This window comes from Micromonospora sp. C51, assembly GCF_018070435.1.
Classification (GTDB): Bacteria; Actinomycetota; Actinomycetes; order Mycobacteriales; family Micromonosporaceae; genus Micromonospora; species Micromonospora sediminimaris.
Map to the genome: position 1 here is coordinate 570,756 of NZ_JAGPXQ010000001.1, position 57,671 is coordinate 628,426.

A 57,671-nucleotide genomic window follows, 5' to 3' on the forward strand; every position below is an offset into this window, starting at 1 on the left:
CGACGCGACGACGTGCCGGCCGGCGCCCTGGTCGGTCTGCCCGTCTCCAGCGGGACCGTGGAAGGACGCGCCCGGGTCATTCTGGACCTGGCCCAGGCCGATCTCGAACCGGGCGACATCCTCGTCACCACCCACACCGATCCCAGTTGGACGCCCCTGTTCGTCGCGGTCGCCGGCCTGGTGACGGAGGTCGGCGGACAGATGACCCACGGCGCGGTGATCGCTCGGGAGTACGGCCTGCCAGCCGTGGTCGGGGTGGCGGACGCCACCCGGCTGATCCCCGACCGGCAGCGGATCCGCGTGCACGCCACCGACGGGTATGTGGAGATCCTGCCCCGATAGACGCGCTGGCACCGGGATGGAAGGCTTGCCCGGTGGTCGGATTCCCGGACGTGGCAGCGGACGAACGCAGCACCCTGGAACAGTTCCTTGACTTCCATCGCCAATGCGTCCTCGACACTCTGGACGGGCTCGGTCGTGACGACGCGGCGACCCGGCTGCTGCCGGCGACGGACCTGACCATCGGCGGCATCGCCAAGCACCTGGCACGGGTGGAAGACCTCTGGTTCCAGGAGAGGCTCCTCGGCGTCCCGGCGCCCGAGCCCTGGGCGTCGGCGCCGCTGGACGTCGACCCGGACTGGGACTTCCACTCCGCTCGCCAGGATTCTCCCGCCGACCTGGCTGCGTTGTACGCGGTTGCGTGCCAACGGAGCCGACGCGCCGCCGCCTGCTTCGTGGACCTCAGCGATCGCGCCGCCAAACCATCGTTCGGCGGCGGCCCGGTGAGCCTCCGGTGGATCTTCTTGCACATGATCGAGGAGACCGCCCAGCATCGCGGACACCTGGATCTTCTTCGAGACGCCCTCGCACGACGAGCCCGCTCTTCGGCTGCCGGATAGCCGGCCCCTCGCGCAGGCGCAGTTCAGGTGGTCAGCCGTCGGCCCGCGTGTTGCCGACAGTCGCGAGGTCGCGCAGGGCGAAGCGCAGGTGCTCCCACTCCTCGCCGAGGATCACGTGCAGGCAGCGCCGGACCGACACCTCGGTCTCGGCCGACCACGGGTTCCGTCGAGGCTCGGCGAGCAGTTCCGGGGTGACGGTGGCGAGGAACTCGCGGACCATGGCCTGCCGCTCGGCCCGCAGGTCGAGCACCTCGGACAGCGCCGGCTGCTCCGTTGCGAAGATCGAGGTGTCGAAGCCGTCCGTCGCGTACTCGACGTGCGGCTGCCCGAGCGGGTGGAAGGGTTGCGGCAGGCGTAGCACCGCCTTGCCCAACCAGGCGTCGGCGGCGAACGCGAGGTGCCGCAGCGTCTGCGCGAAGGACCACTCGCCATTGACCGAGGTGTCGACGGCACCGGCGGGCATCGCGGTCGCCCGCTCGACCGCCGCGGCCCAGGCCCGTTCGAGCGCCGCCCATGCCGCCCGCAGTCCCTCCGGATCCTCGGCCTGCCTCAGCTCCCGACCCGGAAACCGCCGGTTCAGCTCGGCCTCGACCAACGGCACGACGTCGACCCCGTTGACCAGCAGCGACCCCTCCGTCAACCACGGTGCGTCGATGTCGAGCCCCCGCACCTCGACGCCGCGCATCACCGCCCCGGCCAACGTCGACCTGATGAACCGTGCCCCCTGTAGGTCCCGATCGACGAACTCGGCCTGCTGTTCCTGAACCATCCGGACTCCTCCCGTGTACGAATCGCGGCGACACTATCGGGGAGGTACGACGTCGCCGTCCGGTCGTTGATCCGGGTGACCGATCCGCCTTGCCCGTCGATACGCCAACCCATAGCCTTGATCCGCAGACGTCAATGGATCACCACCCACGGCGTCGCGATGGTGTGGCTGACCGCGTTCCCGCCGGCCGTACCGCCGGGTGGTTGCAGCGACGGGGGAATCCTTGATGCGACGACCGACGACGTGGACGATCCGGCTGGCCACCGCCCTGGTCGCGGCGGGAAGCCTGGTGGCGGCGACGGGTGGGGGCGGCATCGCGCACCGGCCCGCCACCCCACCCACCGCCGTGGTCGACTGGAGCGCCGAGCGGCAGACGGTCGACGGCTTCGGCGGGTCCTTCGCCTTCCACAAGGCGGGCGGCGTCCGGCGGCTCGGCGAGCCGCTCACCTCGCAGATGCTTGACATGATCTTCGACGATCGGGCGGGGATCGGCCTGGACATCGTGCGCGTCATGGTGGGCGACGGCGGCGTGTGGGGCGACCAGCTCTACGACGGCCCGACGCAGACGATCGAGCCGGAGCCGGGCGCCTTCGTGTGGGATCGGCCCGACTGGGCGCAGCGCAAGGCCGACTTCGACGCGTACCAGATCTGGTTGATGCGGCAGGCGCAGGCACGCGGCGTCGGGACGATCCTCGCCAGCGTGTGGAGCCCACCGGCGTGGATGAAGCAGAACAACAGCGTGACCTCCGCCAGCCCCACCGGCGCGCCGAACAAGCTTCGACCCGACATGTACCAGGCGTTCGCGGACTACCTCGCGGAGTACGTGCTCGGCTACGAGCGCGAGTTCGGCATCAGGATCACGCACCTCTCCCCGACCAACGAACCCGACATCTCCACCGGGTACTCCAGCTGCCAGTGGACCGCCGAGGAACTGCGCGTCCTGGTCCGCGACCACCTCGGTCCCACGTTCGAGCGACGGGGCGTGACCGCGAAGATCGTGCTCGGCGAGGGCGTCGCCTTCCACGAGGGGTACGCGCTGCCCGCGATCAGCGACCCGGCGGCGAACCGGTACGTCGACGTCGTCGCCGCGCACGGCTACGCCGGGCTGATCGACGACGCCACCCGGGCCGCGCCCACCGCCTTCACCACCTCACACACGCTGGGCAAGACCATCTGGCAGACCGAGTACATGAACCAGGGCGCGCCGCGCGACCGGCTGTTCGTCAACAACACGATAAGCGATGGCCTGCGCTACGCGACCCTGATCGGCAACCTGTTCGGCGAGACCCGGCTGGGCGCCTACTTCTGGTGGTGGCCGGTGGCGAACAACGGCGCGGACGGCTCGGACCTGATCCGCCTGGTCAACACCGGCACCCCGCAGAGCGGCAACCCGACCGAGAACGGCCAGTACCGCATCTTCAAGCGGTACTACACGTTCGGCCAGTACAGCCGCTTCCTCGACCCCGGCGACGTGATGATCGACGCCACCAGCACGCCCGCGCCCGGGGTCACGGTCACCGCGTACAAGGACGAGTCGACGCACGACTTCACCATCGTCGTGGTCAACAACAACCCGAACGACGTCCCGCTCACCGTCGAACTCACCGGCGGCTTCCCGCTGCCACCGGAGACCAGGCAGGACTGCAAGCGAGGCGGCTGGGCCAACTTCGACAACCCGACCTTCCGCAACCAGGGCGAGTGTGTCTCTTACGTCGCCGCCGGCAAGGGTCCACGTCCGTCGGTGGTGCCGTACCGCACGTCGGGCAACGAGAACATGAAGAAGCTGGCCGACATCCGCACCCACGACGGATCCTTCCACACGAAGCTGCGGGGTCGAAGCGTGACCACGTTCGTACCGAAGTGGTCCGAGCTGCCCGCGCTGCCCGACCGCAAGGACGTCTTCTCCACCTATCTGGCCGAGGAGAACGACGGGCAGTCCGCCGGGCTGCGGGTGACCAGGACGCCCGAGCACGGCAAGGTCGTCACAGGCGTACGCGACGGCAGCCACCTCCGCTGGACGAACGTCAACTTCGCGGACGGTTCGGCGGCGGGTTTCGCCGACCAGAAGGGCCAACTTCGTTTGCACGCCACCGTCGCCCCGAAGGCCGGCGGAGTCATCGAGGCACGGATCGGCAGCCCAGACGGTCCGCTGGTCGGCTCGATGACCGTGCCATCGGGGTCCGGCACCGACTGGGTGACCACGACGACAGCGATCGACACCAGCCCGTCGGCCGCGAACGGCTTCCACGACCTCTACCTGGTCTTCACCGGCGGCGCCGGCACCCTCTTCACCATCGACCGCGCCGAGTTCAGCGACTGAGCGCCGGCGGTGGTTGTCCCACCGTCTACTGTAGAGTCCTCGGATCCGCCAAGGGCGTCGTGACCGCTGGGGGTCAACCGCCCGGCCGCCACCGAGATGAGGTCGGGAATGGTCGACGCAGATCAGCAACGCCGCAGCACCGTCGCGACGGTGCTGGCCAGGGCGCTGCCCGGGACCGCCGCAGACGTGCCGTTGGCGATGGCCCGCGAGATCCTCGACGTGCTGCCCGACCTGCGTCTGCTCGACGATGCCCGCGCCGCCCAGGCCACGCTGGAGCAGACAATCGAGCGGGTGCAGGCAGAACTCGACCGCAGCCCCTGGACCGTCGAGCTGCCGCCACCGGGGACCAGCCTCAGCGAGGCGTTGCGTGCGGAGGCCCGGCTGCTACGGCGGACCACCGCGACGAAGACCGGCACCTATGCCATCGGATTCACCGCCGGTTTCGACGCCTTCGTACGTGCCCTGGAGGCGCGCGCCACCACCGTCGGCCCGCAGCCGCGTCCCGGCGTCGCCACTGACAGCTCCGCACCCGTGGTGCCGGATGAGCGCCCCAACAGCGTACGGCTGGCCGTCTCGTCACGCGTCGCGGGGCTGCCGGCCGACCCCGCAGCCCGGGAGGAGTATCGGCGGATCCTGATCGGAAACGAACTCGTTCGCTACGGCCACGACACCGGGGTGAACTCCACCGAGATGGCGTCAGCCATCGCCAACCTCGTCCTGGCCGCGCTACCGGAGATCGACACGCTGCCGGAGGCACGTGACGCCCTTCAAGCCAGGGAGGAGGAACTGCTGGCTCTCTGGCACCGGCTGGCCGTGGCACAGGCGGAGTGCGGGCTCAACGCGGCCGAGACGCGCTGGCGCAACGCGCTGGCCAGGGAGTTGCGCCAGCAGGCCGACACGGTGACGCCGAACGCCGGGATGACCGACAGCTTCACCATCGGCTTCAGCCTCGCCAATCAGTCCCTGGCCCGCAAGCTACGCGCCCGCGCCGACGAGATCAGCGTCCTGCCCGTCCCGATCGACCCCTGGGCGCTGCCGAAGCGCGACGACGAGCCCGAATCCTGACCATCCGGCCGAAGCACGGTGCCCCGGGTGCCGCCCGGCGCGGCACCCGGGGCGTCCCGGGCCCCGTCGGCCCGCTTATCCGCGCACCGCGACGGTGTCGACCGTCGCGGTGCGCCGCTGGTGGGAGCGGATCAGCTCGGCGTAGCGGTGGCCGCTGGCCTTGACCGTCCGCCGTTGGGTGGCGTAGTCGACGTGCACCAGACCGAACCGTTTGTCGTAGCCGTACGCCCATTCGAAGTTGTCCAGCAGCGACCAGGCGAAGTAGCCGGCCAGCGGCGCACCCCGGCCGACCGCCGCAGCACAGGCGGCCAGGTGGCGTTCCAGGTGGTCGATGCGCTCGGTGTCGTCGACCGTGCCATCGGCGGTGACCACGTCCGGCCAGGCCGAGCCGCTCTCGGTGACCAGGATCCGGGCCGGGGCGTACTCCTGGCTCACCTCCACCAGGAGCCGTTCCAGGCCCTCGGGGTGCACCTCCCAGTCCATCGCGGTGTGCGCCGCCCCGAGCACCGGGACCTGCCGGGCGTACGGCGCCGGGCCGTCCGGGTCGTCGGCCGCCACCTGCCGGAAGTAGTAGTTGACGCCCAGGAAGTCAGCCGGCGCGGCGATCACCGCGAGGTCGTCGCCGCGTACCGGCGGCTCGACGCCGTAGGTCTCGACCATGTCGGCCGGGTAGCCGCGACCGTGCAGCGGGTCCAGCCACCAGCGGTTGACGTGCCCGTCCATCCGGTGGGCGGCGGCCACGTCAGCGGGACGGTCGCTGGCCGCGTCGATCGGGCTCAGGTTCAGCACCGGGCCGATCGACGCCGGCCGGTCGGCGTGGGCCCGGATCGCGGCGGTGGCCAGGCCGTGCCCGAGCAGCACGTGGTGGGCGGCGGACACGGCACGGCCCAGATCCCGCTCGCCGGGCGCCATCCGCCCTTCCAGGTGACCGATCCAGGCGACGCAGAGCGGCTCGTTGACGGTGCACCAGTCGCTCACCCGGTCCCCGAGACGGGCCGCGACCACCGCGGCGTAATCGGCGAACGCCTCGGCGGTCTCCCGGCGCGGCCAGCCACCCCGGTCCTGCAACGCCTGCGGCAGATCCCAGTGGTAGAGGGTGACGTGGGGCCGGATACCGGCGGCCAGCAGCCCGTCGGTCAGGCGGTCGTAGAAGTCCAGACCGGCGGCGTTCACCCGGCCGACCCCGTCGGGGCGGACCCGGGGCCAGGCCACCGAGAAACGGTACGCCCCGACGCCGAGGCCCCGCATCAGCGCCACATCCTGCGGCCACCGGTGGTAGTGGTCGCAGGCAACCTCCCCGGTGTCGCCGTTGTCGATCGCGCCCGGCCGCTTGCAGAAGGTGTCCCAGATGGAGGGCGTACGGCCATCGACGGCGGCGGCGCCCTCGATCTGATAGGCCGAGGTGGCGACACCCCAGAGGAAGTCGGGCGGCAGCGTGGACAGGTCCGGCACGGGCGGTTTCTCCTCGGTTCTGGTGATGGACGGGCTCACTTGACCGCCCCGGCGGTGAGGCCGGCGACGAAGTAACGCTGCAACGCCAGGAACCCGGCGACCACCGGAACGCTCACCACCAGCGAGGCCGCCATCACCTGGTTCCAGTAGACGTTGAACTGGGTGGAGTAGCCCTGGAGACCGACGGCGAGGGTGCGACTGTCCTCGTTGGTCAGCACCGAGGCGAACAGCACCTCGCCCCAGGCGGTCATGAAGGCGTACACGGTCACCGCGACCACACCGGGCACCGCGGCCGGCAGTACCACCTGGAACAGGGTGCGCAGCGGGCCGGCACCGTCGACCTGGGCAGCCTCGTCCAGCCCACGCGGGATCGAGTCGAAGTAGCCGACCAGCATCCAGATCGAGAATGGCAACGAAAAGGTCAGGTAGGTGATGATCAGGCCGGTACGGCTGGCGTAGAGCGCGATGCCGGTGGCGTTGCCGAGGTTGACGTAGATCAGGAACAGCGGCAGCAGGAACAGGATGCCGGGGAACATCTGGGTCGACAGCACGGTCACCGAGAAGACCTGCCGGCCCCGGAACCGGTAACGGCTGACCGCGTACGCGGCGAAGATCGCCACGCTGACCGAGAAGATGGCGGCGACGCTGGCCACCAGCAGGCTGTTGAGCAGGTAGCGGCCGAGCGGGACCGTCGACCACATGTCCACGAACGCCTGCACCGTGGGACGCCGGGGCCACCAGGTGAAGGCGCCCTGCACATCTTGCAACGGTTTGAGCGCCGAGCTGACCATCACGTAGAGCGGGACGAGGACGAAGCCGGCGAGCAGGGTCAGCACGATCCGGCGCGACCAGCGTTCGGCGGCGGTCTCACGCATCGTTCCTCCGTCGGTTGGTCAGCAGCAGGTATCCGGCGGTGACCAGGAGCAGGAACAGCAGCAGCACCACCGACATGGCCGAGCCGGTGCCGAAGTCCCAGGTCTGGAACGAGCTGCGGTAGATGTGCAGCGAGATGAGGTCGGCCTCGGCCGGGGCGGAGCCACCGAAGAGGACGTACGGGGTGTTGAAGTCGTTGAAGGTCCAGAGAAAGAGCACCAGCAGCAGGACCAGGTTCACCGGGCGCAGCATCGGCAGGGTCACCGAGCGCAGCCGCCGCCAGAACCCCGCGCCGTCCATCGCGGCCGCCTCGTACAGCTCGTCCGGGATGTTCTGCAGACCGGCCATCACGCAGAGGAAGGCGAACGGCCAGGTCCGCCAGATCGAGACGATCAGCAGCGCCACGAAGCTGTTGTCGCCGATCAGCCAGAACGGCGGCTCGTCGACCAGGCCCAGCTGGTCGACCAGGACGTGGTTGACCAGGCCCGTGTCGCGCTGGAAGAGGAAGGTCCAGGTGATCACCGCGGTGTAGACCGGCAGGGCGTACGGGGTGAGGAAGAGGGCCCGTAGCACGGCCCGGCCCCGGAACGGTCGTTGCAGCAGCACGGCGGCGGTGGTGCCGAGCATCCAGGACAGGCCCACGGACAGCACCGTGTAGAGCACGGTGACCCGGAACGAGCGGAGCAACTCGGCTCCGGCGGCGGAGTTGAGGTCGAACACCACCCGGTAGTTGTCCAGCCCGACGAAGGGCGCCCCGGACCAGTCGCGGATGTGGAACTGGGTCAGCTCCAGCAGGCTCATCCACGCACCGACGAGCATCGGGACGACGTGGATCGCCAGCTCCAGCACAACGGCCGGGGCGAGCAGCAGGTACGGCAGCAGGGACCGGCGGGGCCGGCGGCGGGCTGCGGGTCGGGACGGCCGGCCGGTGCCTGCGACGCGGTCGGCGGCGGGTGGCGAGGTGGTCGTGGTCATCGAGGTCCCTTCGCGGGCTGACCGTGGGAGGGTCGGCGGCACCTCCCACGGTCAGCGGTCCGTGGTCAGCGCATCTGCTGCTGGGCCCGGGTCAGCTTCTCCCGGACGCTGTCCTCGGTGACCGGCCTGCCGCTGGCCGCGTCGGCGAAGAGTTCCTTGATGGCGGTGCCGACGAGCGTCTCGAAGGTGCTCTCCTCGGGCACCTGCGGCAGCGGCGCCGCGGTGGTGGCCAGGGTCTGCGCGAGGACCTTCTGCTCGTCGGCGGCGAAGGCCGGGTCGGCCGCGACGGTGCCGACCGCCGGCAGTGAGCCGTACGTCTTGTTCAACGTGACCTGCTCGGTGTCGCTGGTCATGAACTTGACGAACTCCAACGCCCCGTCGAGGTTCTTGGTGTGCTTGAACACCGCGATGTTGATCCCGGCGACCATGCTGTTGACCTGCTTGCCGCCGGCCGGCGGGCTGGCCAGGAACGGCACCGGGGCCACCCCGTAGGCGTCGGCCGCCATGTTCTGTGACTTGAGGTTCGCGCCGGCGGCCTGCCAGAGCAGCATCGCGGCCTTGCCGTTGGCGAAGTCGGAGACGGACTGGTTCTGCGCGTACTCGGCGTTGCTCGGGTTGACGATCTTGTCGACGGCCATCAGGTCGACGTAGCGCTTGACGGCAGCGACGTTCTGCGGGGTGTCGAAGGTCGGCGTGCCGGCGGCGTCGAACCACTCTCCGCCGTACTGCTGGGCGAAGGTGAAGGCGTGGTGGGCGTTCTCCGACGGGTTGGCCCCCTCCACGGCGAGGCCCCATTTGCCGTCGCCGGTGAGCTTCCGGCCGACCTCGGCCACCTCCTCCCAGGTGGTCGGCGGGGCGGTGATGCCGGCGTCGGCGAAGGACTGCTTGTTGTAGTAGAGCGCGTAGGCGAGGCTGTAGAGCGGTACGGCGGCCGGCGGCTTGTCGGGCGCTCCGGCGGCGGCGAGGGCGGCGGGGACGAAGCGGTCCTTGCCGCCGACCTTGTCGAGGGTGGCGTCGTCGAACTCGACGAGCGCGCCGGTGGCCTGCAGCGAAGCCGACCAGGTGTTGCCGATGTTCACCACGTCCGGGCCCTGCCCGGTGGTGGCGGCGGCCAGCAGTCGGTTGAGCAGGTCGGACCAGGGCACGACCTCGACGTTGACCTTGATGCCGGTCTGCTGTTCGAACTTGTCCAGCTCGGGCTGGAGGATCTCCTTGTCGGCCTCCAGACTGGCGCCCTGGTTGCTGGCCCAGTACGTGAGGGTCTTGCCGCCATCGCCCGGCTCGCCGCCGGAACCGCAGGCGGTCAGCGACGCGGCGGCCAGGACGGTCGCGGTGAGCATCGCAAGGTGTCGTCTCGACACGGTCTGCCCCTTCGGTCTCAGGGTCGTGGTGGTGGAGGGAGTTACATCACGGCTTAATTAATGTCGTCATTAAAATGGTTCGGCGGAGGGTCGTCAAGCACGGGGTCGTACAGTCGCCCGGGGGCGGCCGACAGGATGAGGTGACACGTGGAGCTGGCGCGGGCGACGAATCGCAGCGTCCGGTTGCGCAACCGGTCGGCCCTGCTGTCCCGGATCTTCCTCGACGGACCACTGACCCGGCAGGATCTCGTCCGGGGCACCGGGCTCAGCCAGCCGGCGGTCAGCAACGTGGTCGGCGACCTGATCGACGAGGGCCTGGTGATGGAGGCCGGTGCCGCCGAGTCCGACGGCGGCCGGCCGAGCATGATGCTGCGGGTGGCACCGCGCCACGCCGTCGTGGTCGGCGTCGACGTGGGCGAGACCCGGGTACGCGTCGAACTGTTCGACCTCACGATGACCGTGCTGGGCAGCGTCGAGTACCCGCTGGAGCACAACGGCACCGAGCCGGTGACGGTGGCCGGTCACGTGCTGGCCGGCATCGACCGGGTGCTGGCCGACTCCGGGGTCGCCCGGTCCGAGGTGCTGGGCGTCGGCATCGGCGTCTCCGGGGTGGTCGAACAGGGCGCCCACGCGGTCGTGGACGCGCAGACCCTGGGCTGGCACCGGGTGCCGCTGGAACGGCTGATCGCCGAGGGCACCGATCTGCCCCTGCACCTCGACAACGGGGCCAAGACCCTCGGCCAGGCCGAGATGTGGTTCGGCGCGGGGCGGGGTGCCCGCCATGCCGTGTTCGCCCTGGTCGGCTCCGGCGTGGGCGCGGCCGTGGTGACCAACGGCGTCACCTATCGGGGCGCGTCCAGCAGCGCCGGCGAGTGGGGTCACACCACCCTGGTGTACGGCGGGCGGTCGTGCCGCTGCGGCGCTCGGGGCTGCCTGGAGGCGTACGTCGGGGCCGAGGCGGTCATCGACCGCTACCGGGAGGCCCGGCGCGGCCGACCGGTGCCCGGCGATGACGAGGAGTCCCAGCTCGGCGCGCTGGTGGCGGCGGCGGAGAAGTCGGAGACCGCGCGGCGGGTACTCGACGAGACCGCCGACTACCTGGGTGCCGGTGTGGCCAACCTGATCAACCTGTTCAACCCGGAGCGGGTGGTGCTGGGCGGCTGGGCCGCGATGGCGCTGGGCGGGCTGCTGCCCGCCATCCGCGCGGCCGCCGGCCGCCAGGCTCTCCGCGCGCCGTACGCGCAGGCCACCATCGAACTGGGCCGGCTCGGCGTCGACGCGGTCGCGCTCGGCGCCGCCACCCTCCCGATCGCCCGCCTGCTCGCCAACGGCGGCATCCGCCGCTGACGGCGACACCCACCGCCACAGGCCCCGGGAACCCGGCAGGATCCGCCCGTCACCGCCTCGGCCGGCCGTCATACGACGACCGGGCAGCCCTCCGCCGTGCGCATTGTTCCCACCGGGATCCCGGCGGCCGCGTCCGCCGACCGTAACCCTCGGCGACATCACGTCCGACCAGCAACCTACCCACCGCACGCTTTGCTCTGCTTCAACCGACGCAACGGTCACGATCCGTGTCGACACGCGGGCGAACGGCGCATCACCTCCCATGCGTCACCGCTGCTCAATGGCTAGTGCGTGGGTTGAAGCAGAGCAAAGCGGGGTGAGTGCGGTTCGGGAGGGCGGCGGGGAGTTACACGCTGAGTGAGGTTCACCCAGGGTCATCAATAGGGTGAATGCAGGTCGATGTCTTGACGGCGGCGCAACGTCGCCGCAACACTCTTCGGCAAGCGCGCTCCCCCACAGCGGTGCCAACCCGGCGGCATCGTGCGGCAGCGTCAGCCCGTCCCGAATCCCCGTCGCGCCCGTCGTCAGCAGCCCCTCGACCGACAGGCGACGTCATGACACCACCCGTTTCCCTCGTACCATCCACGCCAGGCCGCAGACCGCCCACCCGCAGCCTGCTCGCCGGACTGGCGGTGGCTCTGGTGGCCGCGCTGGTTCCGACCGTCGGCGCGTCCCCTGCCCAGGCCGCACCGGTTCTGCTCTCCCAGGGCCGGCCGGCCACCGCCTCCTCCACCGAAGGTGGCGCCTTCCCCGCCTCGGCGGCCGTCGACGGTTCCACCGGCACCCGCTGGTCCAGCGCCTTCAGCGACCCCCAGTGGCTCCGGGTCGACCTCGGCAGCCGCGCCACCATCACCGGCGTCACCCTGACCTGGGAGGCCGCGTACGCCCGCGCCTTCCAGATCCAGACCTCCGACGACGGCGCCGCCTGGACCACCATCCACAGCACCACAAACGGCGGCGGCGGCACCCAGACGCTGACCGTCACCGGCAGCGGCCGCTACGTCCGGATGTACGGCACCCAGCGGGCCACCGGCTACGGTTACTCGCTCTGGGAGTTCCAGGTCTACGGCGAGACCGGCGGTGGCGGACCCGGCGAACCGGTCGAACCGACCGACCCACGGAACCCCAACTTCGGCCCGAACACGTACGTGTTCGATCCCGCCACCCCCACCGCCACCATCCAGAGCCGGCTGAACACCATCTTCAGCCAGCAGGAGACCAACCAGTTCGGCCCGCAGCGGTACGCCGTGCTGTTCAAGCCGGGCACCTACACCGCCGACGTCAACCTCGGCTTCTTCACCCAGGTCGCCGGGCTCGGCATGTCCCCCGACGACGTCAACCTCAACGGACACGTCCGCGCCGAGGCGGCCTGGTTCGGCGGCAACGCCACGCAGAACTTCTGGCGGGCCGCGGAGAACCTGTCGGTGACCCTGCCCGCCGGGGTGGTCGTCGAACGGTGGGCGGTCTCGCAGGCCGCGCCGTACCGGCGGATGCACCTGCGCGGCGGCCAGAACCAGATCCAGCTCTGGGACGGATACACCGGCTGGGCCAGCGGCGGGCTGATGGCCGACACCCGCATCGACGGGCTGGTGGTCTCCGGCTCGCAGCAGCAGTGGTACTCGCGCAACAGCGAATTCGGCAACGGCTGGACCGGCTCGGTGTGGAACATGGTCTTCCAGGGGGTGGCCGGCGCGCCGGCCCCGAACTTCCCGAACCCGTCGCACACGGTCATCCCCACGACCCCGCTGATCCGGGAGAAGCCCTTCCTCTACGTCGACGGCACCGGGGAGTACCGCGTCTTCGTGCCGGCGCTGCGCGCCAACTCCTCCGGCACCAGCTGGTACAACAAGACCCCGGCCGGCTCGTCCATCTCGCTGGCCGACTTCTTCATCGTCCGGCCGGGCACCTCGGCGGCGACCATCAACAACGCCCTGGCCCAGGGCCGGCACCTGCTGTTCACCCCGGGCGTGCACCGGGTCACCGAACCCATCCAGGTCAACCGGGCCAACACCGTCGTCCTCGGCCTCGGGCTGGCCACCATCCAGGCTGACAACGGCACCGTAGCGATGCGGGTCGCCGACGTCGACGGGGTCAAGGTCGCCGGCATCATGTTCGAGGCCGGCGCCGTCAGTTCCCCGGTGCTGATGGAGGTGGGCCCGACCGGCTCCTCGGCCAGCCACGCCGCCAATCCCACCTCGCTGCACGACGTCTTCTTCCGCATCGGCGGGCCGGGCGTCGGCCGTGCCGCCACCAGCCTGGTGGTCAACAGCGACAACGTCATCGGCGACCACATGTGGCTGTGGCGGGCCGACCACGGCGACGGCGTCGGCTGGACGGTGAACACCGCCGACACCGGGCTGATCGTCAACGGCGACGACGTCACCATGTACGGCCTCTTCGTCGAGCACTACCAGAAGTACCAGACCATCTGGAACGGCAACGGCGGGCGGACGTACTTCTACCAGAACGAACTGCCGTACGACCCACCCAACCAGGCGGCCTGGATGAACGGCTCGACCCGGGGCTACGCCGCGTACAAGGTGGCCGACTCGGTGACCAGTCACCAGGCGTGGGGGCTGGGTAGTTACGCCTACTTCAACGTCGACCCGTCGGTGGTCGCCGAACGCTCGTTCGAGGTGCCGAACAACCCGAACGTGCGGTTCACCAACATGGTGACCGTGTCCCTCGGCGGCGTCGGCACGATCAACCGGATGATCAACAGTGTCGGCAACACGGTCAACGCCAGCAACCAGGTGTCGTACCTGACCGCCTATCCGTAGGCCGGTGGCGGCCCGGCCGGTGACCCCGGCCGGGCCCGCGCCGTCACGCCGGCCGGACCGGTTCCCGGGACAGCAGCGCACGCAGCGCCCGGACCACGTCGGCCGGGGCCTCCTCGGCCATGAAGTGGCCGCAGGTGACCGTCTCGTGCACCAGGTCCGGCGCCCAGCCACGCCACAACCCGGCGGCGTCATACCCCAGAGCCGCACTCCAGTCCTGCTGAAGCACGGTCACCGGCATCCGCAGCCGGTTACCCGCCGCCCGATCGGCGCGGTCGTGGACGACGTCGATGCCCGCGGTGGCCCGGTAGTCGGCGACGATCGAGTCCACCGACGCGCGGGACGCCGCAAGGTACGCCGCGCGTACGTCGGCGGGAATGGCTCCGGGGTCCCGGGTCCAGACGTCCAGAAAGTGGCCGAAGAAGGCGTCGGCGCTCGCCGCGATCATCTGTTCGGGCAGGCCGGGTGGCTGCGCCATCAGGTACAGGTGGAAGCCGACCGCCGCGTCCACGCCGTGCAGCACGTCCCACATGTCGAGGGTCGGCAGCACGTCGAGAATGGCGAGACGGGTGATGCGGTCCGGGTGGTCGAGGCCGGCGCGGATGGCCACGAGGGCTCCCCGGTCGTGACCGGCCAACGCGAACCGGTCGTGACCGAGCGCCTCGGCGAGCGCGACCACGTCGGCGGCCATGGTTCGTTTGGCGTACGCGGTGCCGTCCGGATCGGCGGGCTTGTCGCTGGCGCCGTAGCCGCGCAGGTCCGGCACGATCACCGTGTGGTCGGCGGCCAGGTCGGCGGCGACGTGCCGCCACATCAGGTGGGTCTGCGGGAAGCCGTGCAACAGCACGATCGGGCTGCCGGAGCCGCCGACGGCGGCGTGCAGTTCCACCCCGTCGGCGACGGGAACGCGCTGCTGGTCGAAGCCGCTGATGCGCGGGGTCATTCCAGGTCCTCCGGATCACGTGGGTGTCGATCGGCGGTTGCCGGTCGTCGACACCGAGGTTCGCCGGGCCGGATCAGCATCGGATGAGTGCCCGATGAGTGCCGGTGGACCGCCGCCATGATCGGCACTCGCCCTAGAGTGGTCACATGACCAGGCAGGACACGGTTCCGGCGGTGTCCTTCGGGGTGCTCGGTGCGGTAACCGCGTGGGCCGGTGGTCTACCGGTCGGGCTGAAGGGTCCCCGGCACCGCGCCGTGCTCGCCCGATTGCTGATCGCCCGGGGCCGGGTGGTCCCCGTCGACCAACTCCTCGCCGATCTCTGGCACCCGTCGTCGGAAGGGTCGATCGCGGCGATCCGTACCTTCGTGGCCGATCTGCGACGGGCCCTGGAGCCGGAGCGGCCGGCCCGCCGACCGGCCCGGTTGCTGATCACCACACCCCCGGGGTACGCGCTGCGCGCCCCCGCCGACACCGTCGACGCCTGGCGGTTCGAGGCGGCGGTGGTGGAATCCGGACGGCTGCTCGACCAGGGCCACCCCGAGGCGGCGCTGACCGGCCTGGACGGGGCGTTCGCCCTGTGGCGAGGGCCCGCCTACGCCGGGTACGACGGGGAGGGATGGGCCCGTGGGGAGATCAACCGCCTCGACGACCTGCGGTTGCTCGGTAGCCAGCGGCGAGCCGAGGCGCTGATGGCGCTCGGGCGCGACGTCGAGGCCGCCACCGTGCTGCGGGACGACGCCGAGGCCCACCCGCTGCGCGAGGACATCTGGCGGCTGTGGATCGTCGCGCTGTACCGCTCCGGCCGGCAGGGGGAGGCCCTCGCCGCGCTGCGCCGGGTCCGCGCGTCCCTGGTCGACGAACTCGGCATCGACCCTGGGCCCCGGCTGCGTCAGCTCGAAGGCGACATCCTCCGGCAGGCGCCGCACCTCGCCCCGACCACGCCCACCCCACCGACGCCGGTGCCGACGCCGGTGCCGGCTTCCTCTCCCGGGGTGCCGGCCGGGACCGACGGCACGACCCCGGAACGTCCCGACGTGCCGCCGGGGCGGCGTCCCTTCGTCGGCCGCGAACCGGAACTGGACCGCCTCGTACGAGTCGCCGCCGAAACGGCCCGGGACGGTGTGCCGGCTGTCGCCCTGATCTCCGGTGACGCGGGCGCCGGCAAGACCGCCCTGCTCGACGCGCTCACCCGCCGCCTGTCGGCCGATGGCTGGGTGACCGCCTGGGGCCGCGTCCCCGAGTACGACGGTGCGCCGACCGCCTGGCCCTGGACGCAGATCAACCAGGCGCTGACGGAGCGGGTCCGGCCGGCACAGCAGGCCACGCCGGCACCGCCGGCCGTCGCCGGACCGGTGCCCGGCGACGGCGGTGAACGGAACCTCGAGACGCTGCGGTTCCACCTGCGGCGCGAGGCGATCTCGCTGGTCGACACGGCAGCCCGGAAGGCCCCGGTGCTACTGGTCCTCGACGACCTGCACCGCGCCGACGAGGGCACCCTGGACCTGCTCACCGGCCTTTTCGCCGAGCCCGCACCGGCCAGCGGCCCCGTCATGATCGTCGCCGCGTACCGCACGTCGCAGGTCGGTGCCGGGCTGACGGCGACGCTGGCCCGGCTCGCACCCCGCGAACCGGCCCGGGTCTACCTCACCGGCCTGCCCGAGGTGGCGACCGCCGAGCTGACCCGGGCGGTCGTCGGGTTCGACGTCGACGCCACCACCCTCAGGTCGATCCACCACCGCAGCGGCGGCAACCCCTTCTTCGTCCGCGAGCTGGCCCGGTTGCTCGCCGCCGAGGGTCCGCAGGCGCTCGCCCGGGTACCCGCCGGGGTGCGGGACGTCATCCGGCACCGCCTCACGCAGCTGCCGGAAGCCACCCGCACCCTGCTGCGGCAGGCGGCGGTCGTCGGCCGCGACGTCGACCCGGAGGTGCTGTCGGCGTTGACCGGCGAGCCGGAACCGGTTGTCCTCGACGCTCTCGACCAGGCCGAACAGGCCGGTTTCCTCGGCGCGCACGGTACGGCCGGGCAGTTGCGCTTCACCCACATCCTGGTCCGCGACACCCTCTACGACGACCTGCCGGCGGCCCGCCGCGCCCGATGGCACGCCGCCACCGGCGAGGCTCTGGAACGGCTGCACCCGCACCAGACCGCCGCCCTCGCCCACCATTTCACCGCCGCCGGCAACCAGGCCACCGCCGGCCGTGCGGCCCGCTACGCGCGGTCGGCCGCCGAACAGGCCGAGGCGCGGGCCGCCCCGCACGACGCGGTCCGGCTCTGGGAACAGGCGGTCACCGCGTACGACCGGGCCACCGACGGCGACGCGCGCGGCCGGTTGGCGGCGCAGATGGGTCTGGGACGGGCCCTCGCGGTCACCGGGCGGCTGGCGCAGGCCCGCCGGCACCGGGCCGCCGCGATCACCACCGCGCAGCGACTCGACGACCCCGAGCTGCTGGCGGACGTGCTCACCGCCTTCGACGTACCGGCGATCTGGACCCGCAACGACGACGAGCCGCTGTCCCGGCAGGTCGCGCTGGCCGTCGAGACGGCACTGGCGGGCCTGCCTCCGGACGACCGCACGCGCCGAGGTCACCTGCTGGCCACCCTGGCGCTGGAGTTGCGCGGCAGCACCGGTGATCGCGGCTCCCGGGCCGCCCGCGAGGCGGAGGACATCGCCCGACGGACCGGCGACGTGCCGTTGCTCGCGTTGGCGCTCAACGCCCGCTATCTGCACACCTTCCACCGGGCCGGCCTGGCGCCGGAGCGGGCCCGGCTCGGCGTGGAGCTGGCGGAGGTGGCCCGCTCGCGGAATCTGGTGACCTTCGAGGTGCTCGGTCACCTCATTGCCATGCAGGCGTACTGCGCGGTCGGCGACCTGGCCACGGCCGACGCCCGCGCCACGGCCGCCGACCACCTCGCCCGTCGCTACGAGCTGCCCCTGGTCGGTCTCTTCACCCGGTGGTACGCGGCCCTGCGGCTGGCCATCGAGGGGCGGCCCGCCGAGGCGGAGGCCGCCTACCGGGAAGCGGATCACGCCCTGCCCGCGGACGAACTGCCCGGCATGGCGCGGGGGCTGGCCCCGCTGGCGCTGTTCTGCCTACGTCTCACCACCGGCGGCGAACCGACACCGGGCGAGACGGTCCGCTGGCGGGACGAGGACTGGGGCCCGTACGAACCCTGGGTCCGTCCGCTGCTGCTGCTCGCCGCCGGTCATCGCACCGAGGCCGCCGAGGCCCTGGAGGCCGTGCCGGACTCGCCGCACGACCTGCTGCGCGAGGCCCGCGGCTGCCTCGTCGCCCGGGCCGCCCTCGCGCTCGGCGACCGGTCCCGCATCCGCGCCACGTACGCCGACCTGCTGCCCGCCGACGGCGAGCTGGCCGGTGCCGGCAGCGGTGTGCTCACCCTCGGCCCGGTCGCCCGTCACCTCGGTGACCTCGCCGCCGCGCTCGGCGACCACGACCGCGCGCAGGTCCACTACTCGTCCGCCCGCGGGTGAGTGGGCTCACCTCCGCCGCGCCGGGTCGTCCTCGATCGTCACGTCGACCGGGCCGACCCGGAGGATGCCGTCGGTCAACGGAGTGCAGCGGAGGCCTCCCCTGCCACGCAGGCCACGCCACGCGCCGGGGCCGATGGTCACGTCCATCCAGGCGCAGGGGTGCGCCGCCCGGTTCGCCCGCAGCCGCACCGGACCCTGGCCCGAGTCGAGCACCAGCACCGAGCCGACCAGGTCGTCCACGGAGATGCCCCGGGTCAGGATGTTGCGCCGTACCTGAGCCAGGCCGGTCCCGGCCGGCAGGGATTCGGCCGCGATGATGGTGACGCTCGCCTGCCGGTGCGCGGCCTTGCCGAAGTACCGGTCCCCCACGATGCCCAGCTCGGCCCGGACCTGGATCTCGTCCACCAGCTCACCGGCCGCCGCCGGCGCCGGCCCATCGGCCGGCCGGCCCACGAACCGGTGCACGGGCGAGGCCAGCAACTGGACGATCTCCGGCATGCCCCGACCCTATGCCGGACGCGGTGACCGGGTCAGGAGAAGCGGCGTCCCTCGTCGCGCCGGTACGCCCAGCCGGCGAGTGCCGCCAGCCCGACGATCCACACCCCCAGCATGACCATCGAGAGCGGTTCGGGCCGGAAGTCGCCCACCGCCGTCCACATCAGCTCGACCGCGCCCCGCGTCGGCAGGAACGGTGCGATCGCCTCGATGAACGCGGGTGCCTGCCCGGGTGCGGTGAGCAGACCACCGCCCACGGCCAGCGGGAAGAACACCAGTTGGGCGACCACGATCGCCGCCTTGCTCGGCAGGGCGTACCCGATGGCCAGCCCCATCAGCGTGAACGGCACCGACACCAACGCGACGGCGACGGCGGCCAGCGCGAACCCCGCTGCGGTGGTTCGCGCCTCCGTGAGCAGCGCCGCGATGAGCACCACCGGCAGCAGCGACAGGTAGGTCAGGGTCAGGCCGGCCAGCACCCGCCCGGCGAACCGGGGCGCCGGCCCGACCGGCAGGGTCCGCAGGTACGGATCCCACGGCTGGGCCCGATCCTCGGCGACCCCGACGCCGTACTGGAAGACGTTCGCGCTGAGCACCGCGAAGGTGACCATGGCGGCGGTGGCGTAGGTGGCCCCGACCGGGTTGTCACCGACGGCGGGCACCACGAAGAAGAGCATCGCGACGGCTGGAAAGAAGGCGCTGCCGAACACCGCGACCGGAGTCCGGACGAGTTCCAGCAGTTGATAGCGGGCGTGGGCCAGGGCGTACTGCACGGCGGTCTCCTCAGGCGGTGGTCGGCACGCCGGCGTCCGCCGGCCGGCTCTCGGCGGTGATGGTGAGGAACGCCTCTTCCAGCGAGGTGGGTCGGACCTCCAGGTCGCGGAAGGCCACACCGGCGGTGACCAGATCGCGGACCAGTTGGTCGGCGTCGGCGGTGAGCAGGTGGATCCGCTCCCGGTCCCGTTCCACCCGGACCACGTTCGGCAGGGTCGGCAGGTCGTCGGCGGTCAGGCTGACCCGGCGCAGACCGACCACGGCGCGGATCGCGCCGACGCTGTCGTCGGCGAGCACCCGGCCCTGCCCGATGACCACCACCCGCTGCGCCAGCGCCTCGATCTCCTCCAGGTAGTGGCTGGTGAGCAGGACCGTACCGCCGTCGGCGTGGAAGGCGCGGATCGCGTCCCACAGCGCGTGCCGGGCCTCCACGTCGAGGCCGGTGGTCGGCTCGTCGAGCAGGACCAGCCGGGGCCGACCGACAAAGGCCAGCGCCACCGCCAGCCGTCGCCGCTGTCCCCCGGACAGACCACCGGTCTGTCGTCGGGCCAGGTCACCCAGACCGAACCGGCCGAGCAGCTCGGCCCGTGGGACCGGGTCGGGAAAGTGCGCGCCGACGAAGTCGACCACCTCACCGACGCGGAGCGAGCCGGGCAGCCCGGTCTCCTGTGGAGTGACCCCGACCCACCGGCGGCACGCGGGGTCGCGGGGATCGCCACCGAACAGCAGCACCCGGCCGCCGGTGGGGCGACGCAGCCCGACGAGCAGGTTGAGCAGGGTGCTCTTGCCGGCGCCGTTCGGCCCGAGGAGGCCGACCAGTTCGCCGGCCGGCACGTCCAGGTCGACCCGGTCGAGGGCCAGGACGTCACCGTAGCGTCGGGTGGCCTGCTCGGCCCTTGCGAGAATCATGACGTCTCCTTGGCGTCGGCGGATGCGAGCAGCGCCCGGATCGCCTCCGTGTACTCCTCGAAGGCCAGGCGACCGCGACGGGTGAGAGCGATCAGGGTGACCGGGGTACGACCCCGGTGGGTCTTGGTGACGGCGACGTAGTCGGCTTCCTCCAGCCGCCGCAGGTGCACCGAGAGGTTCCCTGCGGTCATCCCGAGAATCTCCTGGAGGCGAGGAAAGGCCACCTGGTCGGATTCGGGCAGGGCGGACAGGGAGGCGACCACCCGCAACCGGGCCTGAGCGTGGATGACCGGGTCGAGTTCGGTCATCGCCGACCTCGGCGACGCAGCCAACCGAGCAGTCCGGCGAGCAGCATCCCGCCGCCGCCGGCGACCGCGACGATCAGGGCGTGCCAGCCGGGGCCGGTGACGGTGCCCAGCAGGTTCACCACGGTGATCCAGACACCGAGCAGGAACAGCGGTCGGTCCAACCAGATCGCGCCGCCGGCCATGTGCAGGATGCCGGTCAGCCCCACCGCGAGGGCCGACCAGAGCAGGCCGACCAGGTCCGGCGGAAGGCTGTCGGACAGCCGGCCGGCGAGCACGAAGAGGGTCAGAAAGCCCAGCCCCCAGGACCAGCCGTACCAGGCGCCGCGCCGAGCGGATTCCCCGGTCACCTGCCCGTACGCCCGCGCGCCGGCCACCGTGCTGACGGCACCGGCGGCGGCCAGCAGGACGAACAACGTGGTCAGTGGCAGCCAGGAGGGCATCTCGACCAGGGGCGCATCCCCCGGCGAGTAGTAGAGAAAGTGCAGCCCGAAGCCGATCAGCCAGGCCAGCCCCCAGGGCCAGTAGTAGGCACGCGGGTCCGGCTCGAACTGACGGGCGGCGGTCGCCCGCTGCTCGTCGATCAGTCGCAGGGCGGCGGCCGGGTCCTCGGGTGGCAGGTCATCGTTGGCGATCACGCAAACTACTTTAAGATGCAAAGTCAAGCGTGCCGGCGGCGGCCCTGCCCGGGGACCCGTTGCCCCCGTCGGTCTGCGGACCGGCCAGCGGTCCGCAGACCAACGTGATCGCTCGTCAGCTTCCGCAGGTCAACGTGATCCCCTCCGGCACCGTGCTGGCCGAGGCGAGTAGCCCGAACGTGGTGGTGCCGCCCGGCGCGACGGTGCCGTTGTACGGCGCGTTGCGGACTGTGACGTCGGCGGCCGAGTTGTCGGGCACGCCGCCCCAGACCGACTGGATCTGCTCGTCACCGGACCACCGCCACCGGACGAGCCAACCGTCGAGCGATTCGCTGCCGGTGTTGCGTACGGTGACCGTGGCGACGAAGCCACTGCCCCAACGGGCGTCGATCGTGGCGGTCGCGCCGCAGGGGGACAACGGCTCCGTCCGCGCCGGACCACCGATCACATACGGATCACGCCGGGCCTCGACGTCGCTGAACCGGAACCAGTACTCGGTGTCCGGGGTCAGCCCGTCGAGCGTCACCTGCCCGTTGCGTTCCAACCCGGTGATTGCCTCGGCTACCGGATTCTGCCATTTCGCCGCGTCGTCACGGCTGGTGAAGAGCAGGACGGTCATGGGCAGGTCGTAGCCGCAGGGTGGGCCACTGAACATCAGCGAGTAGCTGATGGTGACGGAGGTGGCGGTGACCCCGGTGACCATGCCACTGATCGGCAGTGCCGGCGGGCACGCCACCGTCGGGGTCGGGGTCGGGGTCAGGCTCGGGGTCGGACTCGGACTCGGGGTCCACAAGGGCACCGGGGTCGGGGCGGTCGGGGTGTCGGCGGCACCGGCCGCCGTGACTCCGGCGACTGCGGCCAGGGTCACGGCGGTCAGCACCACGCCGAGCGTACGTAGCATCCGTTACCTCCAAGGGACGGTGACCGGTGGGTCGGCTGTGTCAGCCGACGACCGGTAGGTTGTCGGGCACCGGCCAACGGACCGCTGACGGCGTCGACAGCAGACGTCACGGTGGCGGTACGCGCACAAGAGGGCCGCCCGGACGCGTGGCATCCACGGCGCGCCCACGCCCGTCGAGCGACCGCATCGGCTCCCGGACGCGGTCGATGAGCCCGAGTCTCCCAGTCGACGTCCCTCGATACAACCGCCGCCGTCCGACGGTCCGGACACCCGAGCCTGCTTTGTCGCATCAGGTCCGGGCCCGCGCGGCAGGTCAACCCATCGACTTGGCGCCGTCGATGGCCTCGCGGATGATGTCGGCGTGCCCGGCGTGCTGGGATGTCTCCGCGATGATGTGCAGCAGCACCCGGCGGGCCGACCAGCGGGCGCCCGGCTCGAACCAGGGCGCTTCCGGCAACGGCTGACCGGCATCGAGGTCGGGCAGGGTGGCGACGATTTCGTCGGTGCGACGCGCCGCCTCGTCGTAGGCCGCCAGGATGCCGGCCAGGGTCTCCCCCGGGAGCATCTGGAACGACTGCGCATGACGCTCGTAGGCACCCGGGTCGTCGGCGCTGCCCATCGCCGCCGGACCATTGACGATGAAGTCGACCCAGTCGCGCTCGCAGTGCGTGACGTGCTTGATCAAGCCGCCCACACACAGCTCGCTCACGGTGCTGCGCTCGGCGGCCTGCTGGTCGGTCAGCTCCCGAGCGGTGTTGCGCAGGAAGAAGCGGTGCTGGCGCAGTGCCTGGAGCAGGTCGACGCGCTCGGCTGGCAGCTCGGTCTCGATCATGGTCGGCCCTTCGTCGGCGGTCAACCGGATGCTATTGGCCGCCCCCGACAGTCCCCTCCGACAGCGCTCGGCACATCCGGTCCAACTCAGCTCCACCGGCGGCGGTAAGCCTTCGGTGGCCCTTGACCGCAGACCGTGACCGGCTTAGCTTCATCGATCAGGAAGGTCTCTTAACTGATTTCGCCCACCCCGCCTGGGAGTGCCGATGCGATCACCCCGTTTCCGCCGCCTCACCGCCCTCGTCGCCCTGACCACTCTGCTCGTCACCGCCGCACCACCAACCGCCGCCAGCGCCGGCGGCAAGCCGAGCCGCAGCGACGGCTACCACCGGGTCGGCTACTTCACCCAGTGGGGCATCTACGGCCGGGCGTTCCCGGTGAAGAAGCTCGACACCTCCGGCGCGGCGAGCCGCCTCACCCACGTCAACTACGCCTTCGGCAACGTCAGCGAGGACGGTAGGTGCTATGTGGACGGCGGTCCGGGTGAGGGTGACGCCTGGGCGGACTACCAGCGTCCCGTCCCGGCGGAGGAGAGCGTCGACGGAGTCGCCGACGCCTGGGGCGAACCACTCAACGGCAACTTCGGCCAGTTGGCCAAGCTGAAGGCCAAGCACCCCGACCTAAAGGTGATGATCTCCCTGGGTGGGTGGAGCTGGTCCACGTACTTCTCCAACGCCGCCCGTACCGACGCCTCCCGCCGGGCCTTCGTCTCCTCCTGCATCGACCTCTACCTCAAGGGCAACCTGCCGATCCTGGACGGCGGCAGCGGCGGTCCCGGCGCCGCCGCGGGCGTGTTCGACGGCATCGACCTGGACTGGGAGTGGCCGAACTGGCCTGGCGAACCCGGCAACGTCATCCGCCCCGAGGACCGGGAGAACTTCACCAAACTGCTCGCCGAGTTCCGTCGGCAGCTCGACGCGTACGGCCGGCAGACGCGGCGGCACCACCCACTGACCGCCTTCCTCCCGGCCAACCCGGCCACCATGGACGCCGGCTACGAGGGACGCAAGATCTTCAAGTACCTCGACTTCGCCACCGTGCAGGGCTACGACTTCCACGGCACCTGGGAGGCGGTGACAAACCAGCAGTCGGCGCTGCGCGTACCCAAGGGTGCGCCGGACGACCCGGACTTCTCGGTCGAGGTGGCGATCGACGGCTGGATCGCCCGAGGGGCACCCCGGCACAAGCTGGTCCTCGGCATTCCCTACTACGGCCAGGGGTGGACCGGCGTCACCGGCGGTGGCAACGGGTTGTTCCAGCCGGCCACCGGGCCCGCGCCGGCCACCCATGCCGCCGGCTTCGAGGACTACAAACAGCTCAAGAACCTGGCCCGGGACGGCTTCACCGTCCACCGCGACCTGCGCGCCGGGCATGCCTGGCTGTTCGACGGCACGACCTTTTGGACGTACGACGATCCGGTGGTGGTGCTGCAGAAGACGCTCTACATCCGCCGGGCCGGCCTGGGCGGGGCGATGATCTGGTCGCTCGACGGCGACGACGACCAGGCCACCCTGACCAGGACGATCAGCCTGGGACTCACCACCCGATAGCCGTGCCGTTCCCCGGCCGCCGTCCCGCACCGGCGGCGGCCGGGCGGCAGGCACTCATCCGAGGATTCCCTCGTGCAGCGCGCGGAGCACCGCGTTCGTGCGGTCCCGCGCGCCGAGCTTGGTCAGGATCGTGGAGACGTGGTTCTTGACCGTCCCCTCGGCGAGAAACAACCCGTCGGCGATCTCCCGGTTGCTGTAGCCGTGCGCCACGAGCCGCAACACCTCCTGCTCGCGTTCGGTGAGGTTCTGCACCGGCGGTGCCTGCGGTCCGGCCGGGGACGGCCCGGAGCGGATCGCCCGCAGCATCCGGTTGGTGATCGACGGGGCGATGAGCGTGCCGCCGTCGGCGAGCGTCCGGATGGCCCGGGTGAGCTGGTCCAACGTGACGTCCTTCAGCAGATAGCCCCGGGCACCCGCGCGCAACGCCGCGAGCACGAGTTCGTCGTCGTCGAACGTGGTCAGCACCAGCACCGGGATGTCGACGCCGTCCGCGCGCAGCCGTTCCAGCGCCCAGATGCCGTCGAAGCGGGGCATCCGCAGGTCGAGCAGGATCACGTCGGGGGCGGTACGCGCGATGACCGGGAGCGCGGCCCGGCCGTCGTCGGCCTCGCCGACCACGTCGATCCCGGCCACCTCCAGCAGCCCGCGGATGCCCTGCCGGATCAGGGTCTGGTCGTCGACCACCACCACCCGGGTCATCGCGCCGGCACCCGCGCGGTCACCCGGAACCCGTCGCCGCCGTCGACCGACAGCTCACCGCCGAGCGCGGCGAACCGTTCGCCCAGGCCACGCAGCCCGTTGCCGAGCGTCGGTTCCGGTGCTCCCCGGCCGTCGTCGCGGGCGTCCAGCACGGTCTCCCGTTCGTCGCCGGTCACCGAGATCCGCAGGGTACGCGCGTCGGCGTGCCGGATGGTGTTGGTGACGATCTCCTGAGCGGCCCGGACGAACGCCGCGCTGTCGTCCTCGTCGACGCGTACCGCCGGGGACACCTCGATGGTCACGTCGAGACCGGGCAGGTCCTGCGTCACCCGACGCAACGCCTGCTCAAGATCGGGACTTTCGGTACGCAGCCGCCCGACCGTGGCCCGCACGTCGCCGAGCAGCTCCCGGGCGACCTGATCGGCCCGTTCAAGGTGGGTACGCACGGCTGGCCCCTCCAGGTGACGGGCGGTCTCCAGCTCCAGCGTCAGCACGGTCAGCTGATGGCCGATCAGATCGTGCAGTTCGCGGGAGATGCGCAGCCGCTCCGCCGTGGCAGCCGAGTCCGAGAGCAGGACGCTGGCGGCCTGCAACTCGACATGCGCCTCGGCCAACTCGCGGCGCATCCGCTGCTCCCGCAGCAGGGTGACCGAGCTGAGCAGCGTCGCCACCTGGATGAGCAGGTAGAAGATCAGAAGCATGACGCCGTCGGCCGGCGCCCGCGTCATCGACGCCGCACCGAAGGTGATCACCAGTGTGTTGGCGACCACGACCGCCAGACCCACCGGCAGCGGCACCACGTACACGCTCACGGCTGCGGTGAGGACCAGCAGCACCGGCAACAGCCCCAGGGTGGACGCGGTCAGCAGCAGGGCCCAGGCGGCGACGACGGTCGCGGCGAACGCCGCGAACCGCACCAGCCGGGACACGCGGGTGGCCACCGAGACGAGCAGGGCGACCAGGTAGCAGCCGAACAGCGCGATCCACCAGCCGCGCGCGATCGTGGTCCCGATGGCGCCGAAGAGGCCGGGACCGGCGACGGCGACCGCCACCACGAGCATCGCGAGGCCGGACCACTCGTCTGTCCCGACCCGTCGCATGTTCCTCACTCTAGGTCGGGCCGTGACGAGCCCACCTGTGCCGGAAGTAATGCCGGCAGGTGATGACTTTCGGGACACGACACCGGCCGGGCGCGTTCGTAGCGTCGAGACATGCACAGCACCGGACCGGCGATCCTCGCCGAGCACCTCGCCAAGAGCTACCGCAGTACGCGGGCGGTCGTCGATGTGAGTCTGCGGGTCGAGGTCGGTGAGGCGGTCGGTGTGGTCGGCGCCAACGGCGCGGGCAAGACGACGACCGTCGAGATGATCGCCGGGTTACGCGTACCCGAACAGGGGCGGGTACGCGTACTCGGCCTCGATCCGCGCCGGGACCGCGCGCGGCTGCGACAGGTTCTCGGCGTGCAGTTGCAGCAGGCCCAGCTGCACCACGCGCTCCGGGTCACCGAACTGGTGAACCTCTACCGCAGCTTCTACCCCGATCCCCGGTCCACCGAGGAGCTGCTGGATCTCGTCGCGCTGACCGAGCAGCGCCGGACCAGCTTCGACAAGCTCTCCGGCGGGCAACAGCAGCGGCTCTCCATCGCTCTCGCCATCGCCGGGCGACCCCGCGTGGTGATCCTCGACGAACTGACCACCGGGCTGGACCCGACGGCACGACGCCGAATGTGGGGCACCGTCGAGCGACTCAGATCCGAAGGGGTAAGCGTGCTGCTGGTCAGTCACAGCATGGAGGAGGTCGAGCGGCTCTGCGACCGGGTCGTGGTGCTCGACGCCGGCCGGGTCGTCGCGCACGACACCCCGGCGGGCCTGATCGCACGCGCCGGGGCCACCACCCTCGACGACGCGTTCGTCGCGCTCACCGGCCGGCCGTTGGCGGAGGAGACTGAATGACCACGCTCGTCGAGGCTCGTCGACCCGGACTGCGCTCGCTGGTCACCCTGATCGGGTGCGAGGCGAAGATGGTCGTCCGGGACACGGCGGGGCTGGTGGTCCCCCTCTGCCTGCCATTGCTGATCATGTTGACCAGTGCCTCCTCCGCGAGCCGGACGGTCGTCGCGAACGGGCGCACCGCGTTGGACCTCTACGTCCTGCCACTCGTGTTCACCATGGTCGTCGCGATCATCGGCATCATCAACATGCCGAGCTTCCTCGCCTACTACCGTCGCTCCGGGATCCTCCGCCGGCTCGGGGTAACCCCCGCGTCGCCGGCCATGGTCCTCGCCGCCCAGGCCGTCGTCAGCGTTCTTCAGGCGCTCGTCGGCATCGCGGCCGCTCTGGTGGTGGCGTTCCTGGTCTTCGGCGCCGACCCGCCCGCCAGCCTCGGCACCGCGGTCGGGGTGGTCGGGCTGGCGATGGCGGCGATGTACGGCACCGGCATGATCGTCGCGGCGGTCGCGCCCACCCCCAACTCCGCCGTCGCCATCGGCCTGGTCGCCTTCTTCGTCCTCGGCGCCCTCGGCGGCATGTTCGGTGGACGGGAGTCCCTGCCCGAGATGCTCGCCGAGATCGGTGGTTGGCTGCCGTTCGGCGCTGCCGCCGAGGCCCTGTCGTCGGCCTGGGCCGGCGCCGCGGTACCGGCGGCGAACCTGATCGGCCTGGGTGCGACGGTCGGCGTCGGAGCCGTGGTCGCGGGTCTGCTGTTCCGGTGGGAGTGAGCCGTCACTCCCACCGGGACACCGCACACCCGCTGAACGCCCGGATGCCGGGCCGGTCGGTCAGGACGGCTCGGCAGTGAGCAGGTAGTCGTCGGCCTCGGTGCTCCACCGCAGACCCACCGCCCCTTCCGTGGCGGCGGCCTTGCAGAACTGCAAAAAGCCTCGATAGCCCAGCTTCTTCTCGCTGAAGTCCGGCCGCACCCGCCGGAGCTGGTTCTTCAGGCCGGACAGGGCCACCTCGCCGGTCTCCCCGCCGAGATCGCGAACGACGGAGCCGAGCAGCGCGAACGCCGTCTCCCGGTCACCGTGTTCCGGCAGGGAAACCTCCGGGTCGCCCTTGGCCGGGCCCTCCGCCAGCTCGATCACGCGCAGGTCGGCGAGGTGGCGCAGCAGTTCACCGAAGGTCCGGAACCCGTGGTCGGACTCGCTGAAGGTGGGATCCTTCCGCAACAGCGTCCGCTTCAACCGCGAGGCGGTCACCTCCCCGCCGGAACTGCCCTGCAGACCCGCGACGGTCTGCGCGACGAGGACGGCCAGCGCGTCGGCGTCGCGGGCCGGCTCCTCGGTCGGCGTCGTCTCGATCTCCACCTGCTCGGCGGGCTGCGGCTCCGGCTCGGGCAGCCGGGCCGGACGGCCCCGTCGCCCCCGCGTCGGCAGGATGTCGACGCCCTCCAACCGGTCGTAGTAGAGGAACTCGTCGCAAGCGGGTGGCAGCAGGGCCGAGGTGGACTTCTCCACCCCCACACCGATCACCTGCTTGTTGAGTTCGCGGAGCTTGTGCACCAGCGGCGTGAAGTCGCTGTCACCGGTGCACAGGACGAAGGTGGAGATGTAGCCGCGTTCGAAGGCCAACTCGATCGCGTCAACGGCCATCTTGATGTCGGCGGCGTTCTTACGGGTGGCGCCCATCCGCTGCGGAATCTCGATCAGCTCGACGTGCGAACGGGTCAACATCCGCCGGTCCTCGTCGAAGTACGACCAGTCGGCGTAGGCCCGCCGCACCACCACCCGGCCGCGCTCGGCCAACGCGTCGGCGATCGGCCGGAAGTCGAACATCGTCCCACCGTGGTGGTCGCGCACCCCCAGCGCCAGGTTCTCGTAGTCCAGAAACAGGGCGATCCGGTCCTCATGCTCCACCCGGGCAGCGTACGTCGTGCGACCGTGACCGGGCCGGCAGCGGTGGCACCGCGCCGCAACGGGAGCGTCACGGGCAACGGCTACCATCGCCCGATGGATCTTCGCGGCACGATCAGCCCGGACCGTCCGCTGCTCGTCCTGGCCATCGCCGAGGAGGCCGCGTACCTCGACGCGGGGCTTCCGGTGCTGCTGACCGGAATGGGCAAGGTCAACGCCGCAGCCGCCGTCGCGGCGACGCTGGCCCGCTTCCCGCTGCCGTCGGTACTGGTCAACCTCGGCACCGCGGGCGCGCTGCATCCGGGTTGGACCGGCACCCACGAGGTCGGCAGCGTCCTCCAGCACGACCTGGACACCGAGTTCATCCGCCGGCTCACCGGTCAGACCGTCGGCGCGCCGCTGGCCCTGGGCGACGGCCCGACGCTGGCCACCGGTGACCGGTTCATCGCCGACGACGAGGCCCGCTCGGCCCTGGCCCGCCGCGCTCACCTGGTGGACATGGAGGGGTACGCGGTGGCGTCGACGGCGCTTGCCTTCGGCGTACCGGTCCGCATGGTGAAGCAGGTCAGCGACGAGGCCGGTGACGGGGCTGAGCGCAGCTGGCAGGAGTCGGTGGACGGCTGCGCCAGCGTCCTCGCCGGTTGGGTGCGGGACAACCTCTGACCGTCGTGCCCGGGCGGTCCAGCGCGCATGTTCGGCGGTGAGCGGCACGTTTGACGCCGCGAGGCGCGGGTAGCCGCGCTACTGCGGCTACGGATTGGAACGGGGCATGGAGCTGTCGGCACGCACGACGATCATCATGCGGAGTGGCATCCGAGGGGTCATCGCCGCGATGGCGATGTCCGGGCTACGCCAGGCCACCACCTCCCTGAATCTCGTGCAGAGCTCGCCGCCGAAGTCGGTGATGGAGAAGCTGGTGCCCGGACTGCTCGACCGGTTGCCCGGCGATCAGCACCCGGCAGCCCTGGCGGTGGCGCACTGGAGCTACGGGCTCGGCGCCGGGCTGGCCTTCGGCGCGCTGCCCAAACGCCTCCGTCATCGGATCTGGGTCGGCCCGCTCTACGGCATGGTGCTGCTGCTCGGCTTCCACACCACCATCGCGCCGGCGCTCGGCATCGATCGGCGGTTGACCGACTGGCACGAACAGTTGGCCCTGGTCGCCGACCATCTGCTGTACGGCATCGTGGTGGCGGGCTTTCCGATGCCGCACCGGGACTGACAGCCACCCGTCCCGCACCGGCGGCACCGCGCACCCGCCGCGCCCGAGCCTGCCGACGCGCCGCACGCCACGTCGGCAGGCTCATACCAGGTCAGGCGCCGCCGGCCAGGTCCCGCCTGCGGAAGGCGGCCACGGCAGCCTGGGCAAAGGCACCCGCGAGCACGGTCAGCACCACCACCGCGACCACGCTGATGTCCTCCAGCGGGTACTCCCCCACGTGCTCGAAGGGAGACAGCCGCAGCACACCCTCGGGCAGTTCCAGGATCGGGGCGAAGTAACCGGCGATCAGCCCGTAGCCGAGCACCACCCAGATCGCCGGCAGCACTCTCGGTGCGGCCGCGTAGAGCAGGGCAGCGACCGCGAGGACCAGCCAGACCGCCGGGGTGTGCGCGAGGTGGCCGACCAACAGGTCACCGAGCAGACCCGCATCGCCGGTGCTCGCCGCCGCGCCGACACCCATGCCCACGCCGGCGACCAGCAGCAGCCACGGCACGCCGAGCGCCACGACGGCGATGTGACTGCCGATCCAGGCGGTCCGGCTGACCGATGTCGCCAGCACCGGCTCGGCCCGTCCCTCGGTCTCCTCGGCGCGCAGCGACTGCACGGCGAGTACCGCGTAGACCCCGACGACGAGCGCCATGGTCAGGCCCATCATGCCCAGGTAGCCGGCGAGCAGGTCACCGGAACCGCCACCCATGACCTCCACCAGGTCCGCGGGTGCGTCCTCGAAGCCGTCCAGCAGGGGCTGGGTGAACGAACCGTAGGCCACGCCGGCCGCCAGCAGCGCCACGCTCCAGCCGATCAGGCTGGCCCGGTGCAGCCGGAACGCGAACGCGAAGGGGCCGGCCAGCCAGCTCGCGGCCCGCGGCGACCCCGGGCGGGGCGGCACCAGGCCGGCACCGAAGTCGCGCCGCGCCGACAGGACGTAGCCGGTGACGGCGGTCACCGCCACGAAGGCCAGCGAGACGGCCAACGGCCACCAGCGGTCGTGGACGTACGCGGCGGTCTGCTGGGACCAGCCGATCGGCGACAGCCACGACAGCCAGGACGGCCCGCTGCCCTGCACCGCCGCCATGTCACCGAGGCCGCGCAACACGAACGCGGCACCGAGCGCCGCCCCGGCCATGCCAGAGGCGGCCCGCGGGTACTCCGACAACTGGACGGTGACCGCGGCGATGCCGGCGAAGGCCAGCGCCACCGCACCGACGGAAGCGCCGAACAGCATGGAGCCGCCCGGATCGAAGCCACGGCTGGCCAGCATCGCACCGACCAGCAGGGCGACAAGCACCGCCATCACGGCAGTGAGGGTCAGTGCGGCGGTCAGTTGGGCGTGCCGACCGACCACATTGGCGCGGATCAGTTCGGCCCGACCGGTCCGCTCCTCGGTCCGGGTGTGCCGGACCACGGTGAGCAGGCCCATCAGACCGGCGCCGATCAGCACGTAGAGGCCGTACTGGCCGGCGAGGAAGCGTTCGATGGTCAGGTCGTCGAAACCGAAGCCGGGTCCACCGAACAGGGCTCCGGCGGGGCTGCTGGTGAAGGCGGTCAGCCCCGCCAGGTCCTCCGGAGTCTGCGCGATGGTGTCCAGCGCGGCGGCGAAGTACGTCATCAGCAGCGGCAGACCGAGCGTCCAGGCGGGCAGTCGGATCCGGTCACGGCGCAGCATGAACCGCAGCAGACTGCCGGTCCCGGTGACGGCGGTGCCCGTGCCCGCGCCGGCCGGTGCCGCGCGGTCGAGCGTCGTCGCGGTCATCACGCCACCTTCCCGGCACCGTTGCCGACGAGCTGGTCACCGTAGTGCCGCAGCAGTAGCTGCTCCAGCGTCGGCGGCCGGACGGTCAGTCCCTGCACACCGAGGTCACCCAGTTCGCGTACCACGACGGCGAGTTGGTCGCCGTCGACCTCGAAGCGGACCTGTCCGTCGTCGGTGCGCAGACCGTGCACGCCGGCCAGGTTGGCCAGGCCGTCGGCCGGCCGGTCGGTGACGGCCTCGACGGAGGTACGGGTGAGGTGGCGCAACTCGGTGAGCGAGCCGGTCTCGACGATCTTTCCCTGCCGGATGATCGAGATCTGGTCGGCGAGCACCTCGACCTGGGCGAGGATGTGGCTGGACAGCAGCACGGTGCGCCCGGCTTCCTTGACCTCGCGGATGCAGTCCTGGAACACCGCCTCCATCAACGGGTCCAGCCCGGCGGTCGGCTCGTCGAGCAGGAGCAGCTCGACGTCGCTGGCCAGTGCCGCGATCAGTGCCACCTTCTGCCGGTTGCCCTTGGAGTAGGTGCGGCCCTTCTTGCTCGGGTCCAGGTCGAAGCGCTGGCACAGCTCGTCCCGGCGGACCGGGTCGGTGCCGCCGCGCAGCCGGGCGAACAGGTCGATCGCCTCGCCACCGGTGAGGTTGGGCCACAGCTCCACGTCGCCGGGCACGTAGGCGAGCCGCCGGTGCAGGGCAACCGCGTCGGCCCAGGGGTCGCCACCGAGCAGCCGGGCCTGGCCGCCGTCGGCGCGCAGCAGTCCGAGCAGGATCCGGATGGTGGTGGACTTGCCGGCGCCGTTGGGGCCGAGGAAGCCGTGCACGGTGCCGGGGTCGACCCGCAGGTCGAGTCCGTCCAGTGCCTTGACCCGGCCGAAGGACTTGTCGAGGTGGTGGATGTCGATGGCAGCAGTCATGGTCGTTGACCTCATTCGAGGTAGCCCGGGGCGTCCCGGGGTGCGATGTGATCGATCAACGGATCCGGGGGCACGCCACCCGGGATCCGGTGCGGTTCGCGCTGGTGCGCGGAGGAGTGGGCCACGCCGCGGCGTGGTGGCGGTTCAGCTCGCCGTACCGTCCCGGTCGGCAGCGTTCGATGCGGCCGGCGGCGGATCCGGCACGTACATCAGGTATTCGTCGAGCATCGACCGGTCGACGAGCAACCCCTCGGTGAACAGTTCCAGCGCCGGCAGGGCGAGTTCCTCCATGTAGCGGCGGAACAGGACGGGGAACTTCTCCGGCTCCGCGTCGGCGCCGTGCAAGGTGAACCAGAGCAGCATGCTGCCGGTCGCCTGGTAGGCCAGGTAACGGGTGCGGGCGGCCCGGTCACGGCTGGGCCGCACCACCCCGGCCGCCTCCCCCGCCGACAGGTACGCCTCGGCGTCGCTGATCATGTGCTCGATCAGCTGCGCCGCCAACTCCCCACCGGCCTGCATGCTGCGCAGCAGGTACTGCACCATCGGCGCGAACTGCTCGACCTGGGCCATCTGCGCCAGCAGCATCGTCCCGCTGCCGTCGGTGAGCGCCTTCTTCTTCTCCCGGCGCATGACCTCCAGCACCTGCTCGTCGCAGGCGCGGCGCAGCCCGTCCTTCGAGCCGAAGTGATGAACGATCAGACCGGCGGTCACCCCGGCGTCCGCGGCGATGGTGCGCAGCCCGACCCGGAAACCGTCGCGGGCGAACCGCGCGATGGCGGCGTCACGGATGCGGATCGCGGTGGCCAACTCGCCGCCGCGCTCCTCCGAAGCTCCGCCCCAGGACGTCACGACACCAGATTAAACACTCGTTCAACCACTCGGCAAGCCCCGCCGGCCGCAATCCTGCGAGGAGCCTGAGAATGACCTGATGACCTCGCTCACCATCCGCGAACGCCAGCCGGCCGACCTGCCCGGATGCGTCGACCTGCCCCTCGGCGATGCTCAGTCGGGCTCGGGGGCGGGGATCTCGCGGAGGCCGCTGTGGTCGAGGCGCAGCCACCGGTCTACGCCGATGTCACGCAGGAAGCGTTCATCGTGGCTGACCACCACGAACGCGCCCCGGTAGGCGTGCAACGCGTTCTCCAGCTGACTGACGCTGACCAGGTCGAGGTTGTTCGTGGGCTCGTCGAGCAGCAGCAGGTGCGGCGCCGGCTGGGCGTACAGGACACTGGCCAGGGTGGCGCGCAGGCGTTCACCGCCGGAGAGGACGCCGACCGGTAGCTGGGCGCGGGCCCCCCGGAACAGAAACCGGGCCAGCAGGTTCATCCGCTCCGACTGCGGGCGGTCCGGGGCGTACGCGGTGAGGTTCTCCAGCACGGTGCGGTCCACGTCGAGCAGGTCCAGCCGCTGCGACAGGTACGCCACCCGGCCGTCGGCCCGACGCACCTGCCCGCCCTCCGGATCCAGGTCACCGAGGAGCAGGCGCAGCAGGGTGGACTTGCCGACACCGTTGGGGCCGGTCAACGCGATCCGCTCCGGGCCTCGGATGGTCAGATCGACGCCGTCCCCGGCGAACAGCGCCCGGCCGTCGTACCGGACCTGCATCCGCTGCCCCTCGACCAGAGTCCGGCCGGCCGGGACGTCGGTCTCCGGCAGCTCCAACGCCAGCGTCTGATCGTCCCGCAGCGCCCGGCCGGCCTGGTCGAGCCGGGACTGCGCGTCGCTGACCCGGCTGGCATGCGCCTGCTGGGCCCGACCCGCGGACTCCTGGGCACTGCGCTTGAGCCCACCGGCCACGATGCGCGCCAGGCCCGCGTTGCCGAGGTTGCGGGCCGCGTTGCCGGCTCGCCGCTCGGCGCGTTCACGGGCCTGCTGCATCTCCCGCTTCTCCCGCTTGACCTCCAGCTCTGCGCTGCGGACCTGACGCTCCGCCAGCTCCCGGGCAGCCCGGGACGCCTCCTCGTAGGCGGTGAAGTTTCCGCCGAACATGCGCAGTTGCCCGTCGTCGAGTTCGGCGATGCGATCCATCCGGTCCAGCAGCATCCGGTCGTGGCTGACCAGCAGCAGGCAGCCGGACCAGTTCTCCAGCACCGTGTACAGCCGGTGCCGGGCGTCGATGTCGAGGTTGTTTGTCGGCTCGTCCAGCAGCAGCACGTCGGGACGCCGCAGCAGTTGGGCGGCCAGGCCGAGGGAAACGACCTGCCCACCGCTGAGGGTGTGCAGGCGACGCTCCAACGCCACCTCGCCCAGGCCCAGGCGGTCGAGTTCGGCGCGACTGCGCTCCTCGACGTCCCAGTCGTCACCGACCGCGGCGAAGTTCTCCTCGCTGGCGTCGCCGGCCTCGATCGCCCGCAACGCGGTCAACGCCGGGGCGACGCCCAGCACCTCCGCCACGGTCAGGTCACCGGCGAACGGAAGGTTCTGCGGCAGGTAGCCGAGCGCCCCCTCGACCGTCACGCCGCCCCCGGTGGGTACGAGATCGCCGGCGATCAGGCGCAACAGCGTCGACTTGCCGGCGCCGTTCGGCGCGACCAGGCCGGTGCGGCCCGGCGGCACGGTGAATGACAGGTCCTGGAAGACCGGGGTGTCGTCGGGCCAGGAAAAGGACAGGTTGGTACACACGACGCAGTCGTCGGACATCGGAGAAGACCTCAGCTGGGAAGCCGGGGACACAACGCCCCGGGCAGGCAGACAGGGACACGACACGACAGGCCGCCGTCACCCGGCGGCAGGGCTGCTCACCCTGAGATGTCGTCGTCCCCCGAAAGCATGCCGAGCGCTCCTCGCTCCGTACCTGGCGGTTGATCCGCAGGGCAAGCCTAGCAAGCGCCCGTCCGGTCGGCACCGAACCGGCACACACCCGCCGAGCCCCGAACCTCGGCGGGTGTCCACCGATCAGGACCGGACTCGGTCCCGCACCCGGAGGTACAGCAGCGCCGCCCCGGTCACCGCCACCGGCCAGAGCAGGTAGAGACCGGTCATGGCCAGGAGGACCAGCACCACGCCGATGGTCGCGGCGGCGGCGTACCAGGCGGCGCTGCGGCGAGGCAGCAGCCGCAGCGCCGCCGCGACACCGACCACGTAGACGGTGATGAAGGAGCCGGTGGTGAGCAGCACCAGCGGGTGGGTACCGAGGCCGGTGACCAGTACCGTGCCCAGCGCGAGAAACGCCAGGGTGGCGGTGACGAGGAGGCTGCGGCGGGGCACCTCGCCGGCCACGCTGCCCCGGGCGAGCCAGTCGGGCAACGCACCGTCGCGGCCGAGCGCCGCACCGAGCTTCGCCGCTCCGGCGTAGTAGGCGTTCATCGCACCGAAGGTCAGCAGCAACGCAGCCGCGGCGACCAACCAGCGGGCGTCGCCGCCGAGCGCGACCGCGAACAACTCGCCCAGCGGCGCCGCGGACCCCGCCGCCGCCGTGCCGAGCACGGCGACGGTCGCGAAGGCCACCGCCAGGTACAACGCGCCGACCACGACGACCGCTGCGGCCGTGGCTCGGGGAAGATCCCGGTCGGGACGGCGGAACTCGCCGGTCAGGTGGGTGATCGCCTCCCAGCCGACGAAGCTCCACATCAGCAGCGCCGCCGCGGGGCCGACGGCTGGCAGGCCGTGCGGGGCGAAGGGCGTGAGATTCGCGGCGTCCGCGTGCGGCAGCGACAACAGCACCGCCAGCAGCAGGAACGCGACAAGCGCTCCGGCGAGCGCGAGCTGCACCCGCCCGGCGAGCTGCACACCGGCGTGGTTGGTGGCGGTGACCGCGACCATCAGCAGCGCCGCCGTGACCGCGATGGTCGGCGTACCGCCGCCGACCGCCGCCTCGACGTAGGCGGCGCCGAACAGCGCCGCCGCGGATGCGCCCGGCGGCACCGCGAAGTAGAAACACCACCCGACGACGGCCGCCGCCCGCGGTCCGAAAGCCATCCGGGCGTACGTCGACACGCCACCGGCGTCCGGGTGACGGGAACCGAGTGCGGCGAACGTGGCCGCCAGTGGAGCGGAGACGATCACGAGCAGCAGCCAGGCGAGCAGCGAGGCGGGGCCGGCGGCCTCGGCCGCCAGCGCAGGCAACGCGATCACGCCGGTACCCAGTACGGCACCGACGTAGAGAGCGGTGCCCTGGGCGGCGGTCAGCCGACCGCCGGTCACCGGCGTGGCACGGGTCTGCGTCATGTGATCACCGTCGTCCAGGCCGGCCGACCGGGACAACAGGATTGACGCCGAACTGCGTTAGATTCCTGCCATGCGTCCGCACGTCGTCGCGGTGGCGGTGAGCGACAACCTGCCGATCTTCGAGCTGGCGGTTCCGCAGGAGGTGTTCGGCACCGACCGACGGGACATCGTCGACCCGTGGTACGAGATGCGCCTGTGCGCGGCCGAGCCAGGCCCGCTGCGTACCACCGCTGGCTCGTGGCTCGACCCCGCGTACGGCCTGGACGATCTGGTCGAGGCCGACACCGTGCTGGTGCCCGGTTGCGCCCGACCGACCCAGGTCAGTCCCCCGGCAGAGCTGGTCGAGGCGCTGCGCATCGCGTACGCGCGGGGCAGCCGCATCGTCGGCATCTGCACCGGCGCGTACCCGATCGCCGCAGCCGGCCTGCTCGACGGTCGCCGCGCCACCACGCACTGGATGAACGCGCAGGACTTCGCCGGCCGGTTCCCGCTGGTCGACCTCGACCCCCGGGTGCTGTACGTGGCGGAGGACAACATCTTCACCTCGGCCGGCACGGCCGCCGCCATCGATCTGTGCCTGCACCTGGTGCGGCTGGACCACGGTGCCGCGGTAGCAGCCGAGGTGGCCCGGCGGATGGTGGTGGCGCCGCAGCGGGGCGCCGACCACACCCAGTATCCGGCGCCGCCGGTGCGGGGAGTCTCCCCGGCCGACCTGAGCCCGGTGCTGGAGTGGGCTCGGCAACGCCTCGACCGGCCGCTGTCAGTCAACGACCTGGCCCGCGCGGCCAGCCTGAGCCCGCGCACCCTGGCCCGCCGGTTCCGCGACTCGCTCGGTACCACGCCGTTGCAGTGGCTGTTGGAGCAGCGGGTCCGGCTGGCACAGGAGTTGCTGGAGACCACCGAGGATCCGATCGAGCGGATCGCTCACCGTACCGGCTTCGGCAGCGGCGCCAACCTGCGCCAGCACTTCGGCCGGATCAGCGGGATGACCCCGCAGACCTACCGGCACGTCTTCCGGTACCGGGTCGGCGCGTCTGCCCGCCCGACGGTGCCGCACCGGCCGGCCGGTCAACCACTCCGGTAGCTCTGGCCGCTGCCGATTCATCAGTCACCACCGCTGCGTCGTTACCGGAAACTTCCGGAAGTTGTGGTCACCACGGCGGTCTCGGCATAGCATGCACGCGCTTGAATCCGTCCGAAGGGCCACGTCAGACACACCCCGCCAGCACCGATATAAAGTAGAGGGATTTCGATGCGCCTCTGGAACCTCTCCCATCGATCACGACGCCGATCCCGAACCGTCGCGCTGCTCTGCTCCGCAGCGCTCGTCGCCGCGGTCGCCGTGGCACCCGCGCCGGCGGCAGCCGCCGAGATCGTCCTCGCCAACGACTTCGAGTCCGGCTCGTACGCACCGTGGGGACCGCGCGGCGACATCACCCTCGCCATCGCCGACGAGGGACACGAAAGCGACAGCAGCCTGTCGGTCACCGGCCGTACGGCGAACTGGCAGGGCCCGGCGACGAGCGCGACGGCGCTGTTCCGGCCCGGTACGCAGTACTCGGTCACCGCCTGGGTGAAACTGCCCGCCGGCACCGAGGGCACCGCGGGAGTGCACTTCACCGTCGAGGCGACCCCGGCCGACGGCGGTGACAACACCTACACCTGGATCGGCGGCGACGTCCCCACCACCGCCGACAGCTGGGTGCAGATCGGCGGCACCTACACGCTGCCCGACGGGCTCAGCGCCGCCACCGTCTACGTCGAGGCGGCGGAGAGCACCCCGTTCCTCCTGGACGACGTCCTGATCACCGGACCGGACGGCGAACCGGGCGGACCTGAGCCCGGCACCGTCGTCATCGACACCGACTTCGAGGACGGGCTGGACGGCTGGGGTCCGCGCGACAGCGGCGCGGGCGCCCCGACGGTCGAGATCAGCGACGTCGCACACGGCGGCACGGCCGCGGCGCTGGTCAGCGACCGGGTCAACCAGGTTGCCGGCCTCGGGCGTGACGTCACCGGCCTGTTCGAAGCGGGCGTCACCTACGAGTTCAGCGCCTGGCTGCGGTTCGCCGACGGCCAGCCGACCGACCAGATCTGGCTCAGCCTGGCCAGCACCTCCGGCGGCAGCCAGTCGTTCAGCACCCTCGCCCAGTTCGAGTCCGTCACCAACACCGGCTGGACCGAGGTGAGCGCCCGGTTCACCATGCCCGCCTCGGACGAGGCGTCGCTCTACTTCGAGACCCGCTGGGAGGGCGCGGACGTGGCCGGCAACACCAGCGACTTCCTGGTCGACGACATCGTCGTCCGGGTGCCGGAGCCGCCGGTCATCGAAGATCTCACCGGGGTCCACGAGACCACCGACTTCCCGGTCGGCGTGGCCATCGACGCCCGGGAGACCGTCGGCGGCGCCGCCGAGTTGCTGAACCGGCACTTCAACCAGGTCACGCACGAGAACCACATGAAGCCCGAGGCCTGGTACGACGACGAACGCACCTTCCGACCGCACGAGCAGGCGCTCGCGGTGATGGACTTCGCCCGTGACAACGACCTGCGCGTCTACGGTCACGTGCTGGTCTGGCACAGCCAGACCCCGGCCTGGTTCTTCCAGGACGCGGACGGCCAGCCGCTGACCACGTCGGCGGAACACCAGCAGCTGCTGCGCGACCGCCTCCGTACCCACATTTTCGACGTCGCCGAATCACTGTCCGAGCGGTACGGCCCGTTCGGCTCCCCCACCAACCCGCTGTACGCCTGGGACGTGGTCAACGAGGTGATCAGCGACAGCGGCGAGTACGCCGACGGCCTGCGCCGCAGCGAGTGGTACCGGATTCTCGGCGAGAACTTCATCGACCTGTCGTTCGAGTACGCGCACGAGGCGTTCAACGACGTCCACGCCGTACCCGACAGCGACCCGGTCACCCTGTTCATCAACGACTACAACACCGAGCAGAGCGGCAAGCAGGCCCGCTACCGGGCGCTGGTGCAGCGGCTGGTCGACCGCGACGTGCCGATCGACGGGGTGGGGCACCAGTTCCACGTCTCGCTGGCCACGCCGGTCAGCAGCCTGGAGGCCACGTTGGACGCCTTCGCCGGGCTGCCGCTGACCCAGGCCGTCACCGAACTCGACGTCACCACCGGCACCCCGGTGACCCAGGCGCGGCTGATCGAGCAGGGCTACTTCTACCGGGACGCCTTCCGGATCTTCCGGGAGCACACCGACGACCTGTTCGCCGTCACGGTGTGGGGCCTCACCGACGGCCGATCGTGGCGGTCGGCCAACGCGCCGCTGCTGTTCGACGACAACCTGCGGGCCAAGCCCGCCTACTACGGGGCGGTGGACGGCGACCTGCCGGCACGCCTGCGCACGGCCAACGTCTTCGCCGGTGACGTGGCCCTCACGGCCGCCGCGCCGAAGGACCTGACCTGGCGCAAACTGCCCCTGCACACGATCGAGGAGACGGCCGGGTTCCAGTTGCGCTGGGCGCCGGACCACCTGACCGCGTACGTCACGGTCGACGACGCCACGGTCTCCGACGACGACCAGGTCACCTTCGCCCTGGGCGACGAGACCTACCGGGTCTCCCGCGACGGCAGCGGCGACGTGCCGGCCGTGGCGGCCGAGCGGGACGACGGCTATCACCTGGTCGCCCACCTGCCGCTGGTCGACGCCGCCGAGGGCGAGACCCGCACCTTCGACGTGCGGGTGACCGACAACGGCACCACCTCCGGCTGGAACACTCCGGGCGCCGTTGGCACCCTGAGCCTGGTGGAGGAACTGTCGTACCTGGAGGTACGGGAGACGGGCACCGCGCCGGTCATCGACGGCACGGTGGATGCCGGCTGGGCCCAGGCCACGTCGGTCACCACCGCCAAGCAGGTTTCCGGCACCGACGGCGCGACGGCGAACGTCCGTACCCTCTGGCGGGGCCAGACGCTGTACGTGCTGGCCGAGGTCACCGACCCGGTGGTGGACGTCTCCGGCTCCGACCCGTGGACCCAGGACTCGGTCGAGATCTACGTCGACGCCGGCAACGCCAAGAACGGCCCGTTCCGCTACGACGACACCCAGATCCGCATCAACGCCGACAACGTCGTGTCGTTCGGCACCGGTGACGAGGCGTTCCAGGCCGGGCGGCTGGAGAGCGCCGCCGTGCGTACCGAGACCGGCTACACCGTCGAGGCGGCGATCAGCCTGCTCGAATACGGTGGTCTCGGCACGTTCCACGGCCTGGACTTCCAGGTCAACGACGCCTCCGACGGCGCACGTACCTCGATCCGCAACTGGGCCGAGCAGAACGGCGAGGGTTACCAGACCACCGCCCGTTGGGGGGTGGGTCGGCTGGTCGCCGGTTCCAACGTGGAGATCACGATGGAGCGGATCGCCCGCTGGAACTCCGACAGCGGCGGCGGCTACTGCGCCACCATCACCGCCACCAACAACGGCGACAAGTCGGTCGAGTGGACCGCGGTGGTCGATCTGGAGGGTGACATCTACACCGCGTGGAACTTCAAGCGGGAGCGGCTGGCTGACGGCAGCTACCGGATCAAGGGGGTGAGCTGGAACCGGACACTGGCCGCCGGCGCCAGCACCTTCAGCGTCGGGTACTGCGCCAACCTGTGACACCCGGCCCGGGCCACGTCGGCTGACCACGCTGACGGGCCGGGGCCGGTGAGGTAGCGCCGGTGGTGGCCACCGCCCGCTCAGGGCGGTGGCCACCACCGGTCAGACGGCGCGGGCGATGCAGATGCGGGCGTCGAGCCGGGGCCCGGCCTCGTAGATCATGTACGAGACGCCACCGTCGGTGCCGAAGGCCGGCGCGGCGACCCGACCGTTGTCCGAGGGGATCGGGGCGTGGAAGACCCCGAGGTGCACCTCCCGGTCGAAGTTGTTGCCGACCTCGGTGAGCCGGATCCGTCCGTCGTTGCCGTGGTAGGCGACGTAGCTGGTGCCGTTGCGCTTGAGCAGGTGCGGGCTGGAGATGTCGGTCAACCCGTCGCCAGCCGGCGAGATCAGCGGGTTCGGGGCGAACTGCCACTGGTCCCAGCCATTGGGTGACCAACCCCAGAAAATCTTGCGGGTGCCGGGGCCGACGGTGTGCGCGCCCATGAAGAGCATGACGTACTTGTTGTTCTTCCCGGCGACGGAGTGTTCGAAGACCCGGGCGTACGAGGTCTCGGTGGTGTTCGGCACCAGCCGGGTGCTCAGGATCGGCGTCTCGTTGGTGAAGGTGATGCCGTCGCGGGACCGGGCCACCCGGGTGGTGAAGTTCTCCCCGTGGAAGTAGAGAAAGAACTCCCTGGTGGAGGCGTTCCACACCACGTGCGGTGAGGAGACGTGGCTGACCGTGGTGGTGGGCAGCACCCGGTCGACGATCGGGTTCCCGGGGTGCTCGGTGTAGGGGCCTTCGAGCCGGTCGGCGTAGGCCAGGCAGATGCCGCCGGGCGCGTCGTGCGGGGCGTAGTAGAGGTAGTACCGCCCCCGAGCACCGGAGATCTTGTCGTAGACCCCGCGTACGCAGGGAAAGATCATCTCGCCGGTCGGGTCGTAGCGCAGCGGCCCGGCGAACGCGTCGCGGACGTACCGGTAGCTGGGGAAGCCGGCCGGGCCGGCGAGGGCGGGAGCGGCGGCGAGGGTGCCGCCGAGCGCGGTACCGGCGGCCGTGGCGGTGCCGATCAGGGCGGCGCCGCGCAGCAGGCCACGGCGGGTCACCGGGGCGGGTCGCGGTACGGACCGGTCGGGCATGCGGGTCTCCGATCGTGAGGGGGACGCTCGTCGATGGCGGAGCTGGGGATGGTGCGGGACCGCCCTGCCGGCTGGAACGCGGCGGAACGGTGGCTGGCAGGCGTGGACCGCGGACACCGCAACAATTGCCCGGTGACCGTGCGTGAGATCGGGCTCCATGCGGGAGTGAGCCTTGTGATCGATGAGTCTGAGCCCGGCGACGCGCCCGGGTCAAGGTGCTAATACGAATTATCACGGCGATTATCCGGAGAAATTTTCCGACGACAGGGGTTGACGACAGGCGGTGGCGGGTCGCAGGATTTCACACCAACGTAGCTAATGCGTATTAGCGCAGAAATGATTGGACACGGAACGTGACCGGATCGCGCAGGCGGGTGACCCAGCAGGACATCGCCCGGATGACCGGCGTCAGCCAGGCGACGGTCTCGCTGGTGCTCAACGGCCGCGACGACGGCAGCGTCCGGATCGCCCCGGAGACCCGGGAACGGGTGCTGAGCGCCATCCGGTCCACCGGGTACGTCGCCGACCCGGTGGCCCGGCGGCTCGCCGCCCGGCACAACCGGATCCTCGGCGTCTTCACCTACGAGCCGGTCTTCCCGGCCGGGACCGGCGACTTCTACCACCCGTTCCTGGTCGGTATCGAGGAGTCCGCCGAGCGCCTCGGCTGCGACCTGCTGCTGCTCACCAGCGCCCCGGTCACCGACGGCCGACGGCGAATCTTCCACGACGACAACCGGCTGCGGCTGGCCGACGGCTGCGTGCTGCTCGGTCGTTCACTGGACCGCGACGAGCTGGGCCGGCTGGTCGCCGAGGGGCAGCCGTTCGTCTCCGTCGGCCGACGCGACGACGCGGGCGGACCGGTGCCGTACGTCGGCGCGGACTACGCCGCCGCCACCGCCGACGTGGTCCGGCGCGCCCTCGACGCCGGGCACACCAGGCTGGCGTACCTCGGCCAGGGCGCCGGCCCGGAATCACACACCGACCGGTTCGCCGGCTACCGGGCCGCCCTCGACGCGGCCGGGCTGCCGACCCGGCACGAACCCACCGACCGCTCCCCCGCCGACCTGCTCGACGCGCTGCTCGACACCGGAGTCACCGCCGTGGTGGTCGAGGAGTACGCCGACGGTGTCGCGCTGGCCACCATCGCCGCCGAGCGCGGCCGGACCGTGCCCGCCGACCTGTCCATCCTCGCCCTGGGCGACCCGACCCGGCCGACCACCAGCGACCTGGAGTTCACCGGCTTCCGGATTCCCCGCCGCGAGATGGGTTGGCAGGCCGTCGAAGTGCTCACCGGGCTGCTCGCCGGAGTGCCCGGCACGGTGACCCAGCGGCTGCTGCCGTGCCAGCCGGTCGACGGCGTCACCCTCCTGCCGCCCCGGCACTGACCAGCTCACCCCCGGTCGCCGCCCCGTTGCCCGGCGACCCTGGACCGCTCCATGAGAGGACCGACCGTGCCCGAGATGCAGGCCGAAGTACTGATCGTCGGCGGTGGGCTCGGCGGCGTGGCCGCCGCCCTGGCCGCGCTGCGCGCCGGCCGCAGCGTGCTGCTGACCGAGGAGTACGACTGGCTCGGCGGGCAACTCACCAGCCAGGCCGTACCGCCCGACGAGCACTCCTGGGTGGAGCACTTCGGCGTCACCGCCAGTTACCGGGCGCTGCGTGACGGCATCCGGGAGCACTACCGGCGCTGGTACCCGTTGACCGACCGGGCTCGGCGCACCACCGCGCTCAACCCGGGGGCCGGGCACGTCAGCCGGCTCTGCCACGAACCCCGGGTCGCGGTGGCGGTGCTGGAGGACATGCTCGGGCCGTACCGGGGATCCGGGCGGCTGCGGGTGCTCCAGCCGTACCGGCCGGTGGCCGCCGACACCGACGGCGACCGGGTCGTCGGTGTCACCGTGGCGCACCGGCACACCGGCGAGCGGGTGCACCTGACCGCGCCGTACGTGCTGGACGCCACCGAGACCGGCGAGCTGCTGCCGTTGACCGGCACCGAGTACGTCACCGGCTTCGAGTCCCGGGCCGACACCGGTGAACCGAGCGCCCCGGAGCAGGCCCAGCCGGCGAACATGCAGGCGGTGTCGGTGTGCTTCGCGGTCGACCACGTCGACGGCGACCACACCATCGACAAGCCGGCGGCGTACGACTTCTGGCGGGCGTACCGGCCACCGTTCTGGGGCGACCGGATGCTGTCGTTCCGCTCCCCCAACCCGCGCACCCTGGCGATCTCCGAGCGCAGCTTCACCCCCAACCCGGACGACGACCCGTGGCTGGTCCAGGCCGACCAACGGGTCAATCCCGGCGACGGGAACCTGTGGACGTTCCGCCGCATCGCCGCCCGGCGCAACTTCGCCCCCGGTGCTTACGACAGCGACATCTGCCTGGTCAACTGGCCGATGATCGACTACTTCGAGCGGCCGGTGATCGACGTACCCGATGGCGACGCCGGCATCGCCGCGGCCCGGGAGCTGTCCCTGTCGGTGCTGTACTGGTTGCAGACCGAGGCGCCACGCACCGACGGTGGGACCGGCTTTCCCGGGCTGCGACTACGCGGCGACGTCACCGGCACCGGCACCGCCGCCACCGACGGGGACGTCACCCACAGCGGCCTGGCCCAGGCGCCCTACATCCGGGAGTCGCGCCGCATCCGCGCCGAGTACACCGTCGTCGAGCAGGACCTCTCGTTGGAGATCCGGGGCGACAAGGGCGCGGTCAGCTACGCCGACTCGGTCGGGGTCGGCATGTACCGCATCGACCTGCACCCCTCCACCGGCGGCGACAACTACATCGACGTGGCCTCCTGCCCCTTCGAGATACCACTCGGCGCCCTGATCCCCAGGCGGGTGGAGAACCTGCTGCCCGCCGGCAAGAACATCGGCACCACGCACATCACCAACGGCTCCTACCGCCTGCACCCCGTGGAGTGGAACGTCGGCGAGGTCGCCGGTCTGCTCGCGGACTTCTGCCTGGCCCGGCGGGTCACCCCCCGCGCGGTGCGCTACACCCCCGGCCTGCTGGCCGACTTCCAGAACCGCCTCGCCGACTCCGGTGTCGAGCTGCGCTGGCCCGACATCGCCGGCTACTGAGGAAGGACATAACCCCATGAGGAACCGGTTGACGGCCGTCGTCGCGCTCACCGCGCTGCTCGGCCTGACCGCCTGCGGCGGCGACTCCGCCGAGTCCGACGGTCCGGTCACGCTGCGGATGACCACCTGGTCGGCGAACGAGGCCCACCTGAAGCTGTTCAACGAGATCGCCGCCGAGTACACCGCGACGAATCCGGACGTCGCCGGGATCACCTTCGACCCGATCCCGTTCGAGAGCTACACCACCACCCTGACCACCCAGATCGCCGGCGGCAACCCGCCCGATCTGGCCTGGGTGTTGGAGAACTCCGCGCCCGACTTCGTCACCTCCGGCGCGCTGGTGCCGCTGGACGACACCCTCAAGGGCACCGAGGGGTACGGCTTCGACGAGCTCGCCCCGGCCGCGACGAAGCTGTGGCAGGCCGACGGCAAGCTGTACGCGTACCCCTTCTCCACCTCGCCGTTCGGGGTGTTCGTCAACACCGACCTGGTGAAGTCCTCCGGCGCCCAGAGCCCGGCCGAACTGATCGCCGCCGGCCAGTGGACCTGGCAGAACGCGCTGGCCATTGCGAAGGCGGTGCAGGCGGAGACCGGGAAGGCGGGTCTGGTGGTGCGCGACTTCGACTACAAGGGTTGGGACTTCCTGTCCACCGTCTGGACCGGGTGGGGCGCGCAGGCGTGGAGCGAGGACGGCCGCACCTGCGGCTTCAACTCGGCCGAGATGGTCGAGGCGATGACCGTCCTGCACCGGGGGATCTTCGACGACAAGGCGCTACCGGGCCCGGGTACCACCGCCGACTTCTTCGCCGGTGACGCCGGCATGACCATCACCCAGATCTCCCGCGCGTCGCTGTTGGATGGGCAGAAGTTCGGATGGGACCTGGTGCCGCTGCCCGCCGGACCGAAGGGTGAGTACGCGGTGATCGGCCAGGGCGGCATGGGTGTGCTCAAGCAGGGCCGCAACGCCGAGGCCGCCGCCGACTTCCTGGCCTACCTGACCAACCCGGCCAACTCGGCGAAGCTGGCGCAGTTCTTCCCGCCGCCGCGTACCTCGCTGCTCACCGCCGAGACCCTGGCCAAGACCAACCCGCTGCTCAGCCCGAAGCAGTTGCAGGAGGTGGTCATCGACGGGATCGCCGACGGGGTGGTCAAGCCCAGCCACACCGGCCAGGCCGAGCTGAACCAGGCGGTCCGGGCCGCGCTGGACCCGCTGTGGCGGCCGGACGCGGACGTCCGGGGCGTACTCGACGGCGTCTGCACCGCGATCAACCCGCTGCTGGCGAAGTAGGACCAGTGCCATGTCGGTCCTGACCAGGGACACCGCGGGGCGGGCCGGTGACCGGTCCGCCCCCGACGGGGCCACCCCGCACCGGCGGCGCGGCTGGTGGACGACCCGCCGCCGCGACCAGCTCGCCGGGCTGCTCTTCGTCGCACCCCAACTCGCCGGCTCGGTGCTGTTCGTGCTGATTCCGCTCGGGCTGGTCTTCTGGTACAGCCTGCACGAGTGGAACGTGCTCGCCGGCACCTTCGAGTTCGTCGGCGCGGGCAACTACCAGGCCATGGCCGACGACCCGAACCTGCCGTCGGTACTGCGGGTCACCGCGCTGTTCTCGGTCGGCCTGGTGATGTTCAACCTCAGCCTGGCCCTGCTGCTCGCGGTGCTGCTCAACCAGCGCCTACGCGGCACCGTCGTGTTCCGGACGGTGTTCTTCTCCCCGGTGGTCGTCTCGCTCGTCGCCTGGACGATCGTGTGGGGCTTCCTGCTTCAGGACAACGGCGGTGTCAACGGGGCGTTGGGCGTGGCCGGCGTGGACGGGCCGAACTGGCTGCGCGGCGACTGGACGGCGCTGCTGTCGGTGATCGTGGTGCAGGTGGTCAAGAACGTCGGCCTGAACATGGTGCTGTTCCTGGCCGCCCTGCAGGGCGTGCCGGCGGAGCTGTACGAGGCGGCCCGGGTCGAGGGCGCCAACGCCTGGACCCGGTTCCGGCGGATCACCGTGCCGCTGATCAGCCCGACCATCCTGCTCACCTCGATCATCACGGTGGTCGGGTCGTTGCAGGTGTTCGCCCAGATCGCCGTGCTCACCCAGGGCGGACCGGGCACCTCGACCACGGTGCTCGTCTACTACCTGTATCAGCGGGCGTTCCAGTTCCACCAGTTCGGATACGGGGCCACGCTGTCGGTGCTGCTCTTCCTGATCGTGCTGGTGCTCACCGTCGTGCAGTGGCGGATGCGCAGGAAGTGGGTCTTCCATGAACAGTAGGCTCTCCGTACGGGCCAAGGTCGCGCTCTACGGCGTGCTCTGCCTGCTGGCCCTGCCGTTCGTCTTCCCGACCTGGTGGATGGTCACCTCGTCGGTGAAACCGGTAGGCGACATCTTCGCCTTCCCACCGTCGCTGATCCCGACCGAGGCCAGCCTCTCCGCGTACCGTCGGGTCTTCGAGCTGCAACCGTTCGCGCAGCAGTATTTCAACAGCGGATACATCGCGGCCGTGGTCACCGTCGGCACCCTGGCGGTCTCGTCGCTGGCCGGGTACGCCTTCGCCCGGATCCGCTTCCGGGGTCAGCAGGTGCTGTTCGTGGTGGTGCTGGTCGGGCTGCTCATCCCCAGCGAGGTGACAATCGTCCCGCTGTTCCGCATGTTCAACTCGTGGGGCATGGTGGACACCCACTGGCCGCTGATCCTGGTGCCGATCCTCGGCGCGCCGAGCGTGCTGGCCACCTTCATCATGCGGCAGTTCTTCATCACCCTTCCCGCCGAGTTGGAGGAAGCGGCGCGGGTGGACGGGCTGGGACGCTTCGCCACCTTCTGGCGCATCGCGTTGCCGCTGGCCCGCCCAGCGCTCGGCGCGGTAGCGATCTTCACCTTCCTGCACAGCTGGAACCTCTACCTGGAGCCGATCGTCTTTCTCTCCACGCCGGAGAAGTTCACCTTGCCGCAGGCGCTGACCCAGTTCGTCGACGCCTATGGCGGGCCGATGTGGGACGTGCAGCTGTCGGCGGCTTCGATGACCGCCATCCCCATCCTGGTGATCTTCGTGATCGCGCAACGGCAGTTCATCGAGGGACTGGCCCACACCGGCCTGAAGGGCTGAGGCACCCCGCGCGGCTCGTCCACCGAGCCGCGCGGTGGCCAGGAAAGCTCGACCATGGACGCCTGCAATATGCTGCGTGGTGACGGCAGTGCTCAGCGGATGCGGGCCAGGGTGGGAGCGTGACGTGACGGCGGCCGTGATCACAGCCAGCGCCAGCATCGTGGTCGCGGTACTGGTCTTCGTGCTCAACCAGTACGCTCAGCTTCGCGCCGAACGTCGGCGCGCCCGCCTCGATCGGGTGGCGAGCCAGTTGCGCGATCTCTACGGCCCGCTGCACGCACTTGTCGACGTCAACGAACGACTCTGGCAGGCCCTTCGCGACAACAGCCTGCCCGGCCAGCAACAGCGTAGGTCAGGCGCGGCGTTGACCGAGGATCAGCAGGATCAGTGGATGCGGTGGGTCCAGCAGGCGCTCATGCCGGCGAACATCCGGATGCGTGACCTCATCCTCGGCCGCGCAGACCTGGTGATTGAGGACGGCATGCCGGAACCCTTGCGGGCCTTCTGCGCCCACGTCGCCGCGTACGAGGTTGTGCTTGCCCATCCGGACGCCCGACTGCCGGCCCTGATCACGCACCCCGGTGCCGCGTACGTCGATTACGTTCGCAGGTCGTTCGATGCGTTGAAACGGGAGCACCACCGGTTGCTGGCCACACGCCGCGGCGGTCGGTGATCGGCATAGAGTCACAGTTCACCCGGCGGGTCGGCGGCCGGGGGTGGCATCTGACGGGTATCCTGCGCTCTGCTGGTGTACCCGCCTCGCGGGGGATACCCTGAGTTCTTCAGTGAATCAGCCCCATCGCGATCGACGGGGGCGCCTCAGCCGAGACGGTGTGTGCTGGTGTGCCCGCCGACGCCACCCTTAACCGAGGTATTTAGGGAAGGCACAGGGTGTCACAGGAGCGGCCGACCGAGTGGGACGTCCCAGTGGACGACCGAACTCTCGCCGTCGAGACGTCGGGCAAGGCGGACGGTTTCCCGATCTTCCTGATGCACGGAATGCCCGGCAGCCGCAGCGGCCCGAAGCCCCGGAGCATGATCCTGCACCTGCTCGGCATCCGGCTCATCTGCTACGACCGACCGGGCTACGGCAGATCGCTCCGCCGTCCGGGACGTCGCGTGGTCGATGCCGTACGGGACGTCCACGCCATCGCCGACCACCTCGAACTGGACACCTTCGCTGTCGTCGGCCGCTCCGGCGGCGGGCCGCACGCCCTCGCCTGCGCCGCCAGTGACCTGTTCACCGGTCGGTTGACCCGGGCGGCGGTACTGGTCTCCCCGGCCCCCACCGACGCACCGGGTCTGGACTGGTACGCCGGCATGGCACCCTCCAATGTTCAGGCTTACCGGGAGGCGATGTCCGACCAACGCAGGCTGATCGAGTCGCTGACCATCCGGGCCGACCGCACCCGGCGGGATCCGGCGAGCGTGGTCCGCTTCCTCGACGGCGAGTTGAGCGCCACCGATCGCAACGTGGTCGAGGACGTCGCGATGCGCCGACAACTGGCCGCCAGCTTCGCCGAGGCGGTCCGCTTCGGTGCCGACGGTTGGATCGACGACGCGCTGGCGCTCAGCCAAGACTGGGGCTTCGACCCTTCGTCGATAAACGTTCCGGTCCGCCTCTGGCACGGTGCCGACGACGCCTTCTCGCCGGTCTCCCACGCCCGCTGGCTCAAGTCGCAGATCCCGCACGCGGAGTTCGAGGAGCAGCCCGGGGTGGGCCATTTCGCCGCGATGTTGATCCTGCCGGACATCCTCGCCTGGCTCGCCACCCCTCAGGTGGATCTCGTCGACGCCCGTCCGGGCGGTCGGGTCTGACCCGACCGCCCGACGAGTCACGGCGACGGCGCCGGGCACCGCTCAGAACGGGTGCGGATCCAGCACGCGGTCGAGCAGTTTCCGCTGGCTCAGCGCGCGCACGTCCGGATGCCCGCCACCGAGCCGCTTGACCAGATCCGCCACTGCCGCATCCAGTTCATCCGGTGCCGAATCCGGCTCCCGCAGGTGTCGAATCAACGCCAGGTTGGCCGCGGCCCGCAGGGTGTCCGGATGCTGGGGCCCGAGCACGGTACGCAGCACCTTGCGCAGGTCGTCCATCAACTCGAAGGCTCCGGCGAGATCCCCGGTGTCCGCCTTGCAGATCGCCAGGTTCATCTGAGCAGCGAGCACGAACGGGTGCTCCGGGTGCAGCATCTCAGCCAGTCCACCGACGGCCACCTGGGCCGACATCCGGGCGGACTCCCGGTTGCCCTGCGCCCGGGCCGCCACCGACAGATTGTTCTCGCAGATCAACGTCTGGGGGTGTCGCGGACCGAGCAGCGCCCGGTAGAGCGCCTGCACAGCCCGCAGTTCCCCCTCGGCTCCGGCCGGGTCGTCGAGCGCCAGCCGATTCGTCGCCCGGCTGAGCCGGGCAGCCAGCGTGTCCGGGCTGTCCTCCCCATACGTCGCCCGCAGCGTGTCGTACGCGGCATCGAGCAACTGGGCCGCCTCGGTCGCCCGGCCCACCGTGCGCAGCGCCACCCCCAGGTTCGTCTGCGCACCGAGCGTCGCCAGGGCGTTGGGGCCGGACAGGTTCTGATAGTCGGTCAACGCCTCCTGTGACTGCACCAGGGAACGGTCGTACTCGCCGGACTCTCGCAGGTCTCGGGCCAGATTCACGGCCGAGGAGAGGGTCCAGTGATTGTTCCGGCCAAACATCACCCGACGCTGGTCGTAGACCTGCTGGTCCAGCCGCTGTGCCTCGGCCACCTTGCCGTTGAGCCGCATCGAGGCGGCCAGGTTGTTCAACGCCGTCAAGGTACGCGGGAAGTTCTCACCGAAGTCCCGCGACCACATCGCGTAGGTCTGCTCGTCCTCGGCCAGAGCCTCGGCGTAGCGGCCCAGACCTCGCAGGTCGGCAGCGAGTCCGCCGGCAGTCATCAGCGCGTCGGCGTGTGTCTCGCCGAGCAGTTCCCGCTGCTCGGCGAGGGTTTCCTTGTCGAACGCGTGGGCCTGTTCGAAATGGCCCTGGGAGCGCAGGATGTTGCCGAAGTTGAAGCGCAGCCGCAGCAGCGGCGGGTGCAGCATCTCCCGCTCGTCGGGGTCGGTGCTCGCCTGAAGTCGGTCGGTCCACGCCCTGAGGATCCGCTCGCCGAGCTCGCGGGCCTGGCCCAGCACACCACGCAGCCAGATGTAGCGCACCCGCTCGACCAGCAACTCCAGCACGGCCGGATCGTCGGAGTCGAGCGCCGCCTGCATGGCGACCTGCGACTCCTCCAGGTGGGGCCAGAGCATCCGGAACCGTTCCCAGTTGTCTGCCACGTCCACGTCGCTGTCCGGTCGAGCCGCGGCCAGGGCGCTGATCACCTGCCGGCGGGTGCTCTGCCGTTCCTCCTCGGTCATCCGACGTTGGACGGCGTCGCGCAGCAGGCGATGGATCTCGATCTGCTGCGCTCGGGTGTCGAGCCGCAGCAGCGCCAGCCGGTTGATGCGCTGGATCAGTCTCGCCGCGCCGGAGCGGGTCGGCACCGACGGGTCGGCCTGCCGCAGCAGGTCTCCGATGCCCCTGCTGTTGAGCAGTTCGATGGAGACCTTCACCGACAGCACCGAGCAGATCTCCAGCAGCCGGTACGCGCCGGGCGAGTCCTCCTTCAGCCGGTCCAGCGACGGTCCCCAGGTCTCCAGGGCGGCGCCGTGCTCGGCCAACTCGATCAGATAGTTGTCCACCGACTTACCGCTGACAGCCAGCAGGGCACCACCGACGGCGAGGGCGATCGGCAGGTCACCGAGCGCCTCGGCGACGCGGTCCGCGTCCGGCTGGGAAAGGCTTGCCACCTGCCGCTGGAGGTGCTCGATGCTCTCGGCCCGGCTGAACGGGCTGATCTCGATGGTCTCCGCGCTCTCCTCCCAGGTCCGTTCCCGAGCGGTGATGATGATGTGGCCCCGGCCGCCCTGCGGCAGGAACTCCTCGATCTCCCGGTAGTCCGCGACGTTGTCGAAGACCAGCAGCCACCGCGGATAGCGGTCGCCGCGGATCAGCGTGTCGTGCACCTGGCGGATGGCGGCCGGGATGTTCACCGCCTCGGGCAGGCCCATCCGTTGACCGAGATCGACCAACGACGAGTCGACCAGGGCCTTCGGATCGGCCTCGATCCAGAACACCAGGTCGTACGCCGTTCGGAAGCGATGGACGTACTCCAGGGCGATCTGGCTCTTGCCCACCCCGCCCATTCCGCGCAGCGCGACCAGCGAGTATCCACGGCTGGCACCGCCCTGGAGCAGCCGCCGCAACCGGCGCAGCTCATCGTCGCGCCCGATGAACTGGACGTTGGCCACCGGTGTCTTCTGCAACTCCGGCCCGGCACCCGGGTAGCGGGACCCGGTCGCCGCGGTCACGTCCGCGCTGGTCAGCTCGACCCGGCCGACCAGGCGCAGCAGGCTCGCCGCCGCGTCACCCGCTCTGGTCACACCGTTGAGGAAGACCGACGTCTCCAGCGTGAACTCGGGCAGTGGCTTGACGTCGTCGATGTATACCGCCAGCGGGGTGCCCGAACCAGGGGTCTCCGACGGCGGCAGCGCGCCCGGCGTGGTCTCCGCGTACGCCGTCGAGACGACGGTAAGCGTCCGGGTCGGCGTGGCCTCCCGGCGAACCGCGAGCGACCCCCCGTCGAGGACCTGGATGCCGACCAGTCCGAGGATCCGCTCGACCCACTCCGCCCAGACCTCGTCCTTCGGGGCGTAGCGCAGCAGGATCTCCCCCTGCGGCAGGAACCTCTTGCGCTCGTACTGCGACCGCAGTTGACTGCGCACGGCATCGTCCAGCCGCGGCAGGGACCGGACCGCACCGTCGGTGATCGCCGCGGTCAGCCGCTCGTACGCCGACAGCATCGCCCGGTCGGTACCGAACGTCGCCAGCGTCTCCTCGTACGCGTAGTAGGCCACGTACGGCACCTCAACCTCGGCCCAGTAGTCGCGACGATCGCCCTCGCTCATCCCGGCGGGCAGTCCGGCGAAGCGGTGCATGGCCAGCGCCCGGCCGGCGTTGGCCTTGTCCTGTTCGGCCGGGTCGACCCGCATCGGTGCCGGCAGCACCCGGATCCGCCGGTGGTTGTAGTACCGTTCGGTCACCTCCCGGGCCACCCGGGCCGCGCCTTCGATGCCCTGGTCGCTGAACGTGAAGCAGTCGACAAGCACATCCGGCAGGTGGATCGTGCAGATGCTGGCCACGTCGCTCAGCCCGGTCCGGCTGTCGATAAGCGTGTAGTCGTAGTTGCGCCGCATGTCCGCGCGCAACGCGTCGATGAACGCCGCGCCGCCCAGCCCGTCGTAGAACACGTCCCAGTCCAGCCCACTGATCCCGGCGGCGTAGTCCCGGTTGTGCCGACCGGCGGAGAGAAAGTCCAGGCTGCCCCCGTCAGGAAAGGTGTAGTTCAGCGAGAACGCGAACCGCTGCACCCGCGCGAACTCCGCCTCCCAACCGTTCGGCAGCAGACGGCTCTTCGGCAGCCCGTCGGCGTCCTTGGCCGAAGCCTGGGTCTCGAAATCACGAATCATGTCGATGACCCCGCCGGTGCCGGGCAGGACACTCAGGTCGATGAACGGATGGTAGAACCGGTGCAGGCCGGGCGACTCCAGATCCCAGTCGGCGACAAGCACCTTCTTACCGTTCGCCGCCAGGATCCACGCCACGTTTGCCAGTGCCATGGTCCGGCCCGTACCACCCTTGAACGAGTAGAACGTGACCACCTGGCCGCTACGTTCGTCAGTCATCGGTCCTCTTCTGTGCCTGAAAACGTGTTGCTGCCGCCCGACGTTTCGGGCCGACCGAGCTGCGGTCGCCGAACCCGAGGCCGGTCCGACGGCACGACGGGTGCGTTCTTGAGGAACTGACGGCGGGCCTCGGTCACCAGCTCCGGCATGATCTGGACGAACTCCGACAGCTGGGTGACCCGCCTCGCCGCCGGTCGGTTCGCCCGATCGAGCATCCGCGCGACCCGGTCCGCGAACCGGTGGCCTGCGGGCGCCGCCCACGGATCGTCCTCGTCGAGCACCATCAACGGGATCACCCACCGGGGCAGCCGCTTCAGCACGAGCGCCAGATCATGCTCCCCCGCGCTGTCGCTGACGATCCATGGATCGACGAGTAGCACCGAGGGGCAGCGGACCATCACGTCACCGGCATCGGCGAAGCTGGTGACGTGGGTGGCCAACCCCAGCCGCTCGGCCGTGCTCGCCACGTACTTGGCGGCGGGCAACGCCTGATCCTGCCCGAACGGGCGCCACTGCTCGCTGCGCTCGGCGTAGATTCCGGGCGCACGCTCCGCCGGTACCTCGGCCCGGGTCGGTGCGGCGACGACCACCACGAACTGCGCGTCCGCCCGGGAGGTGGGACGCGCCTCGGCCACCTTCGGCACCACGGAGGACGGCAGTGGATGCCGTTGCGCGATCTGCGTGACCTCCGTCGCGATACGGCTCAGCACCTCCCGGTACGCCGACCGGTAGCTGGCGAGCATGCACAACGCGCGCAGCCCGTTCTCGGCGTACCCGGTGACATCGCCGGCGAGTTCGAGCGCCTCACGGGTCTCGGCCGTCTGGTCCCAGGACGGCAGCGGAATCCACAGCACCGGCACGATGTGTCGGTACTTCTCGCTGATCGAGGACGCCTTCAGCCGACGCCGAAACGCCTCCAGCTCGCCGAGCGGCCAGGAGTTGCTGAGATAGGCGGGCGAGTAGAGCGGTACGAACACCTGCGTGTTGCCGAGCGCTGTGGTCAGCGTCTCTTCCCAGTCCGCACCGGAGCTCAGCTGCGCGTCGAAGAACCCGACCTGCCGGTCATCCGGGGCGGAGATCTGGCCACGGATCGCCGCTGAGAGGTCGTCGAAGAAGACCTTGACCCACTTGTCGGGATCCAGACGAGGATCCTCCAGCATGGGCGGGGAATGGGCGTAGCTGAGGAAGAAGTAGGTGCCGTGGTCGACCGCCACCGGCGCCGCCGCCCCGATCCCGCTCATCTGTCCCTCCCGGAGAACTTCCTGAGGGGCCGGTCGGGCGCGGTCAGCACCTGCGGCTCCACCCAGTGCGATCGGGTCAACTCGACGATGCGCTGGGCCAATTTCCAGATCACCACATCGCTGGCGTCGTCCTTCATGGAGAGCAGCCCGTACAGGCCCTCCTGGTGGTACCTCGGCACCACGTTCTCGTCCGGAGTTCCTTCCGGGGAGAACCACTCGAGGCCGTCGGGCGGCTCGCACGAATCCTCAGGCGCCCAGCACACCGGCAGGATGCAGGTCTCGCGGGTGGGCCGACCGTCGCGGCGGGTGATCGTGCGTCCGGCGAACAGCTCCCACTCCATCGCGCACCACTCGCTGTCCAGATAGGCCGGGGTCAGCAGGGCGACGAAGACCTGGCAGGTGCCGACGGCCTCCAGCAGCTCCGGGGTCCATTTCTCGCCACCGCGCATGGTCCGGTTGATGAAACCGGGATCCGCGCCGGCCTGGCGGCTCACCAGGGCGTTGACGTGAATGGACAGCTCGGTGAAGAGCCGCAGCGCGTTCGTGTTGGCCTCCCGCCGTCCCCCGGGCGCCCGCAACGGCGGCTTGATGACGGCATAGCTGACAAAGAACAGTGGAGCGAACGGATCGTCCACCACCCTGTCGTCAGCCAACTGTCGCTCCCCCGCCATCGACCACAGGTGCCACCGCGCCGTCGCCCAAGGTAAGCACACCGGCACGGATGGGTCTATACCGCTTTACGGTCGGCGATGCCCGGCCATCCAGGTTGTCGCGAAGTCGACCGCATCGCGCAGATCGAGCAACCGGGTCGGTGCGCTGCCCACGAGGCCGCGACCGACCGGCAGACCGGCATCGATCGCCGCGCCGAGCGCGGAGAAATCACTCATGTCGAGCGCCGGCGCTAGGAAGTCGCGCCGCTCCCGACGCCCGGCCACCAGCACGTAACAGCGATAGGACCGCTGCGGCGGTGGACCTGCCGGCCGACGTGCCTCCGGCCGGTACTCCGCCAGATGCAGGGCCGTACAGCTGGTGTAGCCCACGCCGAGCAGCAGGACCGCGGCACCGGCCCGGTAGAGACGCCCCAGTGGCGAGCGCTCCCCGAGGTGGCAGTCCAGGTCGTGGACCGCAGTGAACTCGGCCGCGCGCCGGCCGAGGGCGGCGAACGACGTGAGCGGGTGACCGCTACGGGCCGCGCCGGGCCGCTGCCGCAGGTACTCGGCGAAGACTCCCATTCCCTCGGAGGGGGTGGTCGCCGGATCGAACCCGGGTAGTCGAGCCTCGTAGGCGGCCCGGCCCACCGCGTCCAGCCCCTCGGTCGCGGCACGGAAGGCCGGACTCGTCGGCGAGTTGCCGGCCGTCTGTGCCGGCACGACGACCGTCGCCGCCGGCCCGGCCACCCGGCGAAGCGCCGCCAGCAGCGTTGCCGGGCCGCCCGCCGCCGGTCCCATCCGCCGCATCGAGCAGTGCACCAACAGGTCCT

47 protein-coding genes and 1 pseudogene (2 of these 48 cut by a window edge) are annotated in these 57,671 nt (G+C 70.9%); 21 read left to right on the forward strand and 27 right to left on the reverse strand.

Annotated elements, in window-relative coordinates; all coding sequences use genetic code 11:
* Together rph and KBX50_RS02610 are read left to right on the forward strand one after the other, a co-directional pair.
* Nucleotides 1-342, forward strand: the 3' end of a protein-coding gene (gene rph / locus KBX50_RS02605) for a rifamycin-inactivating phosphotransferase (protein WP_307870809.1). Its footprint begins 2,310 nt before the window's first position; 342 of the gene's 2,652 nt are visible here — the last part of the coding sequence; the start codon falls outside the window, past its left edge; it ends in the stop codon at nt 340-342.
* Between the two features lie 32 nt (nt 343-374).
* Nucleotides 375-899: a DinB family protein gene (locus KBX50_RS02610; protein ID WP_210934244.1), complete on the forward strand. Its 525-nt coding sequence runs from the start codon at nt 375-377 to the stop codon at nt 897-899.
* A gap of 31 nt (nt 900-930) precedes the next feature.
* On the opposite strand, the gene KBX50_RS02615 is transcribed toward KBX50_RS02610, so the two are convergent.
* Entirely contained in the window at nt 931-1,668 is a 738-nt protein-coding gene (locus KBX50_RS02615; protein ID WP_210934245.1) for a DinB family protein, read from the reverse strand.
* Nucleotides 1,669-1,894: 226 nt separating this feature from the next.
* Here KBX50_RS02615 and KBX50_RS02620 point away from each other — a divergent pair, with 226 nt between their 5' ends.
* Both KBX50_RS02620 and KBX50_RS02625 read left to right on the forward strand, forming a co-directional pair.
* The gene (locus tag KBX50_RS02620; protein WP_210934247.1) at nt 1,895-3,988 is read left to right on the forward strand and encodes a glycoside hydrolase; all 2,094 of its coding nucleotides are present in this window, start codon (nt 1,895-1,897) and stop codon (nt 3,986-3,988) included.
* Between the two features lie 108 nt (nt 3,989-4,096).
* Nucleotides 4,097-5,053, forward strand: coding sequence for a hypothetical protein (locus KBX50_RS02625; RefSeq protein ID WP_210934249.1), 957 nt, complete (start codon nt 4,097-4,099; stop codon nt 5,051-5,053).
* Nucleotides 5,054-5,128: 75 nt separating this feature from the next.
* On the opposite strand, the gene KBX50_RS02630 is transcribed toward KBX50_RS02625, so the two are convergent.
* From KBX50_RS02630 to KBX50_RS02645, 4 genes are all read right to left on the reverse strand, one after another.
* Nucleotides 5,129-6,505 carry a GH1 family beta-glucosidase gene (locus KBX50_RS02630; protein WP_210934251.1) on the reverse strand — a complete coding sequence of 459 codons (1,377 nt, stop codon included), beginning with the start codon at nt 6,503-6,505 and terminating at the stop codon, nt 5,129-5,131.
* Between the two features lie 35 nt (nt 6,506-6,540).
* Entirely contained in the window at nt 6,541-7,380 is an 840-nt protein-coding gene (locus KBX50_RS02635) for a carbohydrate ABC transporter permease (RefSeq protein ID WP_210934253.1), read from the reverse strand.
* Entirely contained in the window at nt 7,373-8,353 is a 981-nt protein-coding gene (locus KBX50_RS02640; RefSeq protein WP_210934255.1) for a carbohydrate ABC transporter permease, read from the reverse strand. Before KBX50_RS02640 ends, KBX50_RS02635 begins: the two co-directional genes overlap by 8 nt.
* A gap of 65 nt (nt 8,354-8,418) precedes the next feature.
* Entirely contained in the window at nt 8,419-9,714 is a 1,296-nt protein-coding gene (locus KBX50_RS02645; protein WP_210934257.1) for a sugar ABC transporter substrate-binding protein, read from the reverse strand.
* Between the two features lie 147 nt (nt 9,715-9,861).
* Here KBX50_RS02645 and KBX50_RS02650 point away from each other — a divergent pair, with 147 nt between their 5' ends.
* Both KBX50_RS02650 and KBX50_RS02655 read left to right on the forward strand, forming a co-directional pair.
* Entirely contained in the window at nt 9,862-11,061 is a 1,200-nt protein-coding gene (locus tag KBX50_RS02650; RefSeq protein ID WP_210934259.1) for an ROK family transcriptional regulator, read from the forward strand.
* Between the two features lie 554 nt (nt 11,062-11,615).
* On the forward strand, nt 11,616-13,841 hold the full coding sequence (locus tag KBX50_RS02655; RefSeq protein ID WP_210934260.1) for a discoidin domain-containing protein: 2,226 nt from the start codon (nt 11,616-11,618) through the stop codon (nt 13,839-13,841).
* Between the two features lie 43 nt (nt 13,842-13,884).
* On the opposite strand, the gene KBX50_RS02660 is transcribed toward KBX50_RS02655, so the two are convergent.
* Nucleotides 13,885-14,781, reverse strand: a complete 897-nt coding sequence (locus tag KBX50_RS02660) for an alpha/beta fold hydrolase (protein ID WP_210934261.1) — start codon at nt 14,779-14,781, stop codon at nt 13,885-13,887.
* Between the two features lie 146 nt (nt 14,782-14,927).
* On the opposite strand from KBX50_RS02660, the gene KBX50_RS02665 reads away from it, so the two are divergent.
* Nucleotides 14,928-18,272 (forward strand): BTAD domain-containing putative transcriptional regulator, encoded by a 3,345-nt coding sequence (locus tag KBX50_RS02665; protein WP_210934262.1) that lies wholly within the window; start codon nt 14,928-14,930, stop codon nt 18,270-18,272.
* 6 nt (nt 18,273-18,278) lie between these two features.
* On the opposite strand, the gene KBX50_RS02670 is transcribed toward KBX50_RS02665, so the two are convergent.
* The 7 genes from KBX50_RS02670 to KBX50_RS02700 form a co-directional block, all read right to left on the reverse strand.
* A complete protein-coding gene (locus KBX50_RS02670; protein WP_210934263.1) occupies nt 18,279-18,770 on the reverse strand; it encodes a molybdenum cofactor biosysynthesis protein in 492 nt (163 codons plus the stop codon).
* Nucleotides 18,771-18,802: 32 nt separating this feature from the next.
* Nucleotides 18,803-19,540 (reverse strand): ABC transporter permease, encoded by a 738-nt coding sequence (locus KBX50_RS02675; protein ID WP_093407032.1) that lies wholly within the window; start codon nt 19,538-19,540, stop codon nt 18,803-18,805.
* A 10-nt stretch (nt 19,541-19,550) separates the two neighbouring features.
* Nucleotides 19,551-20,450 carry an ABC transporter ATP-binding protein gene (locus tag KBX50_RS02680; RefSeq protein WP_210934264.1) on the reverse strand — a complete coding sequence of 300 codons (900 nt, stop codon included), beginning with the start codon at nt 20,448-20,450 and terminating at the stop codon, nt 19,551-19,553.
* Nucleotides 20,447-20,758 carry a transcriptional regulator gene (locus KBX50_RS02685; protein ID WP_210934265.1) on the reverse strand — a complete coding sequence of 104 codons (312 nt, stop codon included), beginning with the start codon at nt 20,756-20,758 and terminating at the stop codon, nt 20,447-20,449. Before KBX50_RS02685 ends, KBX50_RS02680 begins: the two co-directional genes overlap by 4 nt.
* Nucleotides 20,755-21,393 (reverse strand): transporter, encoded by a 639-nt coding sequence (locus KBX50_RS02690; protein ID WP_210934266.1) that lies wholly within the window; start codon nt 21,391-21,393, stop codon nt 20,755-20,757. The genes KBX50_RS02685 and KBX50_RS02690 overlap by 4 nt, the downstream gene beginning before the upstream one ends.
* A gap of 115 nt (nt 21,394-21,508) precedes the next feature.
* Nucleotides 21,509-22,294 (reverse strand): cellulose binding domain-containing protein, encoded by a 786-nt coding sequence (locus KBX50_RS02695; protein WP_210934267.1) that lies wholly within the window; start codon nt 22,292-22,294, stop codon nt 21,509-21,511.
* A gap of 313 nt (nt 22,295-22,607) precedes the next feature.
* Nucleotides 22,608-23,126: a DinB family protein gene (locus tag KBX50_RS02700; RefSeq protein WP_210934269.1), complete on the reverse strand. Its 519-nt coding sequence runs from the start codon at nt 23,124-23,126 to the stop codon at nt 22,608-22,610.
* A gap of 205 nt (nt 23,127-23,331) precedes the next feature.
* Between KBX50_RS02700 and KBX50_RS02705 the strand changes: the two genes are divergently transcribed.
* Nucleotides 23,332-24,675, forward strand: a complete 1,344-nt coding sequence (locus KBX50_RS02705) for a glycoside hydrolase family 18 protein (protein ID WP_210934270.1) — start codon at nt 23,332-23,334, stop codon at nt 24,673-24,675.
* 54 nt (nt 24,676-24,729) lie between these two features.
* Here the strand turns inward: KBX50_RS02705 and KBX50_RS02710 are convergent, their stop codons facing one another.
* Together KBX50_RS02710 and KBX50_RS02715 are read right to left on the reverse strand one after the other, a co-directional pair.
* A complete protein-coding gene (locus KBX50_RS02710) occupies nt 24,730-25,374 on the reverse strand; it encodes a response regulator transcription factor (protein WP_210934271.1) in 645 nt (214 codons plus the stop codon).
* The gene (locus tag KBX50_RS02715; protein WP_210934272.1) at nt 25,371-26,474 is read right to left on the reverse strand and encodes a sensor histidine kinase; all 1,104 of its coding nucleotides are present in this window, start codon (nt 26,472-26,474) and stop codon (nt 25,371-25,373) included. Before KBX50_RS02715 ends, KBX50_RS02710 begins: the two co-directional genes overlap by 4 nt.
* Before the next feature lie 111 nt (nt 26,475-26,585).
* Here KBX50_RS02715 and KBX50_RS02720 point away from each other — a divergent pair, with 111 nt between their 5' ends.
* Nucleotides 26,586-27,326 carry an ABC transporter ATP-binding protein gene (locus KBX50_RS02720; RefSeq protein WP_210934273.1) on the forward strand — a complete coding sequence of 247 codons (741 nt, stop codon included), beginning with the start codon at nt 26,586-26,588 and terminating at the stop codon, nt 27,324-27,326.
* Nucleotides 27,323-28,090: an ABC transporter permease gene (locus KBX50_RS02725; RefSeq protein ID WP_210934274.1), complete on the forward strand. Its 768-nt coding sequence runs from the start codon at nt 27,323-27,325 to the stop codon at nt 28,088-28,090. The genes KBX50_RS02720 and KBX50_RS02725 overlap by 4 nt, the downstream gene beginning before the upstream one ends.
* A gap of 60 nt (nt 28,091-28,150) precedes the next feature.
* On the opposite strand, the gene KBX50_RS02730 is transcribed toward KBX50_RS02725, so the two are convergent.
* Entirely contained in the window at nt 28,151-29,227 is a 1,077-nt protein-coding gene (locus KBX50_RS02730; RefSeq protein WP_210934275.1) for a PIN domain-containing protein, read from the reverse strand.
* A gap of 93 nt (nt 29,228-29,320) precedes the next feature.
* On the opposite strand from KBX50_RS02730, the gene KBX50_RS02735 reads away from it, so the two are divergent.
* Together KBX50_RS02735 and KBX50_RS02740 are read left to right on the forward strand one after the other, a co-directional pair.
* Nucleotides 29,321-29,887 carry a nucleosidase gene (locus KBX50_RS02735; protein ID WP_210934276.1) on the forward strand — a complete coding sequence of 189 codons (567 nt, stop codon included), beginning with the start codon at nt 29,321-29,323 and terminating at the stop codon, nt 29,885-29,887.
* Nucleotides 29,888-29,993: 106 nt separating this feature from the next.
* Nucleotides 29,994-30,443: a hypothetical protein gene (locus KBX50_RS02740; RefSeq protein WP_210934277.1), complete on the forward strand. Its 450-nt coding sequence runs from the start codon at nt 29,994-29,996 to the stop codon at nt 30,441-30,443.
* Nucleotides 30,444-30,534: 91 nt separating this feature from the next.
* On the opposite strand, the gene KBX50_RS02745 is transcribed toward KBX50_RS02740, so the two are convergent.
* The 6 genes and pseudogenes from KBX50_RS02745 to KBX50_RS02765 form a co-directional block, all read right to left on the reverse strand.
* A complete protein-coding gene (locus tag KBX50_RS02745; protein WP_210934278.1) occupies nt 30,535-32,196 on the reverse strand; it encodes an ABC transporter permease in 1,662 nt (553 codons plus the stop codon).
* Complete coding sequence (locus KBX50_RS02750; protein ID WP_210934279.1) at nt 32,196-33,110, reverse strand: ABC transporter ATP-binding protein; 915 nt, start codon at nt 33,108-33,110, stop codon at nt 32,196-32,198. The genes KBX50_RS02745 and KBX50_RS02750 overlap by 1 nt, the downstream gene beginning before the upstream one ends.
* 144 nt (nt 33,111-33,254) lie before the next feature.
* On the reverse strand, nt 33,255-33,740 hold the full coding sequence (locus KBX50_RS33750; RefSeq protein WP_374224564.1) for a hypothetical protein: 486 nt from the start codon (nt 33,738-33,740) through the stop codon (nt 33,255-33,257).
* 33 nt (nt 33,741-33,773) lie between these two features.
* Nucleotides 33,774-33,959: pseudogene (locus KBX50_RS33755) on the reverse strand (helix-turn-helix domain-containing protein); the annotation flags it as partial.
* 153 nt (nt 33,960-34,112) lie between these two features.
* Complete coding sequence (gene abc-f, locus KBX50_RS02760) at nt 34,113-35,750, reverse strand: ribosomal protection-like ABC-F family protein (RefSeq protein ID WP_210934280.1); 1,638 nt, start codon at nt 35,748-35,750, stop codon at nt 34,113-34,115.
* Between the two features lie 255 nt (nt 35,751-36,005).
* The gene (locus KBX50_RS02765; RefSeq protein WP_210934281.1) at nt 36,006-37,277 is read right to left on the reverse strand and encodes an APC family permease; all 1,272 of its coding nucleotides are present in this window, start codon (nt 37,275-37,277) and stop codon (nt 36,006-36,008) included.
* Between the two features lie 70 nt (nt 37,278-37,347).
* Here KBX50_RS02765 and KBX50_RS02770 point away from each other — a divergent pair, with 70 nt between their 5' ends.
* Nucleotides 37,348-38,361, forward strand: a complete 1,014-nt coding sequence (locus KBX50_RS02770; protein ID WP_210934282.1) for a GlxA family transcriptional regulator — start codon at nt 37,348-37,350, stop codon at nt 38,359-38,361.
* A gap of 168 nt (nt 38,362-38,529) precedes the next feature.
* On the forward strand, nt 38,530-41,898 hold the full coding sequence (locus tag KBX50_RS02775) for an endo-1,4-beta-xylanase (protein ID WP_210934284.1): 3,369 nt from the start codon (nt 38,530-38,532) through the stop codon (nt 41,896-41,898).
* A 102-nt stretch (nt 41,899-42,000) separates the two neighbouring features.
* Here the strand turns inward: KBX50_RS02775 and KBX50_RS02780 are convergent, their stop codons facing one another.
* Nucleotides 42,001-43,020, reverse strand: coding sequence for a hypothetical protein (locus KBX50_RS02780; RefSeq protein ID WP_210934287.1), 1,020 nt, complete (start codon nt 43,018-43,020; stop codon nt 42,001-42,003).
* A 374-nt stretch (nt 43,021-43,394) separates the two neighbouring features.
* Between KBX50_RS02780 and KBX50_RS02785 the strand changes: the two genes are divergently transcribed.
* The 7 genes from KBX50_RS02785 (at nt 43,395) to KBX50_RS02815 (ending at nt 51,020) form a co-directional block, all read left to right on the forward strand.
* Nucleotides 43,395-44,405: a LacI family DNA-binding transcriptional regulator gene (locus KBX50_RS02785; RefSeq protein WP_307870810.1), complete on the forward strand. Its 1,011-nt coding sequence runs from the start codon at nt 43,395-43,397 to the stop codon at nt 44,403-44,405.
* A gap of 75 nt (nt 44,406-44,480) precedes the next feature.
* A complete protein-coding gene (locus tag KBX50_RS02790; RefSeq protein WP_210934413.1) occupies nt 44,481-46,106 on the forward strand; it encodes an FAD-dependent oxidoreductase in 1,626 nt (541 codons plus the stop codon).
* 16 nt (nt 46,107-46,122) lie between these two features.
* Nucleotides 46,123-47,394 carry an ABC transporter substrate-binding protein gene (locus KBX50_RS02795; protein ID WP_210934291.1) on the forward strand — a complete coding sequence of 424 codons (1,272 nt, stop codon included), beginning with the start codon at nt 46,123-46,125 and terminating at the stop codon, nt 47,392-47,394.
* A 10-nt stretch (nt 47,395-47,404) separates the two neighbouring features.
* On the forward strand, nt 47,405-48,370 hold the full coding sequence (locus KBX50_RS02800; protein WP_210934292.1) for a carbohydrate ABC transporter permease: 966 nt from the start codon (nt 47,405-47,407) through the stop codon (nt 48,368-48,370).
* Nucleotides 48,360-49,202, forward strand: a complete 843-nt coding sequence (locus tag KBX50_RS02805) for a carbohydrate ABC transporter permease (protein ID WP_210934293.1) — start codon at nt 48,360-48,362, stop codon at nt 49,200-49,202. Before KBX50_RS02800 ends, KBX50_RS02805 begins: the two co-directional genes overlap by 11 nt.
* Before the next feature lie 124 nt (nt 49,203-49,326).
* The gene (locus KBX50_RS02810) at nt 49,327-49,875 is read left to right on the forward strand and encodes a hypothetical protein (RefSeq protein ID WP_210934294.1); all 549 of its coding nucleotides are present in this window, start codon (nt 49,327-49,329) and stop codon (nt 49,873-49,875) included.
* 254 nt (nt 49,876-50,129) lie between these two features.
* The gene (locus tag KBX50_RS02815; RefSeq protein WP_307870811.1) at nt 50,130-51,020 is read left to right on the forward strand and encodes an alpha/beta hydrolase; all 891 of its coding nucleotides are present in this window, start codon (nt 50,130-50,132) and stop codon (nt 51,018-51,020) included.
* A gap of 42 nt (nt 51,021-51,062) precedes the next feature.
* Here the strand turns inward: KBX50_RS02815 and fxsT are convergent, their stop codons facing one another.
* From fxsT to KBX50_RS02835, 4 genes are all read right to left on the reverse strand, one after another.
* Nucleotides 51,063-54,950: an FxSxx-COOH system tetratricopeptide repeat protein gene (gene fxsT, locus KBX50_RS02820; RefSeq protein WP_210934295.1), complete on the reverse strand. Its 3,888-nt coding sequence runs from the start codon at nt 54,948-54,950 to the stop codon at nt 51,063-51,065.
* The gene (locus KBX50_RS02825; RefSeq protein WP_210934298.1) at nt 54,947-56,191 is read right to left on the reverse strand and encodes a TIR-like protein FxsC; all 1,245 of its coding nucleotides are present in this window, start codon (nt 56,189-56,191) and stop codon (nt 54,947-54,949) included. The genes fxsT and KBX50_RS02825 overlap by 4 nt, the downstream gene beginning before the upstream one ends.
* Complete coding sequence (locus tag KBX50_RS02830; RefSeq protein WP_210934301.1) at nt 56,188-56,844, reverse strand: TIR-like protein FxsC; 657 nt, start codon at nt 56,842-56,844, stop codon at nt 56,188-56,190. Before KBX50_RS02830 ends, KBX50_RS02825 begins: the two co-directional genes overlap by 4 nt.
* An 84-nt stretch (nt 56,845-56,928) precedes the next feature.
* Nucleotides 56,929-57,671, reverse strand: the 3' portion of a protein-coding gene (locus tag KBX50_RS02835; protein ID WP_210934304.1) for an aminoglycoside N(3)-acetyltransferase. 100 nt of this gene lie beyond the right edge of the window; the window shows 743 of its 843 coding nt (coding positions 101-843); its start codon lies beyond the right edge, outside the window — the gene reads right to left on this strand; the stop codon is at nt 56,929-56,931.

Excerpts from the sequence above, each read along its gene's own strand:
- KBX50_RS02790 (WP_210934413.1), top strand. The coding sequence starts at position 44,481 with ATGCAGGCCGAAGTACTGATCGTCGGCGGTGGGCTCGGCGGCGTGGCC.
- KBX50_RS02735 (WP_210934276.1), top strand. The coding sequence starts at position 29,321 with ATGGATCTTCGCGGCACGATCAGCCCGGACCGTCCGCTGCTCGTCCTG.
- KBX50_RS02695 (WP_210934267.1), bottom strand. The coding sequence starts at position 22,294 with ATGCTACGTACGCTCGGCGTGGTGCTGACCGCCGTGACCCTGGCCGCA.
- KBX50_RS02725 (WP_210934274.1), top strand. The coding sequence starts at position 27,323 with ATGACCACGCTCGTCGAGGCTCGTCGACCCGGACTGCGCTCGCTGGTC.
- KBX50_RS02825 (WP_210934298.1), bottom strand. The coding sequence starts at position 56,191 with ATGAGCGGGATCGGGGCGGCGGCGCCGGTGGCGGTCGACCACGGCACC.
- KBX50_RS02800 (WP_210934292.1), top strand. The coding sequence starts at position 47,405 with ATGTCGGTCCTGACCAGGGACACCGCGGGGCGGGCCGGTGACCGGTCC.
- KBX50_RS02770 (WP_210934282.1), top strand. The coding sequence starts at position 37,348 with ATGCGTCCGCACGTCGTCGCGGTGGCGGTGAGCGACAACCTGCCGATC.
- KBX50_RS02620 (WP_210934247.1), top strand. The coding sequence starts at position 1,895 with ATGCGACGACCGACGACGTGGACGATCCGGCTGGCCACCGCCCTGGTC.
- KBX50_RS02670 (WP_210934263.1), bottom strand. The coding sequence starts at position 18,770 with ATGCCGGAGATCGTCCAGTTGCTGGCCTCGCCCGTGCACCGGTTCGTG.
- fxsT (WP_210934295.1), bottom strand. The coding sequence starts at position 54,950 with ATGACTGACGAACGTAGCGGCCAGGTGGTCACGTTCTACTCGTTCAAG.
- KBX50_RS02795 (WP_210934291.1), top strand. The coding sequence starts at position 46,123 with ATGAGGAACCGGTTGACGGCCGTCGTCGCGCTCACCGCGCTGCTCGGC.
- KBX50_RS02685 (WP_210934265.1), bottom strand. The coding sequence starts at position 20,758 with ATGACCGAACTCGACCCGGTCATCCACGCTCAGGCCCGGTTGCGGGTG.
- KBX50_RS02625 (WP_210934249.1), top strand. The coding sequence starts at position 4,097 with ATGGTCGACGCAGATCAGCAACGCCGCAGCACCGTCGCGACGGTGCTG.
- KBX50_RS02710 (WP_210934271.1), bottom strand. The coding sequence starts at position 25,374 with ATGACCCGGGTGGTGGTGGTCGACGACCAGACCCTGATCCGGCAGGGC.
- KBX50_RS02775 (WP_210934284.1), top strand. The coding sequence starts at position 38,530 with ATGCGCCTCTGGAACCTCTCCCATCGATCACGACGCCGATCCCGAACC.
- KBX50_RS02780 (WP_210934287.1), bottom strand. The coding sequence starts at position 43,020 with ATGCCCGACCGGTCCGTACCGCGACCCGCCCCGGTGACCCGCCGTGGC.
- KBX50_RS02715 (WP_210934272.1), bottom strand. The coding sequence starts at position 26,474 with ATGCGACGGGTCGGGACAGACGAGTGGTCCGGCCTCGCGATGCTCGTG.
- KBX50_RS02720 (WP_210934273.1), top strand. The coding sequence starts at position 26,586 with ATGCACAGCACCGGACCGGCGATCCTCGCCGAGCACCTCGCCAAGAGC.
- KBX50_RS02665 (WP_210934262.1), top strand. The coding sequence starts at position 14,928 with ATGACCAGGCAGGACACGGTTCCGGCGGTGTCCTTCGGGGTGCTCGGT.
- KBX50_RS02765 (WP_210934281.1), bottom strand. The coding sequence starts at position 37,277 with ATGACGCAGACCCGTGCCACGCCGGTGACCGGCGGTCGGCTGACCGCC.
- KBX50_RS02750 (WP_210934279.1), bottom strand. The coding sequence starts at position 33,110 with ATGACTGCTGCCATCGACATCCACCACCTCGACAAGTCCTTCGGCCGG.
- KBX50_RS02655 (WP_210934260.1), top strand. The coding sequence starts at position 11,616 with ATGACACCACCCGTTTCCCTCGTACCATCCACGCCAGGCCGCAGACCG.
- abc-f (WP_210934280.1), bottom strand. The coding sequence starts at position 35,750 with ATGTCCGACGACTGCGTCGTGTGTACCAACCTGTCCTTTTCCTGGCCC.
- KBX50_RS02745 (WP_210934278.1), bottom strand. The coding sequence starts at position 32,196 with ATGACCGCGACGACGCTCGACCGCGCGGCACCGGCCGGCGCGGGCACG.
- KBX50_RS02700 (WP_210934269.1), bottom strand. The coding sequence starts at position 23,126 with ATGATCGAGACCGAGCTGCCAGCCGAGCGCGTCGACCTGCTCCAGGCA.
- KBX50_RS02640 (WP_210934255.1), bottom strand. The coding sequence starts at position 8,353 with ATGACCACGACCACCTCGCCACCCGCCGCCGACCGCGTCGCAGGCACC.
- KBX50_RS02680 (WP_210934264.1), bottom strand. The coding sequence starts at position 20,450 with ATGATTCTCGCAAGGGCCGAGCAGGCCACCCGACGCTACGGTGACGTC.
- KBX50_RS02705 (WP_210934270.1), top strand. The coding sequence starts at position 23,332 with ATGCGATCACCCCGTTTCCGCCGCCTCACCGCCCTCGTCGCCCTGACC.
- KBX50_RS02740 (WP_210934277.1), top strand. The coding sequence starts at position 29,994 with ATGGAGCTGTCGGCACGCACGACGATCATCATGCGGAGTGGCATCCGA.
- KBX50_RS33750 (WP_374224564.1), bottom strand. The coding sequence starts at position 33,740 with ATGCGCCGGGAGAAGAAGAAGGCGCTCACCGACGGCAGCGGGACGATG.
- KBX50_RS02615 (WP_210934245.1), bottom strand. The coding sequence starts at position 1,668 with ATGGTTCAGGAACAGCAGGCCGAGTTCGTCGATCGGGACCTACAGGGG.
- KBX50_RS02660 (WP_210934261.1), bottom strand. The coding sequence starts at position 14,781 with ATGACCCCGCGCATCAGCGGCTTCGACCAGCAGCGCGTTCCCGTCGCC.
- KBX50_RS02805 (WP_210934293.1), top strand. The coding sequence starts at position 48,360 with ATGAACAGTAGGCTCTCCGTACGGGCCAAGGTCGCGCTCTACGGCGTG.
- KBX50_RS02635 (WP_210934253.1), bottom strand. The coding sequence starts at position 7,380 with ATGCGTGAGACCGCCGCCGAACGCTGGTCGCGCCGGATCGTGCTGACC.